Below are 57,671 nucleotides of genomic sequence, written 5' to 3'. Positions count from 1 at the left end.
TCGTTTTTGCGGCACTGGGCCGGGACACCCATGCCCACGGCGTGGATCCCGCCGGTGTCCTGATCACCGCATCCCCCTTCATTGCTGCTGCGCTGGCTGCCTGGGCACTGCTGCGCCTGTGGCGCCGTCCGGCATCCCTCTGGCCGCACGGGGTTCTCCTGTGGGTAATCACCGCCGGAGGCGGGCTGGCGGTGCGGGCGCTGGCCGGCGGCGGTACAGCGTTCAGCTTCCAGCTGGTCACCTTTGGTGTCCTCGGAGCTTTCCTGCTGCTTCCCCGCCTCACGGCATCACTTGCCACGCGCGGGCGCGCACGCCGCGATTCCACTAGGCTCATAAACAGGGCCTGACACAGGTGCCCAGCAGAAGGAAAGGCAAGCCATGATCACCGCTTTCGTACTCATCCAGACCGACTCGGCCCGGATTCCGGAGTGCGCGGAGGAAATCTCCGAGATTGAAGGCATCAGCGAGGTCTACTCGGTCACCGGAGAGTGGGACCTGATCGCGGTCGCCCGCGTCCGCCGCCACGAGGATCTGGCCGACGCGATTGCCAACCGGCTCTCGAAGGTCCCGGGTGTGATCGGCACCACCACTCAGATTGCCTTCCGGGCTTACTCAAAACATGACCTCGACGCCGCGTTCTCGCTGGGTTTCGACGGATAGTTAGACCCCTAAAACACCGATTTTTCCTGGCAGAAGGGCGCCGAAGACAACGTTCGGGTAACGAATTTTCCCCGTAATCCACGTCATTTCGGCCCCTAACGAGCCCACGCGAAGGGGAGGTGGACCAACCGGTCAGCCTCCCCTTTTTCGTTTAATTCTTAGTGCATATGGCCGGACTGCCCGGCTACTGGGTAACTTCCACCCAGCGGTCCAGAGCCTTGCGGGCCTGGCCGCTGTCCACGGACTCTTCTGCCCGGCGCAGGCCTGCCCGCAGCCGTTCGGTCAGGGTTCCCTCCGCGGCTGGATCCAGGGCCACCAGCGCAGCGGCCGCATTGAGCAGCACGGCGTCCCGGACCGGGCCCCGGTCCCCTGCCAGCACGCTCAGCACGACGGCAGCGTTCGCGGCCGCGTCCCCGCCCCGCAGATCGTCCAGGGTGGCCCTGGGTATCCCGAGGTCCATTGGATCCACTGTCGACCGCTCTACGGTGCCGTTACGGACCTCCCAGACGGTAGAGGTGCCGGTGGTGGTCAGCTCATCGAGCCCATCGCCGCCGCGGAATACCAGCGCACGCACCCCGCGTGCCGCCAGTACACCCGCAATCAGCGGTGCAAGGCGCTCGTCTGCCACGCCTATGGCTGAAGCGGAGGGACGTGAGGGATTGGTCAGGGGGCCCATGAAGTTGAAGGCGGTTGCGACGCCCATGTCCCGGCGCGCAACCGCGGCAAAGCGCATCGAGGGATGGAAGACCTGCGCGAAGCAGAACGTAATACCTGCTTCGACTGCGGAACGGGCAACGCGGTCCACGGGGAGGTCCAGCCGCACGCCCAGCGCTTCAATGACGTCTGCGGAACCCGAGGAGGACGACGCCGCGCGGTTGCCGTGCTTGACCACTTTGGCGCCGGCACCGGCACACACCAGTGCGGCCATGGAAGAGATGTTGACAGTGTTATGCCTGTCACCGCCGGTTCCCACAATGTCCAGGGTCTCGCCCGGAATGTCGATGGGACGGGCATTGGCCAGCATGGCCTCCACCAGTCCTGTGAGTTCCTCCACGCTTTCGCCCTTGGCGCGCAGCGCAACCAGGAAGCCCGCGATCTGCGCGTCGGATGCATCCCCCGCCATGATCGTGTCCATCGCCCACCAGGTTTGTTCAGAACTCAGGTCCTGCCCCGCGATGAGCGCGGTAATAAGCGACGGCCAGGTGTGCTCGGAACTCGAAAACGTACTCACACGCTCTAGGTTATCTACGAATCGTAGAAAATGCTGATTTGTTTCCGGACGGCAAGTTCCGCGCCGTTGCTGGGAAGTGAGCGGTTTGGGAACGAACCAGACGCGCCGTTCGTCTGGTTCTGTTGGTGAACTGGGCAGTTTTACGGCCATAATGTCTATGTGACAACAGCGACCCATGCCCCCAGTACCCCGGCTCACCCCACGCTGAACCGCCCCAATATGGTCTCCGTAGGGACCGTGGTGTGGCTCTCCAGCGAACTCATGTTCTTTGCTGCGCTTTTCGCGATGTACTTCACTCTCCGCTCCACCTCGGGCGAGATGTGGGAGATCGAGACAGCCAAGCTGAACGTGCCGTTCGCCTTTGTGAACACGGTGATCCTTGTTTCCAGCTCCTTCTCCTGCCAGTTCGGCGTCTTCGCCGCTGAGCGGCTCCAGCCGCGCCGCACCGGCGGGCTCTTCCAGATTGCCCGTTGGGGAATGGTCGAGTGGTTCTACCTGACCTTCTTCCTCGGCGCCATCTTCGTAGCCGTCCAGGCCTTCGAGTACGCAGAACTCGTGTCCCACGGGATCTCGCTCTCCTCCAACGCCTATGGCTCCTCGTTCTACATCACCACCGGTTTCCACGGCCTGCACGTGGCCGGCGGCCTGATCGCATTCCTGTTCATCATCGGACGCGCCTACGCCGCCAAGCGGTTCGGGCACTTCGAGGCGACCTCAGCGATCGTGACGTCCTACTACTGGCACTTCGTCGACGTGGTCTGGATTGCCCTCTTCGTCATCATCTACTTCCTCAAGTAGTCCGCTTCAGGGCAGCACCACAGCAATATTCAAAGTGGCACGAGTAACCCAAAGACCACACAAGTTAGGAACCACTAAGTGAAGGCACTATCGCAAAGGCGACGTCATCCCCTGGCAGCAGTAGCACTGCTGCTGCTGGGCCTCATCGTTACCGGCGGCATCTATGCGGCTGCTTCCGGAGCGAACGAAGCCCAGGCCGCCACTACCTACACTGCCGATGATGTGCAGCAGGGCGAGAAGCTCTTCATTGCGAACTGCGCCACCTGCCACGGCATGGAGGCCAGCGGAACCGAGAACGGCCCGTCCCTCGTAGGCGTCGGTGCCGCGTCCGTCGATTTCCAGGTCGGCACCGGCCGCATGCCGATGGCCATGCAGGGCCCGCAGGCACAGCAGAAGCCGCAGCAGTTCAACGAAGAACAGACCGCACAGATGGCCGCTTACGTTGCATCCCTCGGTGCCGGCCCGTCCGTTCCGGAAGAGCAGTACCTGGAGACCAGCGGCGACGCCGCTGCCGGCGGCGAACTGTTCCGCGTCAACTGCGCCATGTGCCACAACGCTGCAGGTGCAGGCGGCGCCCTGACCCGCGGCAAGTTCGCTCCGGCCCTGGAGGGCGTCAGCGAACAGCACATCTACGAGGCCATGGTCACAGGCCCGCAGAACATGCCCGTCTTCTCTGACGCGAACCTCTCCCCCGAGGAGAAGCAGGACATCATCACGTTCCTCAAGAACATCGAAGCCAACGGTTCCCCCGGTGGAGCCGAACTCGGTTCACTCGGTCCGGTCTCCGAAGGCCTGTTCATTTGGACAGCCGGCCTGGGCCTGATCATCGCTTTCACAATCTGGTTGACCTCCCGGTCTTCCTAGTCATCGCCGCGCTCACCCCCCGGGGTGACATCACAGTTACACATAGGTCTACTAATGCAGTTTCAAGAGAAGGATGAGGGGGATCATGGGCGACCATAGTCACGGCAGTCCGAACACCTCGGGCACCGTTGCTACGGCTGGCCAGGGCGAAGAAGGGGAGTTCCAGAATCCTGGACTTCCCCCGCACCGTCCTCGCCTGGCCGACACGGATCCCCGGGCTGAGAAGCGGTCCGAGAAGCAGGTGGCGATTCTTTTCGCCATCTCCGCACTCGGTACGCTCCTGTTTTTCTACGGATATTTCTTTATCCGCCTGGATGAGAGCATTGGCACCCTGCGCATCCAGAACCTGTTCCTGGGTCTGGGCACCGCGTTCGCCATGCTCGGCATCGGCGTTGGCATTGTCCACTGGGCCAAGACGCTCATGCCGGACCACGAAGTCATCGAGGAACGCCACGAGATCCGTCCGGAAGAGGACCGCGTTGTTGCCGAGAAGATGATCGGCGACATCATCGAAGAGACCGGCATCAAGCGCCGCCCGCTGATCCGCAACACCCTCCTGGGTGCCATGGCACTGGCTCCGCTTCCTGCGATCGTGCTCTTCCGTGACCTCGGTCCGCTGCCCGGCGATGTCCTGCGCCACACCATGTGGGACAACGGCGTGCGCCTTACCCGCGACCCCAGCGGAACTCCGATCAAGGCTTCCGACGTCACCCTCGGTTCCGCCTTCCACGTGATTCCCGAGGGCCTGAACGACGCCGAGCACAAGCTCGAAGAAAAGGCCAAGGCAGTTGTCCTGCTGATGCGCCTGGATCCTTCCGAGCTGAACCCCTCCCCCGGACGCGAAGACTGGTCCGTGGACGGCATCGTTGCCTACTCCAAGATCTGCACCCACGTTGGCTGCCCGGTGGCACTCTACGAACAGCACACGCACCACCTGCTGTGCCCGTGCCACCAGTCCACCTTCGACCTGACCCAGGAATGCGCTGTCATCTTCGGTCCGGCCGTCCGTCCACTGCCGCAGCTGCCGATCGCCGTTGACGACGAGGGCTACCTCATTGCCACCAGCGACTTCACTGAACCCGTTGGACCGAGCTACTGGGAGCGTGGCTGATCATGAGTGCTACCTCTGTAACCGGCACCTACGAGCCGAAGACCAAGCTCGGGCGCATCACCAACTTCGTCGACACCCGCGTCAGCGGCTCGATGATGGTCAAGGAGTTCGGCCGCAAGGTCTTTCCTGACCACTGGTCCTTCATGTTTGGTGAAGTGGCGCTCTACAGCTTCGTCATCCTGCTCCTCTCCGGAACGTTCCTGACGTTCTTCTTTGATCCGTCCATGGCGGAAACCCACTACGAAGGCAGCTACGTTCCCCTCAAGGGCGTAGAGATGTCCGTCGCCTATGCTTCGTCGCTGGATATTTCCTTCGACGTCCGCGGCGGCCTCTTCATGCGCCAGGTCCACCACTGGTCGGCCCTGCTGTTCGTTGCCTCCGTATCGGTGCACATGCTCCGCGTCTTCTTCACCGGCGCGTTCCGCAAGCCCCGCGAACTGAACTGGGTTGTGGGCGGCGTGCTGCTCATCCTGGCCCTGGCTGCCGGCTTCACCGGCTACTCGCTCCCCGATGACCTGCTTTCCGGCAACGGCCTGCGCATCATCGACGGCGTTATCAAGGCTGTCCCGGTTGTTGGTACCTACATCAGCTTCTTCCTCTTCGGCGGGGAGTTCCCCGGCACGGCTGTGATTGGACGACTTTACGTCCTGCACATCCTCCTGGTTCCTGCCCTGATCCTGCTGATGATCGCCATCCACCTGTTCATGGTCGTTATCCACAAGCACACCCAGTGGCGCGGCCCGGGCCGTACCAACAACAACGTTGTCGGCTACCCCGTTGGACCTGTCTACGCAGCGAAGGCCGGTGGCTTCTTCTTCATCGTCTTCGGCATCATCGCCTTCATCTCGGCGGTCTTCACGATCAACCCGATCTGGAACTACGGCCCCTACGACCCCTCCCCCGTATCCGCAGGCACCCAGCCTGACTGGTACATCGGCTGGGTTGACGGCGCCCTGCGCCTGATGCCGGGCTGGCTGTTCGGCTTCCCGTTCGAATGGAACATTCCGTTCCCCTGGGGCGTCAACACGCTCTCCCTGAACGTGCTGCTCCCCGCCCTGGTACCTGCCGGCATCGTCTTCACCCTGCTGTTCACATGGCCGTGGATCGAAGCCTGGGTCACCAAGGACAAGCGGATCCACAACCTGCTGGACCGCCCGCGCAACGCTCCGACCCGCACCGGCATCGGTGTTGCCGGCGTTATCTTCTACTGCGTCATGTGGGCTGCTGCCAGCTCCGACCTCATCGCCACGCACTTCCTGGTGTCGCTGAACGACGTGACTTACTGGCTCCGCTTCCTGTTCTTCTTCGGACCGGTCATCGGATTCATTGTGGCCCGCCGCATCGCCCTGGCTCTGCAGCGCAAGGACCGCGAGATTGTGCTCCACGGCGTGGAGAGCGGACGCATTGTCCGCCTGCCGCACGGCGAGTACATCGAGGTGCACGAGCCGCTGGACGAGTTCAAGCGCTACAAGCTCGTTGCCTTTGAGTCCCCCGAGGTTACCCCGGCCCAGCCGGATGCCAAGGGCAAGATCAGCCGCAGCGAAAAGCGCCGCGGAGCGCTCTCCCGGTTCTTCTTCGAAGACCGCGTTGCTCCGGTGACGCCGGCTGAACTTGAAGCCGCTCATCACCATGAAGCGCCTGCCGAAGTTGAGGCAAGCGAAGTGGATGATGCGCCTGCTTCGATCGAGAAGCACTAGCACCAATATCGACGGAAGCCCCCGGCCAGCATTGCTGGCCGGGGGCTTCTTCGTTGTTCAGGAGAAGTAAAAGGGCTGGACGCCTTCCGCCTAAAGCTCGAACGGAACCCTGGAGGGCAGAGGGTACCGGCGCACCGGATGCTCCAGGTCCGCGAACGGCGCCGAGCCAATGCTTAGTTTGGTGAAGTCCAGGCGGCTCTCCCGGATGGCTACCTGAATCCCCTTCACGGCAAGCTTCACGTCAGGCACCAGGCACAGGATGTTCAGCTTGTACGGGCTGAAGCCAGACTCTTCGACGGAGCCGAGGCCCCGCCACGCGAAATACGTGCCAATGGCCGTCGAGGCCTTGTGTTCCAGGTACCGGTCGCGTTCGGTTCCGTCCTTGGACTTCAGGGCGTACTGCGCGATCACCCAGTGATGCTGGTCTTCGGGGATCTCGGCAAACCCCTCCCCTGCACCCGCCTCCGCGAATTCCTTCAGCAGTCTCTGTGAGTCTGTGCTGTCTACGTTCTCGCGGATGGATACAGTGCCTTCGTGTCCAACCCGGCCCTTGGTCACCATCAGCGAACCGTCCTCCGGCTCGTAGACGGCTTCCCTAAAGAGCATTCCCCGGGGCGGGTCCTGCTTGTACATCCTCAGGATCTCCATTCGGCGATCCCTCCATTCTTGGTTCAGGTCGCCTGGTGGCGGCCGGGGTGGTAAGTGCGCGGTGTCCGGATTCCTGGACGCTGAAGGGGCACCCAGAGCTTGTAGCGGTCAGCACGGTAGTAAGAGACCGAGTAGTCCACCATGGACCGGGAAACATAGGCATGGCGCTGGATCTTCAGCAGCGGCGCTCCGAGGTCCACGTTGAGCAGGCGCGCGGTGGAAGCTGTTGCTGCCGTAGCCTCGATGGTGTCCTCGCCCCACTCGATCACCATCCCGTACCGCTCGCTGAGCACGCGGTAGAGCGACGTCGGCGGCTCTTCCTCGAGCATGCCGGGTACGTGCCACGCCGGGATGAAGTTCTCGTCGACACTCATCGGTTCCCCGTCGGCCAGCAGCTGGCGGCGGAACCGGATCACGGGCTGTCCCTGGTCAATCTGCAGCTCGCGAGCTACCAGATGGGATGCCGGCACCTGCTCAAAGGTGAGAACCCGCGCGTCGGGCACCATCCCGCGGCGGTGCATCTCCTCGCTGTAGGACGTGAGCTTGATCTGGAGGTCCATCTTCTGCCGGGCAACGAACGTCCCGATTCCTACGACGCGCTCCAGGACTTCGTCTGCGACCAGGGCATCGATGGCCTGCCGGACGGTCATGCGGGCCACTTTGAAGTGTTCGGCAAGCTCCCGCTCGGAAGGTACTGCCGTTCCGGGAGGCGCGTGCTGGGCTACGAACCTGCGCAGGATTTCCTCCAGCTGCCTGTGCTTGGGCACACCGGACTTGGGGTCGATGCCCTCAGGGAAGGCCCTCAGCGCGCGTTTGATCACAACAGGGTGCTCACAGAGTCTCTGTGCGGTCGGGCATTGGGTGCGGAGGCCTTCCTGGGAATTGGTGCTCCTCCAAGGATACCGGGAACACAGCCGGCGGCCGGCTAGGCCCGGAGCCGCCCCGGACCACAAAAAACCGAAGGACCCGCAGTTTCCTGCGGGTCCTTCGGTTCAACTGATCTTAGTTACCGGGCGTGAGCCTAGTGTGCGTGGTTGCCGCGGCTGTATTCGTAGACCCAGCCAACAAGTCCCACAACTGCCAGGCCGGCGCTGATGAACAGCACCCACCAGCCCACTGCGAGGCCGAGGAATCCACCGGCGCAGGCGGTCGCCAGGACCAGCGGCCACCAGCTCCAGGGGCTGAAGAACCCCTGTTCGCCGGATCCTTCGTGAATTTCAGCATCAAGCCGGTCTTCCGGACGCATGCCCACGCGGCGAGCCGTGAACATCAGGTAGTACCCGATCATCAGGGACATGCCGGCGGTCAGGAACAGTGCAAGGAAGCCAACCGGTTCCATCCAGTCCACGAGGTAGCCGTAGACAACGCCAACGACTGCGAAGAACGGAGCCATCAGGAGGAAGAGCTTTGCCTCGATTTTCACTTGACGCTCTCCTTGCGGTCAGCCGAACCGTAGACCTGGCCGGGTGCGGACTCGTTGGTGACGGTCTGCTGCAGTTCCGGGTGGTGCAGGTCCAGGGCCGGACGCTCCGAACGGATTCGGGGCAGCGACGTGAAGTTGTGGCGCGGCGGCGGGCAGGAAGTAGCCCACTCGAGCGAGGCACCGAAGCCCCACGGGTCATCAACTTCAACCTTCTTGCCGTGGCGCCAGGTGATGTAGACGTTCCAGAAGAACGGAATCAGTGAGGCACCCAGGACGAAGGAGGCGATCGTGGAGAACTGGTTCATCGCGGTGAAGTTGTCTTCCACGAGGTAGTCAGCGTAGCGGCGCGGCATGCCGATGACGCCCAGCCAGTGCTGGATCATGAACGTGCCGTGGAAGCCCAGGAACAGGAGCCAGAAGTGGATCTTGCCGAGGCGTTCGTTGAGCATCTTGCCGGTCCACTTGGGCCACCAGAAGTAGAAGCCTGCGAACATCGCGAAGACGACGGTACCGAAGACCACGTAGTGGAAGTGCGCAACCACGAAGTAGGTGTCCGACACGTGGAAGTCCAGCGGCGGAGCGGAGAGGATGATGCCGGTCAGGCCACCGAAGAGGAAGGTGATCAGGAAGCCGATGCTCCAGAGCATCGGCGTCTCAAACGTGATCGATCCGCGCCACATGGTGCCGATCCAGTTGAAGAACTTCACGCCTGTTGGAACGGCGATCAGCATGGTCATGAAGGCGAAGAACGGCAGCATGACGGCGCCGGTCACGTACATGTGGTGTGCCCACACGGTCACGGACAGGGCAGCAATGGCGATCGTTGCGTAAACCAGGCCCTTGTAGCCGAAGATCGGCTTGCGGCTGAAGACCGGGAAGATCTCCGAGACGATGCCGAAGAACGGCAGGGCGATGATGTACACCTCGGGGTGGCCGAAGAACCAGAACAGGTGCTGCCAGAGAACAGCTCCGCCGTTTTCCGGATCAAAGATGTGAGCCCCGAAGCGGCGGTCAGCACCCAGTGCAAACAGTGCGGCAGCCAGCGGCGGGAACGCCATCAGGATGAGGATACCGGTCACCAGGGTGTTCCAGGTGAAGATCGGCATACGCCACATGGTCATGCCCGGGGCACGCATGCAGATGATCGTGGTGATGAAGTTGACTGCACCGAGGATGGTACCGAAGCCCGAAAGTGCAAGGCCAAAGACCCAGAGGTCACCGCCGACACCTGGCGAGAACGTTGTATTGGACAACGGTGCGTAAGCGAACCAGCCAAAGGACGCGGCGCCCTGCGGGGTGATGAACCCGGACACGGCAATGATGCTTCCGAAGAGGAAGAACCAGAACGCAAGCGCGTTCAGTCGCGGGAAGGCAACATCGGGAGCACCGATCTGCAGCGGCATCATCACGTTGGCGAAGCCGGAGAACAGCGGGGTTGCAAACATCAGCAGCATGACGGTGCCATGCATGGTGAACAGCTGGTTGTACTGTTCCTTGGTCTGCAGGATCTGCATACCGGGTTCAAACAGCTCGGCACGGATGACCAGGGCCATCACGCCGCCGAGGCAGAAGAATATGAATGACGCGATCAGGTACATGTACCCGATGGTCTTGTGGTCAGTGGAGGTGATCCAATTGACGACGATGCGTCCCTTGGAGACCGGCACGACGCGCGGGGCGACCCGGGTGCCTGCTTCCTCCGAAGTGTATTCCAGGGTAGTCATAGCTTTCCTCCTACCTCCTTTACTTCGTCGGATTCAGGTTGGTGTTGCGGTCGTATTCAGCGCCCAGCTGGCCATCTTCCAGCGTGGCCACGTAGGCCTCGTACTCGGCCTCGGAGACGACCTTCACGTTGAAGAGCATTTCAGAGTGGTACTCGCCGCAGAGTTCGGCACACTTGCCTTCGAAGGTGCCCTCCTGCTGCGGGGTGAGGGTGATGTAGTTGGTGCGGCCCGGAATCATGTCGCGCTTCTGCAGGAATGCCGGTACCCAGAACGAGTGGATGACATCGCGGGAGTTCAGCTGCAGTTCAACAGACTTGTTGACAGGCAGGTACAGCGTGGGGAATTCGTCCTGGGACTTTTCCTCGCCGTCCAGGTTTACCTGGACACCGCTGTAGTACTTGTCTTCCTTGACATAGTTGAAGTCCCAGGCCCACTGCTTGCCGCGGACGTCCACAATAACGTCCGGGTTATCGTCGCGGGCATCGAGGGCGCGGATGTCCTGGTCGGTGAAGAAGAAGAGCACCAGGACCATGAACAGCGGAATCGCCGTGTAGAAGATTTCCAGCGGCAGGTTGTAGCTGAGCTGGCGCGGGTAGCCGGTCTCATTCTTCCTGCGGCGGTAGGCAATGATGCACCAGAGGATCAGGCCCCAGGTGAGGATACCAACGGCCAGCGCGGCAATCCATGAATTGACCCAGAGGTCCATGATGCGGCCGGTGTGGTTGGTGGTGTCCCGTTCCGTGGGCAGCCAGCCCTTTTGGACATCTGATGAACAACCCGATAAAAACAACGCGCCGGCCGACGTTACGGCTGAGATCTTTAAGATCCTGGCGCGTCGGCTGCTGGTTCGGTCCTGCGAACTCACAGACGGCCCTTCCTCTTGTTACGTGCAAGTGCGGCACAGCGGACAGAAAAATCCCCCCAGCTGCGCACGATCAGTTTTACTACTACGTGTAGAGCTTACCCCGGACGCGGTGCTGTCCAGTGACAGACTGCACCGCGTGCCGGGCAAAATACCCTCTATTACGGCTCGAAAGCCGTGTTTTCGGGCCTAGTGGAAGGAGTCTCCACAGGCGCAGGAGCCACCGGCGTTGGGGTTGTCGATGGTGAAACCCTGCTTTGAAATCGTATCTTCGAAATCGATCGAGGCTCCGGCCAGGTACGGCACGCTCATCTTGTCGACGATGACCTCAACGCCGTCGAAGTCGCGAACCGCATCGCCGTCGAGCACACGCTCGTCGAAGTAAAGCTGGTAGATCAGGCCCGAGCAGCCCCCGGGCTGAACGGCAACCCGCAGCCGCAGGTCAGTGCGGCCCTCCTGCTCAAGGAGGGAGCGGACCTTGCCGGCGGCAACCTCGGACAGCATCACGTCGTGCGTGGGCAGTTCTTCGGCTGCTTCGGTTCCAACCAGGCCAGCGTTCTCACTCGTGGAAGTGCTCATTGCTTCTCTCTTTCCGTCCGGGCGCCCGGTCCCGTTTGTGCCGTCGGCTAACGGGACCGGAGCCAGTTCACTCAATGGTACGTCGGCGCACCCCTACAGCTCTAACGGCCTAAGGGGTTTCGGGCATTCCCAGGCGTGCCAAAAGCAGGGCCTCCGCGAGGACGGCGTTCCGGAAATCATCCAGGTGCAGCGACTCGTTGGCCGAGTGTGCCCGCGAATCAGGATCTTCCACCCCGGTGATCAGGATCTGGGCTGCCGGGAACACCTCCACGAGATCGGCGATGAAGGGAATGGAGCCGCCGACACCCATCTCCACGGGTTTGGTGCCCCAGGCCGCTTCAAGTGCCCACAGTGCGGTCTGGGCCGCGGGTGCCGCAGTGTCGGTGGCGAAGGCGTTGCCCCGCTCCCCCGGTGTAAACACAACCTCTGCACCGAACGGCGCATTGGCTGCCAGGTGGCGGGCCATGGCGTCCATGGCCGCTTCCGGATCCTGTTCAGGCGCAAGGCGCATGCTGAACTTGGCACGCGCCGAAGGCTGGATCGTGTTCGAAGACATGGCGACCGAGGGAACATCGATGCCGATGATGGACAGTGCGGGTTTGGTCCAGAGCCTTGAGGCGATAGACCCCTCCCCCGCCAGCCGGACCGAATCCAGGACGGAAGAATCCTGTCGGAAGTCCTCCTCCGGGTAATCCACCTCTGCGTCGTCAAACCCTTCCAGGCCTTCGATGGCGAGGTTGCCGCGTTCGTCGTGGAAAGTGGCGATCAGCCGGGCGAGCAGGGTCGGTGCGTCCAGTACCGGACCTCCGAACATGCCCGAGTGCACTGCGTGGCCGAGTACGCGCACCTCGAAGGTTCCGTCAACAAGGCCGCGGAGGCTGGTGGTGAGCGCCGGAGTGCCCACCTTCCAGTTGCCGGAGTCTGCGACGACAATGACGTCGGCCTGCAGCAGGTCGCGGTGGGTCTCCAGGAACGTGCGGAAGGTGGGGGAACCAGCTTCTTCCTCCCCTTCGATGAAGAAAGTGATTCCGACGCCGGAGTCCGCGCCGAGGACTTCGTCGAGGGCACGCAGCGCTCCGACGTGGACCATGATTCCGGCCTTGTCATCGGCCGCGCCGCGCCCGTAAAGCCGGCCGTTGCGCTCCGTCGCAGTGAACGGCTCGGTTTCCCAGAGGGAAAGATCTCCCGGGGGCTGGACGTCGTGGTGGGCGTACAGCAGCACGGTCGGCTTGCCGGGGGCTGCCGGACGGCGCGCGACGACGGCGGGCCCGCCCGGCTTGCCGTTGTTGTCCACCCGCAGGATCTGGACGTCGTCCAGTCCGGCGCCGCGGAGCAGCTCCGCCACGGCGTCTGCGGAACGGTCAAGGTTCTCTGGGTCAAACGAATCCCAGGCGATGCCGGGTATGGCAACCAGCCTGGTGAGGTCTTCTAGTGTCCGGGGAAAGGCAGCGGCCACGCTGTTGCGCAGCGCAGCTTCGTCCGGGAGGCTGCTGGAGGATTCGGGTGTCGAAGTCATATGGCAAACCCTACAACCGCACCCCGGCCGGGTTCGAGGCACCCGCTTCCCCCGTACCGCCGCCGCAGCCATGTGGCGTCCACCGGTAAGCTCGCGCAGGCCACGCGCGGGTCAGGTATCCTTGATGAGTGTTCGGACGAAAGAAAGAAGCGCCCACCGCGCAGGAAACTGTGGACCACGCAGCGGCCCAGGCCACGGAGTCAGCGAAGGCAGGCACCTCCGCCGGCAAGGGTGCTCCCACCCCCAGGCGCAAGGACCAGGTTGCCGCCCGCAAGCGTCCCCTGGTGCCCAATGACCGCAAGGCTGCCCGCGAAGCCAGCCGCGCCGCCATGCGTGAGGAGCGCCTGAAGACCCGTGCTGCCCTCGATACGGGCGACGAGCGTTACCTTCCGCTGCGGGACAAGGGACCGAACCGGCGTTTTGTCCGTGACGTGGTGGATGCCCGCTGGAACGTGGGCGAGTTCGTGATGATTGCCGCCGCCGTCTTTGTGGTGGCCAGCTTCATCCAGAACCTCACTATCCAGAGCTTCATCCTGATGGCCTTCTGGGCACTGATTGTCCTGGTGGTGGTCGACAGCTTCCGCATCCGCTTCCTCCTGCGCCGCCGGCTCACCGAAAAGTTTGGCGCCCCCAACCAGGGAGACGTCTGGTACGGGATCTCCCGCGCCCTGCAGCTGCGCCGGTTCCGCCTGCCCAAGCCCCAGGTGCGCCGCGGAGACAAGGTTTCCTAACAGCCTCATACAGCAGGAAAAGGGACCGGTTCACTGTTGAACCGGTCCCTTTTTCTGTGTCTGCATAGTGTCCGGCGCCCGCCGTCACCGCCGGATCCCCCGCGCTGGGCGGACGGATGCCGTCCCGGCAGACTAGCCGCGGCGGCGCTGGAGCTGCCGGACCCGCCGGTTGATGCGTCCGGCCCAGAAGGGACCTTCATACAGGAAGGCCGTGTAGCCCTGAACCAGGTTCGCGCCGGCGTCGAGCCGTTCCTGGACATCGTCTCCGGTTTCAACACCGCCCACGGAGATGATCACCGGCCCCTCCCCCAGCGCGGCCCGCAGGCGGCGCAGCACTTCAAGGGACCTCTGCTTCAGCGGAGCACCGCTCAGCCCGCCCACGCCCGCAGCAATAACAGTCTCTGGGTCAGTGACCAGGCCCTCGCGCTGAATGGTGGTGTTGGTGGCAACTACCCCGTCCAGGTTCAGGTCCAGGGCCAGCCGTGCGACGTCGTCAATGTCTTCATCAGTGAGGTCCGGCGCAATCTTGACGAGCAGCGGCACGTGCCTTCCGGCCGTCTCGTCGGCTGTGCGGCCCACTTCGGTCAGCAGTGGACGCAGCGAATCGATGCTCTGCAGCTGGCGCAGACCCGGGGTATTCGGGGAGCTCACGTTTACCACGAGGTAGTCGGCGTCGGCGGCGAGGAGCCGCGTGCTGGCAAGGTAATCCTCCACCGCATCCTCGAGCCCGACCTTCTTGGTCTTCCCGATGTTCACGCCGACAATCGGGCGCGTCCGGCCCCAGCGGCGGTACAGGCCGTCCACGGCTTTCCGGACCCGCGGCGCGACGGCGGCGGCGCCGTCGTTATTGAACCCCATCCGGTTGATGACTGCACGGTCTTCGACCAGCCGGAACAGGCGGGGCTTGGCGTTTCCGGGCTGCGCCTGCGCCGTAACCGTTCCCAGTTCCACGTGTCCGAACCCCAGGTTCGCCAGTGCCACAACGGCAGCCCCTTCCTTGTCGAAACCCGCGGCAAGGCCAAAAGGTGACGGGAACGTGAGGCCCAGTGCTTCCGTGGCCAGCTCCGGCGACGGCCGGGTCAGGGCACGCAGTACCGGGGCAGCCGGGGTAAAGGCCATCGCACGGATGGCTTCATAACCGATCTTGTGGGCTTTTTCGGGGTCCATTCCGGAGAAGACAACCCGGAAGAACGTGGGGTAGACGCGCATGTTTTAATGCTTTCACCCCGGGTGTCCTGCACCAAATCGCGGTCCGGACGGCACGTCCGATTCGTGTATTTTCGTTATATGGCGCAGAACTGGCAACCGGACAGGTTGGGGGACGGATACCGCTGCTTGACACTGGACCTTGGCGAGGATGATGAAGGCCCGGTCGCCGCCACCCTGGTCTCCTACACGCCTGAGCCTCCCCCTCCCCCGACTCTGGCGGCCAAAGTGCGTGAGCGGATCGCCCGGATGCGCGGACCGGTGGAGCCTGCGCCGGTTCACGCCGTGGTCTACATCCACGGCTGGGCTGACTACTTCTTCCAGACGGAACTGGCTGCCTTCTGGGCGGAACGCGGCGTGGCCTTTTATGCGCTGGATCTGAGGAAATACGGCCGCAGCCTGCGCCCGGGACAGTCCGAAGGCTTTATTACGGACCTCTCCGAGTACGACGCCGACATTGAGGCGGCGCTGGCCGCCGCCACAGAGGACATCAGGTCCAGCCGCGGCGCCGGGACTCCGGTGCGGATGTCCCTAATGGCCCACTCAACCGGCGGCCTGGTTGCCTCACTGTGGGCACACCGGAATCCGGGCAGGCTGGAAACCCTGATCCTAAACAGTCCGTGGCTTGAACTGCGCGGCAGCTCGCTGGCACGCAACGCCGCAGCCGGCCTGCTGGAGCCGCTCGCCCGCACGAGGCCCAAGGCCCGCCTGAAAATTCCCGAGCTCGACTACTACTGGCGGTCGCTGAGCAACGAGGCCGACGGCGAGTGGGAACTGGATCCCGTGTGGAAACCCCCGGGCAGCTGGCCGATCCGGGCCGGCTGGATCTCCGCTGTCCTGGCCGGACACGCGCAGGTTGCCAAGGGCCTGTCAATTGACTGCCCGGTGTTGGTGATGACATCTGCCCGTTCCACTATCGGCACCACCTGGAACGAGTCGATGATGACGTCGGACAGCGTGCTTGACGTCAGTCTTATGGTGCAGCGTGCCCTGCAGCTGGGGCCGGTTGTCACAGTCCTCCGCTTTGACGGCGCCCTGCACGACATCCTGCTCTCTGCCAAACCGGTGCGCAGACTGGTTTACCGGGGAATGGACCGGTGGACCAGGGCCTACCTGCTGGGCGCCGGGCCGGGCTAGGAGCCCGCCGCCGCCTGGTCCACCGCTCCCCCGTACCGCCGGTCCCGCCGCGCATAGATTTCAACGGCCTCCCAAAGCGTACGCCGGTCAACGTCCGGCCAGAGCGTGTTCATAAAGACCATCTCGGCGTAGGCAGACTGCCAGAGCATGAAGTTGGAGAGCCGCTGCTCGCCGGAGGTCCGCAGGAAAAGGTCGACGTCGGGAAGGTCCGGCTCATCGAGGTAGCGCTGGATCGTCTTCTCCGAGATGCTGCCGGGACGCAGTTTCCCGTTCTTGACGTCTTCCGCGATCGCGCTGACGGCGTCGGTGATTTCGGCGCGGCCGCCGTAGTTCACACACATGTTAAGCGTGCACGTCGTATTGTTCCTGGTTTGTTCCTCTGCGACCTCGAGTTCCTTCACCACGGAACCCCAGAGCCTGGGGCGGCGTCCGGACCAGCGGATCCGCACCCCCCATTCATCGAGCTGGTCGCGCTGGCGGCGGAGCACATCCCGGCTAAAGCCCATCAGGAACCGCACCTCTTCAGGTGACCGCTTCCAGTTTTCAGTAGAGAACGCGTAGACGGACACGTGCTGAATGCCGATCTCCACCGCACCGGCCATCACATCCAGAAGCGCGGCTTCACCGGCACGGTGGCCCTCCGTGCGCGGCAGGCCGCGCTGGTTGGCCCAGCGGCCATTGCCGTCCATCACGATTGCCACGTGCCCTGGGACCAGTTCCCTGGGGACAGGCGGAGGCACGGCCCCGGAAGGGTGCGGCCAGGGCGGCGTCGGAGAATTGCGGGGAGGGACCAAGACTTACACACGCTCCACATGTTGAAGGGACTTTACGACGCGTTCCAGGTGCCACTGCAGGTAGCTGGCCACCAGTCCCGCGGATTCACGCCGCGGCTGTGGACCGGAGGAATCTGCATGTTCCCAGTCACCGCTGAGCAGTGCGGCCAGCAGCTCCATCGTTTCCGAAGACGGAGACGCGGAACCCGGAGGGCGGCACACCGGACAGACAGCTCCCCCAAGGGGTGCGGAAAACGCCGAGTGCGGCCCCGGTGCCCCGCAGCGGGCGCAATCGGTGAACGTTGGGGCCCATCCGGCGGTGGCCAGCGCCCGAAGGAGATACGAATCAAGTATGAGCTCAGGCGGGTGTGCGCCCCGGCTTAGCGCCGCCATCGCCCCGATGACCAGCGGATAATGGGCGTTCGCGGATTCACCGTCCGCATCGGTAAGCCGTTCGGCAGTCTCGGCCACCGCTGCTGCAGCTGTATAACGGGCATAGTCTGCCGCGATTCCGGCCCCATAGGCCCCTTTGGTCTGGGCCTGGGTCACGATGTCCAGGCTGCGGCCGTGGGAAAGCTGCAGGTCTACGACCATAAAGGGCTCCAGCCGGGCACCGAACTTGCTTGAGGTGCGGCGCACTCCCTTGGCCACCGCACGGACCTGGCCGTGGTTGCGCGTCAGGAGGATGACGATCCTGTCTGCTTCACCCAGTTTGTGGGTGCGCAGGACCACTCCCTCGTCGCGGTACGTCCGCGAAGCGAATGATTTATTGGCCACGGGACCATTTTCCCACGCAGCAGCGCGCCCGGCTGCAGCTGCAGCCGGGCGCGCCCTGCACCGGTTGGCGGCCGGCGGCTGTGCTACTCGCCGGAAGCGTCGCGGATCGCCCGGTTCACTGCGGAAACCACGGCCTTCAAGGCAGAAAGCGTGGTGTTGGAGTCAATGCCAACGCCCCACAGCACACGCTCGCCGACGGCGAGCTCAACGTACGCGGCAGCCATTGCCTTGCCGCTGGCGGAGAGTGCGTGCTCGGAGTAGTCGAGCAGGCGGACATCCACGCCGTCCTGGCTCAGGATCTGGAGCAGGGCGTCGATAGGACCTGTACCGGAGGCGACGCGGCGCTGCTGGACACCGCCTGCACGCAGGCTGGCGGTCAGCAGGAATGAACCGTTCTCTGCAGTGTCGGCTGTGACGGAGGTCAGCGCGTAGTGGCCCCACGGTTCGGCACCTGTATCAGGGGACGTGGGCAGGTACTCGTCCTGGAAGACCCGCCACAGCTCGGCGCCGGTGACTTCTCCGCCAACGGTGTCCGTACGGCGCTGGATGACGCCGGAGAATTCGATCTGTGCACGGCGGGGCAGGTCCAGGTTGTGCTCGTTCTTGAGCAGGTAAGCCACTCCGCCCTTGCCGGACTGGGAGTTCACCCGGATTACGGCTTCGTAGCTCCGGCCAATGTCCTTCGGGTCGATGGGCAGGTACGGAACGCCCCACTCGAGCTCGTCCACGGACTTGCCGGCTGCTGCGGCTTCCTTCTCCATGGACTCGAAGCCCTTCTTGATGGCGTCCTGGTGGGAGCCGGAGAAGGCCGTGAAGACAAGGTCTCCGCCGTAGGGTGAACGTTCCGGCACCGGCAGCTGGTTGCAGTATTCGACCGTGCGGCGGATTTCGTCCATGTTCGAGAAATCGATCTGAGGGTCAATGCCCTGGCTGAACATGTTCATGCCCAGGGTGATCAGGTCAACGTTTCCGGTGCGCTCTCCGTTGCCGAAGAGGCATCCTTCGATCCGGTCAGCGCCGGCCAGGTATCCCAGCTCAGCGGCTGCGACGCCGGTGCCGCGGTCGTTGTGCGGGTGCAGCGACAGGATGATGGCCTCGCGGTTGGCAAGGTTGCGGTGCATCCATTCAATGGAGTCCGCGTAAACGTTCGGAGTCGCCATTTCCACCGTCGCGGGCAGGTTCAGGATCATCTGGCGGTCCGTGGATGCTTCAAGGACCTCGGCAACGGCGTTGGAAATCCGCAGTGCGAAGTCGAGTTCGGTGCCCGTGTAGGACTCCGGGGAGTATTCATACGTGACATCGATGCCGCTCAGCTGCTCTTCGTACTTCTTGCAGAGCCGGGCGCCGTTCAGGGCAATGTCCACGATGCCGTCCTGGTCGGTGTTGAACACGACCTTCCGCTGGAGGACAGAGGTGGAGTTGTAGAGATGGACGATCGCGCGGTCTGCACCTTCGAGGGCGTCATAGGTGCGCTCGATGAGGTGTTCCCGGGACTGTGTGAGCACCTGGATCGTAACGTCGTCGGGAATCCGGTCGCCTTCAATGAGCTGGCGGACAAAGTCGAAGTCCAGCTGGGAGGCTGAGGGGAAGCCGACCTCGATTTCCTTGTAGCCCATGTTCACAAGCAGATCGAACATCTTGTGCTTGCGTTCGGGGGTCATCGGGTCGATCAGCGCCTGGTTGCCGTCACGGAGGTCGACTGCGCACCAGCGGGGGGCCTTGGTGATCACTTTGTCGGGCCAGGTACGGTCTGCCAGATCAACGGCGATCTGGTCCTGGAACGGAACATATTTGTGGATCGGCATGCCGGAGGGCTGCTGTGCGTTTCGCATGGTATCTGGGGTGGCCTTTTCTTGTAGAGCTTCAGAAATGGTGGCCGGGCAACACAAACTCCGCAGCGAGGGTTCGGCCTAAACAGTTGTTCGTGTGGCCTCGCCGCGGCAGCTAAGGAGGAGGTTCTCTGCGCGCACCTGCCCAGACTAGCACGCAGGTTCCGGGGGCTCGGAAAGCTTAGTAACCGAAGGCCGACTGGCACGTAACCTGTGCCGCAGTCTGCCCGGTCAGCCCGCCGAGGTCCCCGGTGTCCTCCATGACGTTGCCCTTGGTGAAGTCGGAACCAACCTGCACGACGACGCCGCTCACCACGGCGCTGGCGCTGACCTGGGAGGCGGGAATGTTCAGGGCCTCAGCTACTTCAAGGGCCATTTCGTCGTACCCGGGAGTAAAGAAGATCTGGGTACCGGGTGTTGTTGACTGTGACAGTCCACCGGCCAGGGCCTGCGTGAATCCTTCGCTGAGCAGGTACTCGGCGAGCTCGGCGTCGCGGCCGCTTTCGGTTCCGTCGATCCCGTCCAGCAGGGTCACGGGAATGGTGGCGGGGTCGATCGCAGGCGCTGAGGGTTCCGGCGCGGCAGATTCGGTGCCGGGGGTTTCAGTGCCGGGTTCTTCGGCTTCCCCGGCAACCCCGATGGGCTGGTCAGCGACCAGTGCATCAAACAGGGGCTGCGCTGCGGTCTCGTCAAGGACGAGGCGGTTGGGATCGAGTTCGTAGGGAACCACCGGGACAGTCACGAAGGCAACGTTGCCCAGGTCTACGTCCTTGAGCCTGCCGGCCATGGCGATCAGGGTGGGGATGTCGGTGAGTCCGTCGTCGACGGTGAGGTTCTTGGTCACGGTGTCGGCAATTGAATACAGGCGGGGCAGGTTGTTCAGTGTTCCTTCGCCCTGGACCTTGCGGACCATGGACGCCAGGAAGCTTTGCTGCGCCTTGATACGGCCTTCGTCACCGCCGTTGCCGAAGCCGTGCCTGGTGCGCAGGAACGCCAGTGCCTGGTCGCCCTGGATACTTGAAACGCCGGCCGGGATGTTCAGCCCTGACAACGGGTCATCCACGGGCTGGTTCACGCAGACTTCAACACCGCCAAGGGTGTTGGAAAGTTCCTTGACCGCGTTGAAGTCGGCCATCATGAAGTGGTCAATGCTCAGGCCGGTTAGCTGGTTGATGGCTGCAACGGTGCATCCGGGGCCTCCGTTGCCCAGTGCGCCGTTCAGCTGGCCCAGGTCCATGGCCTCATACTGCAGTCCGGACTCGGGATCGGTGCAGGCCGGAAGCGCCACAAGGAGGTCGCGCGGGAAGCTGACAACAGTTACGTGGGACCGGTCCGCTGCCATGTTCACGAGCATCATGACGTCGGAGTTGTTCGAATCCTGGCCTTCGCGGTTGTCGGTGCCAAGCACCAGGATCTGCATGGCGTCCCGGTTCGTGTCCCCCGGAAGCTCGTCCTGGTTCTGGCCAATGTTCAGCGGCTTGGTATCGAAGTTGCTCTGCAGGCGCAGCAGCTGCACGCCGGCAAAGACGAGCCCGGACACAAGGGTCAGGGACAGCACCAGGGCCAGGGCGGCCAGTACGGGGTGCCCGCCGCGGGCAGCACCGTTGCCCAGATGGCGGCCGCCCGGAACTGCGGCAGTCCGGCGTCGGCTTGGCAATCCGGATCCGGAGGGACCAGGACCTGCAGCGGCACGGCGTGATGGCATAGCCGGTCCCTCCCATGGATCAGTGAATTATGGCTCGCGAAAATTGGATGTACAAAGTGTACGGGCTGCGTCTGGGAAGATGCTCTGGACCCGCTGCGGACGATTTCCCGTCCGGTTAGAAGCCCAGCTTGACCAGCTGCTTGGGGTCGCGCTGCCAGTCCTTGGCAATCTTGACGTGCAGGTCCAGGTAAACCCTGGTCCCAAGCAGTGCCTCGATCCCCCGGCGGGCGTTGGTTCCCACTTCGCGCAGGCGGGAACCGCCCCGCCCTATGATAATCGCTTTCTGCGAGGGGCGCTCAACATAGAGATTCACACGGACATCCAGCAGCGGGTTCTCCTCGCTGCGCCCTTCGCGCGGGATGATTTCCTCGACAACCACGGCAAGGGAGTGCGGAAGCTCGTCCCGGACGCCTTCCAGGGCGGCCTCACGGACCAGCTCAGCAACCATAACCGCCTCGGGCTCGTCGGTGAGTTCACCGTCCGGATACAGCGGCGGTGAGGCAGGCATGTGGGAGGCCAGAACGTCCGCAACGGTGTCCACCTGGAACCCGTCTGCGGCCGAAACCGGAACGACGTCGGCCCATCCGGCCTCGCCCATGACTTCGGATCCCAGCGCCGTTACCGACATAAGCTGCTTTGCCAGGGCTGCCCGGTCCACCAGGTCGGTCTTGGTCACCAGGGCAACAATCGGCTTCCCCCTCACGGCGGCGAGCTGATTTGCAATGTACCGGTCGCCCGGACCAACCGCTTCGTTGGCCGGCAGGCAGAAACCAATGGCGTCCACCTCGGCCAGGGTGTCAGCCACAAGGTCATTCAGGCGCTGTCCCAGGAGGGTGCGCGGACGGTGCAGCCCCGGGGTATCCACAAGGATGAGCTGGGAGTCGTCCCGGTGCACGATTCCGCGGATGGTGTGCCGGGTGGTCTGCGGCTTTGCTGAGGTGATGGCCACTTTTTGGCCAACCAGGGCATTCGTCAGTGTGGACTTACCGGCGTTTGGCCGGCCCACCAGGGACACGAATCCGGCACGGAACGTGGGTTCAGTCATTTCGGGGTACCAATTCTGTTGTTTTCGGGCGGTCCTGCTGGGCCGCTGCTGTAGTTTGTTCGTCGCCGTCCTGGGGCTGCCGCCAGGCCAGGACATGGGAAACACGGTTACGCCGCCCCTCCAGCCTTTCGGCGTGAAGGACGATCGACTCCACGGCCACCTCGCTGCCCACGATGGGCACACGGCCCAGCGCCTTGGCCAGCAGGCCGCCCACGGTGTCTACCTCGTCGTCTTCCAGGCTGACGTCGAACAGCTCCCCGAGATCATCGATCCCGGCCTTGGAACTGATTCTGTAGCGGCCGTCGCCCAGGTCTTCGATCTCCGGACGCTCGGAGTCGTATTCGTCAACAATCTCGCCGACGATCTCTTCGATCAGGTCTTCAAGGGTGACCAGTCCCGCCGTGCCGCCGTATTCGTCAATCACGACCGCAACATGCGTGGACTCGCGCTGCAGTTCCTGCAGCAGCTCCCCTACCGCCTTTGATTCGGGGACGTAGCGCACGGGCCGGCAGAAGCCGTCAACAGCCTGGGTCCCGGCTTCCGGAGACCTGCCGTGCATCTGGGCTGCGACGTCCTTCAGGTAGAGAATGCCGACAATCTGGTCGGCACTGTCCTCGATTACCGGCACCCGTGAATAGCCCGACCTCAGGAAGAGGGACATTGCCTGGCGGAGTGTGGATCCGGAGTCGATGCAGACCATGTCTGTCCGGGGAACCATGACCGAACGGACCTTGGTGTCCCCCAGCTCGAACACCGAATGGATCAGCTCCGCCTCAGTGTTCTCGATCATGTCTGCCTCTGAGGCGCGGTCCAGCAGTTCGCGGAACTCCTCTTCGGTGAAGAAGGCTGCGTCCGGTCCCTGGGTGCCTGGAGCCACGGCAGAGCCGATCTTCACCAGCCATCCCGGGATGGGGCCGAGGATGGTGCGGAGCACGCTCACCAGACCGGCAGTCAGGACCACGACGCCGGTGACGTGCCGGCGTCCGATCTGCCGCGGAGAGACTCCTACCAGGACGAAGCCCACCGCCGCCATCGTGACGGTTGCCAGGAGGCCTGCTAGCCAGAGGTTTTCAACGACCAGCTGGAAGGCGATGGCAACGGAGACCGCCGTCGCCATTTCAAACCAGACACGCCAGAACCGAAGCGCGTGCATGTGCGCCACAGGGTGCTGGAGGATCCTCTTCAGCGGCTTGCCGGCGCGGCCGGTCAGCAGCGCTTCTGCTTCGTGTCGCGGAAGGTAGCCGTAGGCTGCCTCTGCGGCGGTAAGGAGTCCGGCCAGCACCACGAAGGCGATGGCCATGACCACTAGGACGCCTACGCTCAACTGCGCGTCTCCTTCGGGGCTTCCTTGCCCGTGTAGTCGGAGAGCAGCCGCCGCTGAAGCCCGAACATCTCGGCTTCTTCCTCCGGTTCGGCATGGTCATAACCAAGCAGGTGGAGCACCCCGTGGGTGGTCAGCAGGAGCAGCTCGTCTTCGAGCCCGTGTCCTGCGGCCTCAGCCTGGCGCGCCGCGACCTGCGGGCAGAGCACAATGTCACCCAGGACTCCGGCGGGCGTTGGCCTGCCGGGCGATCCGGGACGCAGTTCATCCATCGGGAAGGACAGGACGTCCGTAGGCCCGGGCAGGTCCATCCATTCGATATGCAGTTTCTCGATGGCGTCTTCGTCCACGAGGATGATGGACAGCTCGGCTTCCGGATGCACGTACATGGCATCGAGCAGGAACCGGCCCAGCCGGGCAAGCGCCTCCTCGTCCGCCGGTACGGCTGACTCGTTGTTGACTTCGATGCTCATCGTTTCTTCTCCTGCCCGGCACTGCGGGAACCGGTGCGGGAACGGCGTTCTTCATCCCATTCGCTGTATGCGGTCACAATGTCGCTGACCAGGCGGTGGCGGACCACGTCTGTGGCCGTCAGCTCCGAGAAGTGCACATCCTCGATTCCGTCAAGGATTTCGTGGACGATCCGCAGCCCTGACGTTGTGCTTCCCGGCAGATCGACCTGCGTGACATCGCCGGTCACCACCATCTTCGAGCCGAACCCGAGCCTGGTGAGGAACATCTTCATCTGTTCCGGCGTCGTGTTCTGGGCCTCGTCCAGGATGATGAACGCATCATTGAGCGTGCGTCCGCGCATGTATGCCAGCGGTGCCACTTCAATGGTCCCGGCAGCCATCAGGCGGGGAATCGATTCCGGATCCATCATGTCGTGGAGCGCATCGTAGAGCGGCCGAAGGTACGGGTCGATCTTGTCGTTGAGCGTGCCGGGCAGGAAGCCCAGGCGCTCACCGGCTTCCACAGCAGGACGCGTCAGGATAATCCGGTTGACTTCCTTCTGCTGCAGGGCCTGCACTGCCTTAGCCATGGCCAGGTACGTCTTGCCGGTGCCGGCCGGCCCAATACCAAAGACGACGGTGTTGCGGTCGATCGCATCAACGTAGTTCTTCTGATTCAGGGTCTTGGGACGGATCGTGCGCCCGCGGGTCGAGAGGATGTTCTGCGTCAGCACCTCAGCCGGCCGTTCAGCACTCTGGTCGCGCAGCATGGTGATCAGCTGCTCAAGGACCTGAGGCGTCACCCGGGTCTGGTGCCGGGCAAGAACACGGACTTCATTGATCAGGCGGACGGTGCGTTCCACTTCGGAGGCCGGGCCGGAAACGGAGAGTTCGTTGCCCCGGACATGGAGATTAACCTCCGGGAAGGAAGTCTCGATGATTTTCAGGGCCTCGTCGTTCGCCCCCAGTGACTGGACCATATGCTCAGTTGAGTCAAAGACGATCGTCTGCTGGTCCTCGCGGATGGTGCCGATTCCTGCTGAAGATTCGGTCATATATGCGGCCCCTCGGCCTCTCATCGCCCCTTTTGGAAGACTGGATTCATATTTGGCTGCGCCTGGCCCTAGGGGGCCTTCGGTAAACAGTGTGCACAGCCTACTTAATTCTACCGGATCGGCACGTCTGTGCGCCGGACTTCTTCGCTGCAGGCGCATATCCGGACTGCGGCCGCCTCTGCAGGAACGGGCTGTGTGACGTGTATTACAGCGTATGTCTCGGCTTGGCATCGTCTGGGTCTCAATCAGGTTTCAGTCCCGGCACAGAACCATCAAGTCCCGGTTTTGGGTTGTTCCGCTGTGCCAAGCTGGATGGCATGCTCCGGACGGGAACCACCCCGCCGGTTCCCCCACGCACCGTCTGCGGTCTCCGGACACCAGGCACCAGTAACGGAAGGCAGGAGAGCCATGACCAGGCAGCAGAATCGCCGCTCAGGCCGCACCCGCCTTTTCCTGGCGGCGGCCGCGGCACCGCTTTTGCTCGGCTCCTGCGGCGTGGTGGCTGAACTGCCCACCACCAGCATGCCCAGTTCTTTCGGTGCAGCTTCGGCGACGGAAGACCATCCAATGGCGGTATCGGCACCGGCAGAGGAGACAGCGTCCAAGGTGGTTATGCCGGTGTACTGGCTCGGCCTCAACGGTTCTGACGTCCAGCTCTACCGGGAATTCCTGCCCTCCGAAAACACCGGTGACCCGATCGGCGAGGCCGTGCACGCCATGACGGCAGCTACTCCCCGTGACGCTGACTACTTCACGCCGTGGGCGGCGGCATCAAAGGTTACTGCTTCGATTTCCAGCAAGAACGTCATCACCGTGGATATCACCTCTGATGCGTTCAAGCCTTCGCTGGATGCCGGCATGGCTCACCGCGCCGTGCAGCAGCTGGTGTACACGGCCACTGCTGCTGCAGCCAACGCGGGCCTGACCGCCGCCGGATACAACACCAGCGTTGTGGTGCTGGTGGACGGCAAGGCGGGCTACCAGGCTTTTGGCCACGAAGACCTTGAACCGGCCCTGGAGCGGGACAAAACACTCCCGGCGCCGATCTGGATTATCAGCCCCCAGGAGGGTGACGGCGCGGAAACGTCCGTCACGGTCAGCGGCTCCGCGGTGGCGCGCGATGAACAGCTGTCCTGGAGCGTGGACCGGGTCCTCAACGGACGTCCGGAATCCCAGCCCCTGAAGTCCGGTAACATCCAGCTCGACGCGGAAGCCGGTGAGACGGCAATGTTTGAGGTGGTTGTTGAACTCGAACCCGGGGAATACAACCTGCGGGTCTTCCACGGCAAGGGATCGAACGAAGATTCCAAGCGGATTACGGTCTACTAAACCGGCGGGCGGGACCTATTCCCAGCGTCCCAGCAAATGGTTCAGCAGCACGAGCGCGGCCGGTCCTGCGCTTGAAGAACGCAGGACGTGCGGTCCAAGCCGAACCGCTACTGCTCCTGCTGCACGCAGCTCCTGAAGTTCAGCGGGGCTGATGCCCCCTTCCGGTCCCACAACAACGGCGACGGAGCGGACGCGTGCCGCCGGCAAATCATCTCCGCTGCCGGGAGTTTCCAGCGCCAGGGACAGGGGCATGTCTGCCTCTTCGTGCAGGACCAGGACAAGGTCCATTCCTGCCAGGCGGGCGGCCAGGGACTTGCTGTCCGCGGTGTCCAGCACCCGGGGAATCCGGGACCTGCGGGACTGCTTGGCCGCCGAGGTGACTACGGCACGCCATTTTGCCTGGCCTTTGGCAGCCTTTTCCGCCCGCCAGCGGACGATACTGCGTTCAGACTGCCACGGAAGGACTGCATCCACTCCGAGTTCGGTTGCGGCTTCGATGGCCTGTTCATCCCGGTCGCCCTTGGCCAGAGCCTGCACGAGCGTGAACTCATACTGCGGCTCGGGTTCTGACTCCGCTTCATGGACATCGATTTCCAGCAGGGCAGGATCTGCCGACCGTACTGTCCCCCGCAGCCTCCGCCCGGCGCCGTCTACTATGTCAACGTCCTCACCCGGGGAGAGTCTCTTGACTGCAACCGCATGCCGCGCCTCCGGACCAGTCAGCGCAAAGACGCTTCCCGGTCCGGACGCTGCCACAAGTTCGGGATCGCCGAAGAAGATCGGATTGGTCATGTGAGGCGCCGATGCCTAGTGGTTGCCCAGGCGGTCGCGCAGCTTCGCGAAGACTCCGGCGCTGTTGCCTCCGGACACCCGGCCCTCGGCAAACTGTTCCCCGCGGAGTTCGGCAAGGCGCCGCAGCAGCTCTTCCTGCGCTGAATCCAGCTTTTGCGGGGTTTCGACCTGGACGTGCACCAGGAGATCGCCGCGGCCGTAGCCCCGAAGGTGCGTCACGCCGAGCCCCTTGAGGGTAGTGACTTCACCGGACTGGGTCCCGGCCTTGATATTGATCTCGCGTTCGCCGTCGAAGGTTTCCATAGTGATGACCGTGCCCAGGGCAGCGGCTGTCATGGGCACCGTCAGGGTGGCGTGGAGGTCATCGCCGTCGCGCATGAATACCGGATCAGCGTTGACACGGATCTCAACGTACAGATCACCCTGGGGTCCGCCGGCGGTGCCGGCTTCACCCCGGCCGCTGAGCTGGATGCGGGTTCCGGTGGCGACACCGGCGGGAACCTTGATGGTTAGGGTGCGGCGGCTGCGGACGCGTCCTTCACCCGCACACTCATGGCAGGGGTCCGGAATGACCGTGCCGAAGCCCTGGCAGGAACCGCAGGGTGCGGTGGTCATGACCTGGCCCAGGATCGAGCGCACGGCACGCTGAACCTGTCCGCTGCCGTGGCAGATGTCGCAGGTGCGCGGCGAGGTTCCGGGCTGGCAGCAGGAGCCTTCGCAGGTGGGGCAGAGCACGGCAGTCTCGACGTCGATCTTCTTGTTGGTGCCGAAGACGGCATCCTTCAGGTCGATGCGTACGTTGATCAGGGCGTCCTGGCCCCGCCGGGTACGCGAGGCCGGTCCGCGCCCGCCGCCGGGCGCTCCTCCGCCGAAGAAGGTGTCGAAGATGTCCTGGAACCCGAATCCCTGGCCGCTGAAGCCGCCTCCGAAACCGTTGTCCGTGCCGTTTTCCTGGCCGGTGGTGTCGTAGACGCGCCGCTTCTGCGGGTCCGAGAGAACCTCGTAGGCGTGGGTAACAGCCTTGAATTCGTCCGCGGCGCCGGGAGCGGTATTCACATCCGGGTGCAGCTTGCGGGCAAGCTTGCGGTAGGCCTTCTTGATTTCTTCGCCGGTGGCATCCCGGCTCACGCCGAGTACCTGGTAGTGATCACTCACTCGTGCACATCGCTTCCTGTGTTGCGTGCCCCGCCTGGCGGGTTCTCTAGTCATGCAGGCAGCGCCCGGAGGGGCTGCCGGTCTCTGGGGGTCAGGTGTTCAGGACCCGGGAAAGGTAGCGGGCAACGGCTCGAACCGCCGCCATGGTGTTGGGATAGTCCATCCGGGTGGGACCGAGGATTCCTACCATAGCGGAAGCGTCCGGCCCGTACCCAGTAGCTACAACGGATGCCTCGGACAGGGAGCCATAGGGATTCTCTGAGCCAATCCGCACCGAAACGCCCCTGGCATCCTGTTCCATCTCGGACAGCAGACGAAGCATAACCACCTGCTCCTCCAGTGCTTCCAGGATGGGCCCGATTGTCAGCGGGAAGTCACCGGTGGCCCGGGCCAGGTTGGCTGTGCCGGCCATGACCATCCGGTCTTCCCTGTTGATTCCGGCAAGCTGTTCCAGGCTTTGCCCAAGCGCCTGGGCAACTCCGCGCAGCTGCACCGGAACGGTGGCCACTGCATCCGTGAGGTGGGAGGTGATCCTGGTGAGGGTGGTTCCCGCCAGCGCCTGCAGGAAATGCTGACGAAGTTCGTGCAGCGCCTGTTCCGTCACCGGCCCCGGCACGGTGATCACCCGCTGCTCTACCCGTCCGGTTGTAGAGATCAGGACCACGAGCACCTGGGCAGGCGCCAGCAGCACAAATTCAATGTGCCGTACCTTGGCGTTCCCCAGGTGCGGATACTGCACGACTGCCACCTGGTTGGTCAGCTGCGAGAGCAGGCGCACCGTCCGGTCAAGGATGTCGTCAATGTCCTCTGCGCCTTCGAGCAGGGTTTGGATGGCCCGCCGCTCGGCAGCCGACAGCGGCTTCAGGTCCGAGAGCTGGTCGACGAACAGCCGGTAGCCCTTATCGGTGGGGATTCGCCCGGCGGATGTGTGCGGAGCAACGATCAGGCCCTCTTCTTCGAGGACAGCCATGTCATTGCGGATTGTGGCAGAGGAGACACCAAGGTGGTGCCGTTCCACCAGGGCCTTGGAACCTACGGGTTCCCGGGAATGCACGTAGTCTTCAACAATGGCCCGGAGCACCTCGAGCCGGCGTGGTTCGCTCATGGTTTTCCCTCCCTCGCTGACTGACTCCCGTTCCGAGTTGCTGGCTTAGCACTCGGCATACCTAAGTGCTAAGTCTAATACCTTCCGCTGCCGTTGCTAGCATTGAATCTTCCGTGCCTGCACCCAGCGCAGGTGCTCCTCCCCGTCTCCAGGAACGAGGTTTTATGCCCAGCTACCAGTGGGGGCCGCAGGACATTTCCGCTCCGGCCCGAAAGGCACTGCGGCAGGTCGGCGCCGAGAAGGGCCTGGTTCTCGAGGAGGTCCAAACCGGGTGGGTAGGTGCGGTCATCCGTACGGAGAAGTCCGGCGGAATGCATGTGGTTGTTCTCGAGGACGCCCGCGGACGCACCCGCTCCTTTGAACTCGGCTTCGGTTTCCTCCTCGAAGGGGAACCCGTGGAAGTTGTTCCCGCGCTCAAGGCCGCCGCTCCTGCCGCACGGCGTACCGCTTCGGGATCGGTCGCCGTCGAAAATGTACGTGCCCGCACGGCCAGGGCATCCAGGATCTGGGTGGAAGGCAAGCACGACGCCGAACTGGTGGAGAAGGTCTGGGGAGATGACCTTCGGATCGAAGGCATCGTCGTCGAGCCCCTCCACGGCGTGGACGATCTTGCTTCGGTGGTGCGGGACTTCTCCCCCGGACCCGGCAGGCGCCTGGGCATCTTGGTGGATCACCTGGTTGCGGGATCCAAGGAATCAAGGATTGCGGCCGAAGCCATGAAGGTCCCCGGTGCCGCCGGGAACGTACTTATTGTCGGCCACCCGTATGTCGACGTGTGGCAGGCCATCAAGCCGGACGTCATAGGCCTGCGGGCCTGGCCGGTAGTACCGCGCCATGAAGACTGGAAGACCGGGATCCTGAAGGGACTTGGCTGGCCGCACCGCGACCACACAGACGTCGCCCTGGGCTGGAAGAAGCTGCTTGGTTCCGTCCGGACCTACGCGGACCTGGAGCCTGCCCTGCTGGGACGTGTGGAAGAGGTCATCGACTTCCTGACCGTGCCCTGATCCGTCCGTAGCCGGGCGGTTCCCGCGCGGCGCGCAGGAACCGCCAGTGCCCGTTCCCGCGCCGGAACCCAGTACCCTTGTCTAACAACAGGTTCCCGCGGGGGCAGCCCTGCGTCATCTGAGAGTCAAAGGAATAAACCGTGTCCAACCCACGCCCGAACCATCCGCAACCGGAAAACAACGGTTCACCGGCGCGCCCGGACTACCAGGGCGCACCGGCAAACGCCCTCCCGCTGACAGCTTCGGAAGACCGGCAGTGGGCAACACTGTCGCACTTCGGCGGCATCCTCGGCTTCGTTCCTTCGCTCATCATTTACCTGGTGTTCCGCGACCGCGGGCCGTTCACTGCACAGGAATCCAAGGAAGCGCTGAACTTCACACTGCCTCCCACCATCCTGGCGCTGGTGGCCTGGCTGCTTTCCTTTATCCCCGTAGTGGGTGGCTACTTCGCCATCCTCAACGCGCTGATCTGGATTGCCGTTGCCGTCTTCTCCGTCATAGCCGGAATTGAATGCAACCGGGGCCGCCCGTACCGCTACCGGTTCAACCTGCGCCGGATCCGTTAGGCAGCCGGGAACCCGCTGCCGCTGCAAAAGCGCCGGGGTTTCCCTAGGGCAGCAGCCGGCGCACCACAGCGTCGGCCAGGAGCCTGCCCTTCAGGGTGAGCAGTACCGTGCCCGCCATGGCTGCGCGGGGCTCCACCAGACCGTCGGCGATCAGTCCGGCAATCTCGTGCCGTCCTTCCGGCCGCAGCACCTCGCGTGGCAGGCCTTCGGCCAGCCGGGTGCGCAGCATGACGTCTTCGAGGTAGCGGGTATCCGCATCCAGGGTTTCGCGCCCGACGGCGGGCGACTCCCCCGCAGCAATCCGGCCGGCATAGGCCGAGGGATGCTTTGCATTCCACCAGCGGACTCCTCCCACGTGCGAGTGTGCCCCGGGGCCGATGCCCCACCAGTCATCACTGCGCCAGTAGGCGAGATTGTGCCGGCAGGCATCCTGCGGTGTGCGAGCCCAGTTGCTGACCTCGTACCAGTGCAGCCCGGCCGCGGCGAAGAGCTCCTCCGCCAGCAGGTATTTGTCCGCGTGGTCGTCGTCGTCAATCGGCGGGACCTCGCCGCGGCGCATGCGCGCGGCCAGCTTGGTGCCCTCTTCGACGATCAGGGCGTAGGCCGAGATATGGTCAGGCTCGTAGCTCAGGGCTTCTTCGACCGAGTGCTTCCAGTCAGCCAGTGACTCCCCCGGCGTGCCGTAGATCAGGTCCACGCTCACCTTCAGGCCGGCGTCGCGCGCCCACTGCACGGCCTGCGGAACGCGGGACGGCGTATGGGTGCGGTCCAGCACGGCAAGCACATGAGGCACAGCTGACTGCATCCCGAAGGACACCCGGGTAAACCCGGCGTCGGCCAGCAGCTGCAGGGACTCGGGCGTCACGGAATCGGGATTGGCTTCCGTGGTGACTTCAGCCCCAGGCGCCAGGCCCCACTGCTCGACGGCGGTGCCGAGGATGGCGGCCAGGTCTTCAGCGGGAAGCAGGGTTGGGGTGCCGCCGCCGAAGAACACAGTTTCGATCCGGCGTTCCGGGATTCCCGACGCCGCCAGCGCCTTGGCGGCAAAGCGGACCTCCTGCTGTGCAGTCGCTGCATAGGCGTCCTGGGAGGCACCTCCGCCGAGTTCAGTGGCGGTGTAGGTGTTGAAGTCGCAGTAGCCGCAGCGAACGGCGCAGAACGGAATATGGACGTAGAGTCCGAATTTCCGTTCTGCAGCCGCGGCTGCTGCGTCGGGCGGAAGGAGTCCGTCCTTTGGCGCGGGATCCCCGAGGGGCAGAGCGCTGGGTGTCACTTCTTGGATTTGTCCTTGGACTCGTCGGATGACAGGGCGGCCACGAAGGCTTCCTGCGGAACTTCCACGCGGCCAACCATCTTCATGCGCTTCTTGCCTTCCTTCTGCTTCTCCAGCAGCTTGCGCTTACGGCTGATGTCGCCGCCGTAGCACTTGGCAAGCACGTCCTTGCGGATCGCGCGGATGGATTCGCGGGCAATGATGCGCGAACCGATGGCAGCCTGGATCGGGACCTCAAACTGCTGCCTCGGGATGAGTTCACGCAGTTTGCCGGTCATCATGACGCCGTAGGAGTACGCCTTGTCCTTGTGGGTGATTGAGCTGAACGCATCAACCTGCTCGCCCTGGAGGAGGATGTCCACCTTGACCAGGTCAGCAACCTGCTCGCCGTCGGCCTTCCAGTCCAGGGAGGCGTAGCCGCGTGTCTTGGACTTGAGGACGTCGAAAAAGTCGAAAACGATCTCGGCCAGCGGCAGGCGGTACCGGATTTCCACCCGGTCTTCGGAGAGATAGTCCATGCCGCCCAGGACGCCGCGGCGGGACTGGCACAGCTCCATGATCGCGCCGACGAATTCGCTCGGCGCCAGGATGGTGGCCGCAACCATCGGTTCGCGGACCTCTTTGATCTTGCCCTCGGGGTACTCGCTGGGGTTGGTGACCGTGACTACCTTGTTGTCCTCGAGCGTCACCTCGTACTCCACGTTCGGGGCAGTGGAGATCAGGTCCAGGTTGTACTCGCGCTCGAGCCGCTCCCGGGTAATTTCAAGGTGCAGCAGGCCCAGGAAGCCAACGCGGAAACCGAAGCCCAGCGCCGCGGACGTCTCGGGCTCGTACACCAGCGCGGCGTCATTGAGCATCAGCTTTTCCAGCGCGTCACGCAGCACCGGATAATCCGCGCCGTCGATGGGGTACAGGCCGGAGAAAACCATGGGCTTGGGATCGGCATAGCCGGGAAGCGATTCAGCTGCCGGCTTGTTCAGGTTGGTGACGGTGTCGCCCACCTTGGAGAGCCGCACGTCCTTCACACCGGTGATCAGGTAGCCCACCTCGCCGACGCCCAGTCCCTTGGACGGGGTGGGTTCGGGAGAGCTGACGCCGATTTCCAGCAGTTCGTGGCTGGCACGGGTGGACATCATCTGGATGCGTTCGCGGGGCGACAGCGAACCGTCGATTACGCGGACGTAGGTGACCACGCCGCGGTAGGTGTCGTACACCGAGTCGAAGATCATCGCGCGTGCCGGGGCGTCCGGGTCACCTACGGGCGCGGGAATGTCGCGGACAATCTTGTCCAGCAGGGCTTCGACGCCCACACCGGTCTTGCCGGAGACCTTCAGTACGTCCTCCGGATCCCCGCCGATCAGCTTCGCCAGTTCCTCGGCGTACTTCTCCGGCTGCGCTGCCGGCAGGTCGATCTTGTTCAGGACCGGAATGATGGTCAGGTCGTTTTCCATCGCCAGGTACAGGTTCGCAAGTGTCTGGGCCTCGATGCCCTGCGCTGCGTCCACCAGGAGGATGGCACCTTCGCACGCGGCCAGCGAACGGGACACCTCATAGGTGAAGTCCACGTGGCCCGGGGTATCGATCATGTTCAGCGCGTAGGACTCGCCGTCGACTTCCCACGGCATGCGCACGGCCTGCGACTTGATGGTGATGCCGCGTTCGCGCTCGATGTCCATGCGGTCCAGGTACTGGGCCTTCATGTTCCGGTGCTCAACCACACCGGTCGACTGAAGCATGCGGTCGGCCAGGGTGGACTTGCCATGGTCGATGTGGGCGATGATGCAGAAATTCCGAATGATCGCCGGATCCGTCGCGGCAGGCACCGGTGAGAAGCGGGCCAGAGGTGACACTGTGGCGGTTCCTTTACTGTTTGCATGGCTTCGGCACCGTCCCGGGTGCGTGTTTGCACCGGATGCGCCGCTCGCACGCAGGGATTGTACGAAGTGGGAGTGGTTTCTAAGTTAACAGTCTCCCACGTTTACCCCGCCGGACCCGAACTGTTTGCAGATGCCGGGCCGTCCCTGCCTGCGGGACGAGACACCTAGGATGGCGGCATGGCTTTTTCTTCCCGTAATCTTTTCGGCCTGGCCCGCACCGCACTGCGTATTGCGCGGCAGCTGGCGCCTGGGCCTGCACGGACGCCTCGAACCGGGGGCCAGGGCAGTGATACCGCTGGTATGGCCTCTCGGAATGGCTCCGGGAAGCGCCCGGCTGCTTCACCCCGCCCCTCTGCGCCTTCGCCCGCTTCCGCCCCTTCCGCCCCTTCCGCCTCCGCCGGCCGGTACGCCGGGGATTACACCGGACGCGTCGACCCGGTCTATGCACCCAAACCGGATGGAGCTCCCGATCCGGGTGAAGTGGTCTGGGCATGGGTGCCCTACGAGGACGACCCTGCGCAGGGCAAAGACCGTCCGGTGCTGCTGATCGGCCGCAGCGGCACCAGGCTTCTGGGTCTTATGCTCACGTCCCGGGACCGGAACAACTCAGGCGTGTCGGATCCGGACTACATTGATATAGGAACCGGAGCATGGGACAGCAAGGGCCGGCCCAGCGAAGTAAAGCTGAACCGGATCCTTACCCTGGAGCCCTCAGCCATCCGCAGGCAGGGCGCAGTTGTTGACCGAGAGGTCTTCAACCGGGTCGCGAAGAGCCTCTCAGCGCGGCGCCGGTAAACCGGGCCAGCTGAAGCCGGCGCGGGTCGGCCACTCCCCTGTTCCGTGCCGGGTTCCACACCGGCGGCGAAGTTCTGCTAACATTTATTGCTGTGTGTCCGCGCAGGTCGACGGGCACTTCAGGCCGGGCGCCATTACGGTATCCCCACGCCGCTCAGTCAATGTCTGGTCTGAAATTCCCTCACCGACCAAGTCCGCAATACAAAGAGAGTTTATAAGTGGCCAATATTAAGTCCCAGAAGAAGCGCATCCTCACCAACGAGAAGGCGCGTCAGCGCAACAACTCGGTGAAGTCCGAGCTGAAGACGCTTATCCGCAACGTGGATAACGCTGTCACCGCTGCTGACAAGGAAGCGGCTCAGGCAGCCCTGCAGGCTGCTACCCGCAAGCTGGACAAGGCTGTCAGCAAGGGCGTTATCCACAAGAACAACGCTGCTAACCGCAAGTCGGCCATCTCCAAGAAGGTCAACGCGCTCTAAGCGGGAGCATCACCCTTAGTTTTACAAAGTACGGCCGGTCCTTCGGGACCGGCCGTTTTTGCATGTTTGGCAGGCGCAGGGCGGCGTGCTCCCCCGGTGTCTGTTGCCGGGTGGCGTCCCGCACCGTGAACGGTCCGGGGTCCTCTTTTTCGGACAGTTTGGGACAGGCCTGCCAGTGTGGGACTTTCCCGCCGCAGCGCCGCGCAGGAATGTCCCTAACCGGCAGTGAAATACCCAAGTCGGAGGAAAAAGCCCCATGACCAGCTCAGGAGGGAAGAAAGTCCCGGAGTGCAGGGAATCCAGCTCAACGCGGGGCCCGGAACGGAGGGCCGGTCTTCTGCGCGGGCTCTGGTGCCTGATGGCCTGGTTTAGACAGACCCGGTGCTAGCGGCCGGACGCGGCCAGGGCAATGACCGTTACAGCCCGCTCCACTGCGTACACCGGATCCCGTCCGGCGCCCTTTACCTGGGCATCTGCCTCGGCCAGGACCTGCACGGCTTTGATGAGCGATTCGGAGGTGAAGCGCTGGGCATCACGCCGTGCCTGGTCCACCTGCCACGGCGCCATCCCGAGTTCCTTGGCCAGCGCTCCGGAGGATCCCCTGAGGTCCGCGACTTTGGCCACAGCTCGGACCTTCATTGCCAGTGCTGCAACCAGCGGCACTGGATCCACTCCGGTCGCGAGGGCATGGCGAAGCATGGAAAGTGCGGCGCCTGCGCGGCCCGCAAGTGCTGCGTCGGCCACCTTGAACGCTGTTGCCTCCACCCGGCCGCCGTAGTATTTCTCCACCAGCTCTTCCGTGATCGCCCCGGAGGAGTCGTTCATGAGCTGCTGGCAGGCGGCAGCCAGTTCAGCGAGGCTGGAGCCCACTGCGCTGACCAGGGCACGGACAGCTTCGCCGTCGATTCTGCGTTTTGCCGCCTTGAATTCCTGGGAAACGAAGTCGGCCTTGTCGGAGTCCTTCTTGAAGGGCTGGCAGTCGATAACCGGCGCTTTGCCCGCCTTCACGGCGTCGAGCAGCTTCTTTCCGCGGTTTCCGCCCGAATGGTGCAGTACCAAAACTGTGTCCGGGGCCGGATCGGAAAGGTAGGCCAGCGTGTCATTGAGGAACTCTTCGCTCATGTGGGCCAGGTTGCCGGCCTCGATGAGTTTTGCCTCGCCAAACAGCGACGGGCTGGCAATCAGCGTCAGTTCACCTGCGGTGTAGGCCGCCGCGTCAATCCGGATGACCTCGGTGTCCGGCGCCTGGCTCCGCTGCTGAAGGCGGATATTCTCCATCGCCCGTCCGGCGAGGTAGTCTTCGGGCCCGGTCAGCAGCACTACAGGTGCGGGCGCGGCCTGCCGCCAGGAGACGGTACCTGCCGCCTGCTTGGCGGAAGATTTCTTGGGCACGGCCGGATTCACGGATGCACTGCTCCTGGACTGGTATGAGGGGGATCAATCACACCCAACATTGCCACGGTGGACCGCGCCCGCCAACTTCCGCCGTCGTCGTTTTTGCCACATCCACTGCCGGGGCCGGCCATCCCGGGCAGCCCTCCGGTGAACAGTGGCTGCGGCACCGCGGGCAGCGTTTGTCCGCGTCCGCGTCCTGCGGCTAATGTTGCGGAGGCACGCCTAGAGGAGAGTGATTCTGTGGCCGCAGTCGACGGCACCCCTTCCCGCCGCAAACCCTCGCGCCGGCAGCCTCGTTCCGTTGTTGCCCGGGCGGCGATGGACGCAGCACTTGAACACGGCTTTGAGCGGGTCACGGTGGAAATGATCTGTTCCCGGGCTGATATTTCCCGGAGCACGTTCTTCAACCATTTCCCTTCGCGCGACGCAGCGATTCTGGGTAAACCTCTGGACGTGCCGGGACCCGAGGTAACGCACCCGATTCTTTCCAGGCACCCGGAAGACCTGGTGCGTGGCCTGCTGGAAATGCAGGTTCCGGGCCTCGTCACCCGGACGCCCAATTCTGACATTCTGCGGGACCGTACCCGGCTGATTACTGAACAGCCCGCAGCTATGCGGCAGTACTCCGCAGGGCTCATCTCCATCCAGAATGGCCTCACCGACACCGTTGAAGGATGGCTGCGTGCCAATCCTCAGCATGCACGCCTCCCGGGCAAACCCCGGACTGAAGCGGTGCTGACGGTGACCGCAGCCTATGCGGCGATTTATGCCGCCTCGAACGGGTGGACCATTCCGCTGCGTGACCTTGCCGAGCCTCTTTCCGCGTGCCTCACGGCCGCCGATGCCCTGCGGGACATGGTTGGAGTCAATGATCCGTCCCGTCCGGTCAGCCGTCCCGACGTACGGCCGCCCGGATCCGCGGACACTTCTGCCCCGGGTACCGGGCTGAGGGAGCGAAAGCGCCGTGACACGGAAAACCGCATCGAGCTGGCCGCAGCCCGCGGGGCACTGGAGCGCGGCTTCGCAGCCGTCACAGTCGACGAGATCTGCCAAGAAGCAGTCATCTCGCGCAGCACGTTTTTCAATTACTTTCCTTCGCGGGATGCGGCCATCGTCGGCCGGCCGTTGAGAGTACTGCCGCAGGAAACAGCCGAAGAAGTTCTTTCCAGGCACGGCAGAGACACCGCAACTGGTGCTTTCGCGCTCGTTTTTGCTTCCCTCGGGTACAGCAGCATCAACTCCGAAGTTGCTCGGCTGCGGGCGGAACTATCCCGCAAACAGCCCGCAGCCCGGGACGCAGGAACCACAACCCTGGTTGATGCCGGCACGCAGATCATGGCAACAATCCGGGACTGGCTCGCTGCCAGTCCGCAGTACTCCAGCCTGGGCGGCGACCCCGCGTATGAAGCATCCCTGGCATCCAACGCCGCCTATGCCGTGATTTGTGTCATGGAGGACGGCTGGTTGGGCGCGGCCAGCGATGTGCACGCCAGCGCGAACGGCTTTGCCGCAGCCATGACCGATCTGCGAACGGCCCTGGCGCGTCCGGACAGTTCCGCCTGAAGCCGGTCACCACCCTGACCCCAGCCCGCTGACCAGCAGTTTGCCGTCGTCGATGTGCAGAAAGAAGCTGCCCAGCAGATCGGTGCGGGCCACCTGCGAACCGGCCAGTTCAAGGCTCTTCAGCGTCTCCGGTGCAGGATGGCCGTAGGTGTTCTCCTTCCCGACCGATATCAGAGCCAGCAAAGGCCGGAGCTCATCCGGCAGCACCGGACCGGAGTTGCGTGCGCCGTGGTGGGCAACCTTGAGCACGTGCACCGTTTCGGTTCGGAGTTCCGGACTGGCACGCAGCATCTTCAGCGCTGCCTCTTCCTCCAGGTCGCCGGTGAAGAGGAAGTTCAGTCCGCCGCTGCTGATCAAAAGGACGGCACTTGCATCGTTTTCACTCATTCCGGGCGGTGCCGGGAGTGCTGCGTCCGCCTGCGGCCAAAGGACTTTCCAGCGGACCCCGCCAATGATCCCGTTCATGCCTGTGCCGAGGCGCTCCGGCTTAACTGCCAGCTCCCGGCCGAGGCCGGCTATCTCTTCGGGCACCCCGGATTCTGCCGACGAGTATGCCAGGGCCCGCACTTCCCTGCCGTCGCCGGCGGCAGGTCCCCCGGCGTAATGGTCCGTATGCAGATGGGAGATGACCAGCAGGTCCAGGGTGTCGATGTCCAGCCGGTCCAGGCACTCATCGAGAGCAGACGGATCGGGGCCCGCATCGATGAGAATCGCCGACCGGGGCCCGGTCCTCACTGCCAGGGCATCCCCCTGGCCTACATCGCAGGCAGCCGCCAGCCAATCCTTCGGCGGGCCTGGGGCCGGAACAATGAGCCGCCACCCCGCCGCCAGGGCCACCGCCGCCAGGGAAGCCAGCACCAGCGAGAGGAAAACGGTCGTCCAGCGGCGGAAAAGAAGTCCATGCTTTCGGAGTGGACCAGCGGGTGCGCCGGCGTCCGCCCGCGTTCGTTCCGAAGACTGACCGGTCCGGACGATGCAGACGGTGAGAATGGCCGCCGCCGCTGCCATCAGGCCGGCTCCCGCAGGGCCAGGCAGCCAGGGCAGCAGCGCGCCGGGCGCCTGTGCAAAGAAGCGGGCGACGCCTGCTACCCAGCCGGCGCCGGCCCCTGCGGCTGCGAGCAGCGGATAGTCCAGGGGCGGAGCAAGATGGCCCAGCACAACCGCAGCCATCCCGGCGATAGTCACGAAGGGGACCACCGGTGCGGCGGCGATGTTGGCAGGCAGCGAGTACGCCGGAAGGTTGGGCTGCAGCAGCACCAGCACAGGTGCACATGCGACCTGCGCGGCAAGGGGAACCGCGGTGAGCACTGCCACCGGCCGTGGAAGGAAACGTGCAAGGGCGGCGGTGAGACGCGGACCAAGGAAGATCAGCCCGGCGGTCGCACACACGGAAAGGATGAAGGCATAGCTTCCGCTGAGCCAGGGGTCCACAACCAGCAGTACCGTGGCACACAGGCAAAGCAGGGCGGCCGGCACCTTCCCGCGTCCGGTGAGCACGGCAACTGTGCCGATGGACCCCATAACCGCTGCCCGAAGCACGCTGGCGTCCGGCCGGACCACAAGTACGAAGCACGCAAGTGCCGCCACGGCCGCGGTTGCCGCCCAGCCGCGCGGAAGCCGCACCAGCCGTGAGACCAGGAAGATAAAGGCCAGCAGGTAGCTGCAGTTCGCTCCTGAAACAGCGGTGAGGTGTGTGAGTCCCGTGTCCTGCATGGCGGTGGAAAGGTCCGGCGCGGCCGTAGACCTGTCGCCCAGGACCATTCCGGGCAAAAGTCCGGCGGCATCGGTGGCGCCCAGCAGGGTTGAGCGCTGCGCGAAGCCTGTCCTCAGGTCCGTGGCCAGTCCCTGAAGCCCGTCTGAAGGGTTGACCGCCGGGGCACGCGAAGCCCGCAGCAGTGCGGCCGAGCGGTCGCCGGGTTCGGTGGCGCTGAGCTTCCCGGCGGTCACCAGGGTATCGCCCAGGTGGATACCCGCGTAGGACTCATCCCCGATGATTAGGACCGGAAGCCGGGCAGCCGAGCGTTCGCCCCGCCGGGTAAAACTGTTCATCTCGGCTTCCAACAGGTAACGCGGTTTGCCGCTGAACCGGTCCACTGCTGCCGCCCGGGCGTCACCCCGGGCAGTGAATTCTCCGGTGATCGATGCTCCGTCTGCGACTGCCTCACCCGCCGCGCCGGCCGTACGCGCCACCGCAGCGGATCCCGCTGAACTCGCTATCAGGACAAGCACAGCGAGCGGCGCCAGGACTGCGGATGCCCGCCTGCGGACTCCGGGCCTCGGATTGCGCCAGGCAGCCAGCAGGCACAGCACCAGGAGGGCAGCGGAGGCCAGTGCGGCCAGCAGGGTTAGCGTCCCGGGAACTCTCACGGCCGCCGCAGCTCCGGCCCAGGCGCAGGCGGCTACGGGCACGAGCCGCAGTTCGGTGCTGGGACGGACATCCGGGCCGCTGCCGGCTGCCGCACCGGTGGTGCGCCAGCCGGCAGGCACCACACCGCGCCGCAGTCCGCTGAGAAGGCGAGGGACCAGCGCCGCCGGTCCGCCCTTGCCGGTTGGGGTGTCTGCTCCCTCCCGGGGATCATGGCTCGAGGCGGCACGTCCTTCATCTTGTCTGCGCTGGGTCACCGTGCCCGCGACGGCGGCCGCGGTATATCTATGCCACCGGCTCCTACTCGCCATTCGCCGGGCCTCTGGCCGGGCCCTGCGCCGGCAGGCTGGCGGGCTGGGCCAGCCGAATCACACCACGACCAGCGGCAGGAGAGCCGCGAGCATGGCCTCACCGATGCCGGGGACCGCGTCCAGGTCCTCCGCCCGCTGGAACGGCCCATGCTCGGTACGCCAGGTAATGATGCGGGCGGCCAGGACGGGCCCAACCCGGGGCAGCGTCTGCAGTTCCGCTTCCGACGCCGTGTTCAGGTTCACCACTGAACCACCGGGGGTTCCCGGCGACCCGCCGGGACTCCCCGCCCCCGGAACAGGCCCTGTACCGGGGGCAGTCCCGGCTGCATCGACGGGTGCCCCGGCTGGGTCCCCTTCCGCGGGAACCACCACCATGCTCCCGTCCGGCATCGGGGCAGCCAGATTGACCCGGGTAAGGTCGGCGTCCGCAGTGGCTCCGCCGGCAGCAGCGACGGCGTCTGCAACCCGTCCGCCTTCAGGGATGCGCACAATGCCCGGTGCGGCAACGGCTCCGGCCACGTGCACCACCAGGCCGTCCCCTGCGCTGCCTGGTTCGGCAGCCGGCCCTGCAGTGTCAGCCGGCCCAATAGTTTCAGTCGGCGGCGGCGGGCTGCCGGCTGGGCTGTCCTGCCCTTCCGGGTCCGCCTCACCGGTATCCGCGATGCGCCCGGCAGAGACGTCTGTTCCCATTTCCACGGAAAGGACGGGATCCCTGTCCCGGTCTCTCAGCAGTGGAAGGGCCACTGCTGCCGCAAGCATGAGGCAGGCAGCGAGGATTCCCGCGCCCAGCGGGAAACGCCACCGTCTGGCCGGCCGCTGGGAGTCAGCAGCGGAATCGGTACCGGAGTCACCTGCGGAAACGGACGCCGGTACCGGAACCTGGTGGTCATTGACGGTCCCGTCGCCGACCGGCGCGGGTGCGTTTGCGCCAGGATCCTCTGCTCCGCTGAACATGGTCCCGTTTCCCGCCGCACGCCGCCGGGCGGCCAGCCGCGATGGAAGGATGGCAGGCGGTTCGGTGTCCCAGCGGTGATCGGCCATGCAGGCCAGAGTAGGTTTCCTTCAGAACCGAATCTGCGGAACCAACATCACTGTGGACCGGCGGGACGCGGGCCGGGGTTGTGCAGGGAGACTGGGCGGATAGGGGTCAGTCGATGTCCAGGCCAGGGTCGGCATCGTTCGGAGCTGCCGACTGCGCGTCTCTACCGGGGGTTTCAGGTTCAGGGACCGGCGCGTCAGCTGATTCGGCGGCTGGATTTCCGGAACTGGAGATGGCGTCTTCCGCCGAATCCCGGCCGCTGCTTGGCCCGATCGCCACGGCCAGCACACCCAGCCCGGCATGTGCTGCCAGCACCGCCGGGAGCGGACAGAGCATGACCTCCGCGTCTGGGCGTTCCCGGATCACGGCTGCCGCAAGGCGCTCGGCTTCTGCTTCATTTCCGAAATGATGGACGGCGACCCGGACGGCTCCCGAACGACGGGCAAGTTCCTCCCGGGAGAGTTCTTCCAGCCGGGCCAGGGCCTTGGGTGCGGTCCGGACGCGCTCCAGCGGAACGACCAGTCCGTCCCGGATCGCCAGAATCGGTTTGACGGCAAAGAGAGTGCCAAACCAGCCTGCTGCAGCGCCGATGCGGCCGCCGCGGCGAAGCTGCTCAAGGCTGGGTACATAGAAAAGGATGTGTGCGGCTTCAGCGCTGGCGCGCGCCGCGGCGACGACGCCGGCCGCTTCGGCTCCGGCAGCTGCTGCCCGGGCTGCATCCTGCACGGCATAGCCAAGCCCCATGGCGACCGATGCTGTGTCCACCACGGTCACCGGAAGTGGGGCGGTGCGGGCGGCAAGCCGGGCGGAATCCGCCGTTCCGGAGAGCTTGGAGGAAAGATGGACCGAGACTACGGCTTCGAAACCCTCGGCCGCCAGCTTCGCGTAGAGGGCTTCAAACTGGCCAGGCGCCGGGCGGGAAGTACGTACGTCCTGTCCCTGGGCGAGGGCCAGCGCCAGGGCACCGATCATCCTGTCGGTGCCCTCGCCGTAAATCTGGTCCCCGATCATGACCGGCATCGAGACAACCCGCACGAGCGAAGCCAGCTGCGGGCTCTCCGCCCACTGCTCAGGCAGCGAACAGGAGGAATCGGTGACGACGGCGACGCGCGGACGGAATGCAGGCTCAGCGGCCCCGGTTTCCCGGGACTTGAACCACCGCCCGCGCAGCGCCGCCCAGTCCATCATGGCTAGGCAGGCACGATGTTCACGAGCTTGGGTGCCTTCACAATGATGGTGCGGATGCCGGCGCCGTCGAGCGTCTTCTGCACCTGCTCCGAAGCCAGCGCCAGTTCACGCAGCGCGTCCTCGGTGATATCCGCGGGAACCTCCAGCCGGTCACGGACCTTGCCCTTGACCTGGACGATCGCAGTGACGGTGTCCTCCACGAGCAGCGAGGAATCCACTGCGGGCCAGCCCGCGTTGGCGACCGATGCCGGGTGGCCCAGCGCGTTCCAGAGATCTTCGGCCGTGTACGGGGCGAAGAGGCTCAGGATGACGGCAACGGCCTCGGCAGCTTCGCGGACAGCCGGATCGGAGGCGCCAGCGCCCGAATCGATCATCTTGCGCGTCGCGTTGACCAGCTCCATCAGCTTGGCGATCACCACGTTGAACTTGCCGGCGTCCAGCAGTTCCGTCGCGTCGGCAATCGTCCGGTGGGTTACGGAACGCAGCTTCTTGTCCCCGGAGGTGAAATCCACACCGGGCTCGGAGGCAACGTCCTGGCCCAGGCGCCAGGCGCGGGCCAGGAACTTGGCGGAGCCCGACGGCGAGACGTCCGCCCAGTCCACGTCGTCTTCCGGCGGGGAAGCAAAGACCATGGTCAGGCGCACGGCGTCAACGCCGTACTTGTCCAGCTGTTCGCCTAGGTCAACGCCGTTGCCCAGCGACTTGGACATTGCCTTGCCGCCGTTGAGGACCTGGCCCTGGTTCAGCAGTGCGGTGAAGGGTTCATCGGCCTCGATCAGGCCCATGTCCTTGACCACCTTGGTGAAGAACCGGGAGTAGAGCAGGTGGAGGATAGCGTGCTCGACGCCGCCCACGTACTGCCCCACAGGCATCCAGTTCCGCACGGCTTCGGGATCGAACGGTCCCTCGGTGAAGTGCGGGGAAACGAAGCGCATGAAGTACCAGGAGGAGTCCACGAAGGTATCCATGGTGTCAGTGTCGCGCTTGGCTGCGCCGCCGCAGGACGGGCAGGAAACGTTGACCCACTCTTCCACGGAAGCCAGCGGGGAGGTGCCCTTGGGAGCCAGCGCCTCGCCCTTCAGCCCGGTGGGCAGGGTGACCGGCAGCTGGTCATCGGGAACCGGTACTTCGCCGCACTTTTCGCAGTGGATGATCGGGATCGGGGTGCCCCAAAACCGCTGGCGGGAGAGCAGCCAGTCGCGCAGGCGGAAGTTCACGAACTTCTCGCCGGTGCCCTTTTCTTCCAGGATGCGGACTGCCGCGGGAATGGCTTCGGACTTCGGCAGGCCGTTCAGCTCACCGGAGTTCACCAGGGTGCCCTCGCCGGTGGTGGCGGTGCCGGAAACGGCAGGATCTTCTTCGCCGGTATCCAGGACCGCACGGACGGGCAGGTCGAAGGTGCGGGCGAAGTCCAGGTCGCGCTGGTCGTGCGCGGGCACGGCCATGATCGCACCGGTCCCGTAGTCGGCCAGCACGTAGTCGGCTGCCCAGACCGGCAGCCTTTCGCCGTTGAGCGGGTTGATCGCGTACCGGCCGGTGAAGACACCGGTCTTGGTGCGGTCGGTGGCCTGGCGTTCGATGTCGGAGAGCGCCTTGACGTCCTCACGGTACTGCAGCAGCGCGTCGCGGTGCTCGTCGTCCACCAGGTCCAGGGCCAGCGGTGCATCCGCTGCCACTACGAAGAACGTTGCTCCGTACAGGGTGTCCGGGCGGGTAGTGAAGACGGTGACCTGCTCTTCGGGCTTGTTCCCGGCAGCCTCGATGGCGAACCGGACGTGTGCACCCTCGGAACGGCCGATCCAGTTCTTCTGCATGGCCAGCACGCGCTCAGGCCAGTGGCCCTTGAGCTGCTCCATGTCGTCCAGCAGGCGGTCGGCGTAGTCGGTGATCTTGAAATACCACTGGTTCAGGGCCTTCTTGGTGACCTGGGTGCCGCAGCGTTCGCAGGCGCCGTTGACGACCTGCTCGTTGGCCAGCACGGTCTGGTCCTTCGGGCACCAGTTGACCGGGGAGTTCTTACGGTAGGCCAGGCCCCGGTCGTAGAAACGGGTGAACAGCCACTGGGTCCAGCGGTAGTACTCCGGGTCCGAAGTGTGCAGGCGGCGGGACCAGTCAACGCTGATCGCGTAGCGCTTGAAGGAGCCGGCCTGGGTGTCGATGTTGCGGTACGTCCACTCGCTGGGGTGGGCGTTGTGCTTGATCGCGGCGTTCTCAGCGGGCAGGCCAAAGGAGTCCCAGCCGATCGGGTGCAGCACATCGAAACCGAGCTGGCGCCAGTAGCGGGCAACCACGTCTCCCATGGCGAACGCTTCAGCGTGGCCCATGTGCAGGTCGCCGGACGGGTAGGGGAACATGTCCAGGACGTAGCGGCGTTCCTTCGATCCGTCGTCGGCCGGGGTGAAAACGCCAAGGTCGTCCCAGACAGCCGGCCACTTCTTCTCCATGGCCGCGAAACTGTATACGGCCTCTTCCGACTGGTCAGTCTGTGACTGCGTGCTCACTATGCTTCGCCTCTGTCCTCAAGAAAATCCTGGTGATCCGCGGACTCCGGCGTGCTGCCGGTTCCGCCTGCGCTGTTGACTCTTCCCCAGACACACAAAAGCCCCTCGTCAGATGCAAGGGGCTGCCGCGTTTGATACAAACGCGGCTATCTAAGGAGGAGCAATGCGGTCATTTCTCCACTTTACAACAGGCAGCGCCCGACGGCGGTGCCCGCCACAGGGCTGTAACGGTCAACGGTCCGGACATCCGCAGATCCCGCCTGCGCTTCAGCCCTGCGGCGGACGCTGCCTGCTACGGCGTATCTTTTGGGCCTGTCTGTGCGTCTACCCGGTAAGGGCATGGCACGGTGCCATGATTTTCATCAAGCACCGCCTTGGGCGGGAGAGCGAGGGGATGTGTAATGACAGCGGGAACGGACTTCGAAGCCTGCGCGGCAGGCGAAACGCAGGCTTTGGCAGAAAACAGGGTGGACCTGCGGCAGGCCCGCCGCGATTTCCTGGTGGCATTGGAACCGGTCCGGGCTTCGGTGTACGCCTACTGCCGCAGCCTGACCCCCACCGTGTGGGACGCCGAGGACCTGCTGCAGGAGACCCTGACGAAGGCCCTTGCGGAAGCATCGCAGCGGTATGAGCCGATCCGCAATACCCAGGCATGGCTTGTCCGTATCGCCACGAACACGTGGATCGACTCACTGCGCCGCAGCGGCCGGGTGACCCTTGAGTGGACAGAATCCGCCCTTGACCTTCCTGATGACGGGGCCGAGGATCCGCTGGCAGCCCTTGCAGTGGAGTCCGCACTGCGTCAGCTGCTGCACCTGCTGCCTCCCCGGGAACGGGCGTGTGTGGTCCTCAAGGATGTGTTCTCCTATTCCCTCGCCGAGATTGCCGGGATGCTGGAGACGACTCCCGGCGCCGTCAAGTCCGCCCTGCACCGCGGCCGGACCACGCTGCGGGCGGCGCGTACGGACTCTGCAGGACCCTCCCCCGAAACCTTGGCACCCGGCCCGCGGGCCGCTGGCCGGCATCCCGGACACCAGGCGCTGCTGCGCCGGCTGGCCGCGGCGTTCAACGCCTACGACATTGACGCCATGGTGTCCCTGTTCCTGGCAAGCGGACGGTCCGAGGTGGTTGGCAACGCCACTGAAACCGGACACGGGGAAATCCGTGCCGGATCCCTGACGGACACGTTCGGTCCGGATGCCGCCGAGATCCACAGGTCAACAGTCCACCACTTCGACGGGGAGGACATTATCCTGATGTGGGAGCGGCAGAAGAATGTCCCCGGGGCATCGGAGGTGGTCTCGGACGTCCTGCGGGTGCGGCCGGCCTTCGGGGCCCCGCTGGTCGCGGAACTAAAGTGGTACTTCTTTTGCCCCGAGGTTGTGGCGGAAGTGGCCGGCGGGCTGGGGCTGCCCTTCAAGACAAATGGTGTGAGCTACTTCTAGCACTTTCCGCGGATCCGCTGCCGGCCGCGCAATCCACTGCGGCCGGCAGCGGCGTCGTCATCGTTGCCGGGCGCCGGCGGCCTCCCGCGCTTTCCTGAACTCGAGGAAGGCTTCCCTGCTGGTTCGCGTGGGAGTGAAGCCGAACTCGTGTTTCAGGGCCGTGTTGTCCAGGACCGGACGGTAGCGCAGGAACCGCAGCTGCTCCGGACCGTGCACCGTGAGTTTCAGCTTTTGCCCCGCCCAGAGACCGGCTGCCAGGAGCGGAGCGGGAACCGTCAGTGTCCGTTTCCCCAGAAGCCCCGCGATCTCGCGGACGGTGAGGGCGCCGTCGCCGGCCACGTTGAAGATCCCGCTGCGTCCGGTGATCACGGCCTGTGCCATGGCATCAGCGACGTCCTGGTCCCAGATAAAGACGAACGGCGACTCGCTGCCGGCCACCCGCAGCAGCCGAGGCGCATCGAACAGCGCCGTGATCTGGTTCCGGACCCGCTCCCCCAGGATCGTTCCGATCCGGAAGATGGTCTGCCGCAGTTCCGGGTGCTCAGTGCGCAGCCGGGCCAGTTCCTCCTCGACCAGGCGTTTGTGCCGGGAATAGCCAAACTCGTCATTGCCGCGCAGCGGGTGGGACTCGTTCAGCCACGGGGCGTTGTCTGCGTGGTAGCCGTAGGCGGCGCCGGAGGATGAGATGACCACGTGCTTCACGCCTGATTCAAGGCAGGCGGCCAGTACGTTCTGCGTCCCGGTAACATCGACGCGGTACTCCTGCTCCCGGGTGGTGTCCCTGCCGGGATTCACGATCGCCGCCAAGTGGACCACGGTGTCGATCCGGTGCTCCTGCAGCTCCTTGGAAACGTCCGGGGAGCAGACGTCCGCCAGCGCGTACACCACGCCGTCAACCTTCCGCTCAGCCGAGGGCTCCCGGAGGTCCAGGCTCAGGACGTGGCTCACTGCAGGGTCTGCCGCCAGCCGGGACACGACGGCGCTGCCCAGGAAGCCGTTGCCTCCGGTCACGCATACCCGGCTCACAGTGCGGCCTCCTGTGCCTTCGCGGCTTTCCGGGCATCACGCCGGCGCCACCACGCGGCCAGGGCGAGGCCGGCCAGGATGTCCCAGATCCCCCACCAGGCAGCCACCATGGCCATACCGCCCAGCCCGGAGAAGAAGGTCAGGGTGAGTCCCAGTCCCAGTCCGGTGTTTCGGGCACCCACCTCGAACGTCACCGCCCGCCGGCTGGCTTCATCAAGGCGAACGGCCGCGGCTGCCCAGTATCCAACGGCCAACGCAACGGCGTCGTGCAGGGCGACCACCAGGAAGATGGTGCCGAGGTGCTCGCGCAGGGGGCCGAGGTTGCTGGCGGTTCCGGCAACAATGAACGCCAGCAGCGCCACCAGTCCGATCCGCTGCACCCAGGGCCGCAGCCGGTCCGTGAGCTCGGGAAAGCGGCGGGCCAGCGGCATGCCCAGCGCAAACGGCACGCCGATGATCAGCAGGACCTGGACCAGCATCCCGCCCCGGTCCAGGGAAAAGTCCCGCATCAGGGAGTCCGTGGACGGGCTCAGCGCGGCCCAGAAGGCCACGTTGAGCGGCATCACGATGATCGCCACCAGGTTGGACACAGCGGTCATGGACGCGGACAGCGCCACATCGCCCTGTGCGCGGTGGGTCAGCACGTTCGAAATACCGCCCGGCGGGCAGCAGGCCACCAGGATCATGCCCAGGGCAATTGAGGCCGGAACCTGCAGTGCCAGGGCAATGCAGACGGTCACCGCAGGCAAAAGCAGGTACTGAGCGGCAATGCCAAGCAGGATGGCCTTCGGACTCCTGGCCACTGTGCGGAAGTCGGCGGGACGGACCTCCAGGGCAATGCCCAGGATGATCACGGCCAAAACCACGTTCAGGATCACCAGCGAGCCGGGAGAAAAGTTGAGTACGACGTCGTCGATGGGCATCAGCGGTTCACCTCCGCCGGCGCGGGAACGGAAGCGCCCGCCGGCGCTGCCAGCGTGTCAAGGTGCGCCTCAAGCTCCGCCCGGTAGGCATCCTTGTTCACGTAGTAGCTCATCCGGTCCAGTCCCAGATAGCGGTAGCCGCCCGTGACATCCGGGGACGGCCCGCTGACAGCGGCGTCGAACGCGGCGGCCACCTCCGCCTTTTCCTGCTTCGCGGCGAGATAGGCTGCCACCAGCTCGGCCTGGCGGTATCTGCCTTCCCAGCCCAGCCCGGAGGCTTCAACCATCCCCACCACCATCAGGTTCTCCGCCTGGCGGCTGAAAATGTTCAGGTACAGCTGGGGTGAGGCCCCGGTCCAGCCCAGCAGGTCCGGGGCCAGGAACGGATAGCTGAGCACATAGCCGGTGGCGCAGAGCAGCAGGTCGTACTCCCCCGACGTCCCGTCCCGAAAATGAACGGTGGAACCCTCCAGCCGGTCGATGTCCGGCTTGACGGACAGGTCGCCGTGGCCAAGATGGTGCAGGACCAGGGAGTTGACCACGGGATGGGATTCGTAGATCCGGTAGTCGGGCTTCGGGAAGCCGAAGCGGGCAGGGTCTCCCGTAAACATGCGCAGCAGGCGCTTGTCCAGGAACTGCTTGAGCGGCCGCGGCAGGGGTTTGCCCTGGTTCAGGGTGTCCGTGGGCCGGCCAAAGACGTATTTCGGCACAAAGTAGTAGCCCCGGCGGACGCTGATATCCACGGCAGCGGCATGGTGCACGGCATCCACTGCTATGTCGCAGCCGCTGTTTCCCGCGCCCACAACGAGCACCCGTTTGCCGGCCAGCTCCACGGCTTCCTTGTACTGGGCCGAATGGCGGATTTCCCCGGAGAATTCTCCCCGGAAGGCCGGCAGGTACGGGGTGTGCAAGGTGCCGGACGCGACGACGACGGCGCTGAACCGGCCGCTTCCCACACCTTCCGGCCCCTCCCAGGCCAGTTCCCATCCGCCGTCGTCCGTTTGGAAGGCTGCGGTGACCCGGGTGCCAAACCGGATCCGGCCGGTGAGCCCGAAGTGTCCTGCGTACGCACGGAAGTACTCCAGCAGGTGCCGGTGGCCCGGATAGTCCGGTGTGCCCTCCGGCATCGGAAACTCGGCGAATTCTGTGGTGGTCCGGGAGGAGATCAGGTGGGCGGACTCGTACACCGTGCTGGAGGGGTTCGAGATGTTCCACAGCCCGCCGACGTCGCTGTGCGCCTCGAAGCCAACGACGCCGAGTCCGCGTTTGGACAGGGCACGCATGGCAGCCAGCCCGCTGGGGCCGGCACCTATTACCGCTACCGGCAGCGGATGCCTCGCCGTGCGGACCTCGTTTGTACCTGCTGTAGCTGCCACTGCGACCCGCTTCTGTGTGATGCACATCACCATTGATGCTGCCAGCACGCTACCGGGCGGTGTTCCCGCAGGTCAAACGCAACACACCCAGGACCCATACGCAAAAGCCGCTCCCGGATCCGTTGATCCGGGAGCGGCTTGTTCCGGCCGGGAGGCCTGGCGTCCTGCGCTAGAGCACGTCCTCGTCAACCCAGTCGAACGTCCGGGTCACGGCCTTGCTCCAGAGGCGCATCTGCCGCTCACGCTCGGACTCGTCCATGTTCGGCGTCCAGCGCTTGCCTTCGTTCCAGTTGGCAGCCAGCTCGTCGGTGTTCTTCCAGAACCCGACCGCCAGTCCGGCCGCGTAGGCGGCACCGAGTGCGGTGGTCTCCACAACCTCGGGGCGGACGACGTCCACGCCCAGGATGTCGGCCTGGAACTGCATCAGCGCATCATTGGCGACCATGCCGCCGTCGACCCGCATTTCAGTGAGCGGAACACCGGAATCGGCGTTGACTGCGTCCAGCACCTCGCGGGTCTGGAATGCCGTGGCTTCCAGGGCTGCGCGGGCAATGTGGTTCTTGTTCACGAACCGGGTCAGTCCCACGATTGCGCCGCGGGCGTCGGAACGCCAGTGCGGTGCGAACAGGCCGGAGAACGCCGGGACAATGTAGACGCCGCCGTTGTCTTCCACGGCACTGGCGAGCTTCTCGATTTCCGGCGCGCTCTTGATGATGCCAAGGTTGTCCCGCAGCCACTGGACCAGCGAACCGGTCACGGCAATCGAGCCTTCGAGTGCGTACACCGGTGCGGCATCGCCAATCTTGTACGCGACGGTGGTGAGCAGTCCGTTCTCGGACATCACCTTTTCCTCACCGGTGTTGAAGATGAGGAAGTTGCCGGTGCCGTAGGTGTTCTTGGCATCGCCGACGCCGAAGGCGGCCTGGCCGAAGGTTGCAGCCTGCTGATCACCGAGGATGCCCGCAACCGGAGTCTCTCGCAGCAGCTGGGAGCCGTGCACCTTGCCGTAGATCTCGGAGGAGGATCGGATTTCCGGAAGCATGGACGCAGGGACACCGAAGACGTCGAGGATCGACTGGTCCCAGGTCAGGGTGTCCAGGTCCATGAACATGGTCCGGGAGGCGTTGGAGACGTCAGTGATGTGCACGCCGCCGTCGGTGCCGCCGGTCAGGTTCCAGGTCACCCACGAGTCGGTGTTGCCGAACATCAGGTCACCGTTCTCGGCCTTCTCGCGGGCACCCTCGACGTTGTCCAGGATCCACTTGATCTTGGTGCCGGAGAAGTAGGTGGCCAGCGGCAGCCCAACAGTGTCCTTGAACCGTTCCAGGCCGCCGTCCCTGGCAAGCTCGTCGACGATCGGCTGGGTCCGGGTATCCTGCCAGACGATTGCGTTGTAGACGGGCTTGCCGGTGTTGCGGTCCCACACCACTGCGGTCTCGCGCTGGTTGGTGATGCCGACCGCCGCGATGTCGTGCCGCGTCAGGTTTGCCTTCGAAAGCGCAGTGCCGACGACCTCGCGGACGTTGGTCCAGATTTCCATCGGGTCGTGCTCGACCCAGCCGGCGCGCGGGAATATCTGCTCGTGTTCCTTCTGGCCGGTGGAAACGATCTTGCCGTCGTGATCGAAGACAATCGCCCGGCTGCTGGTGGTGCCCTGGTCGATTGCAATCACGTACTGCTGTTTGCTGTCGGTCACGTGGGTCTCTCCTCTGAGGTCTTAGGTCTTTGCGGACGCAGTAACGATTAGAGGTCCGGCAGCGGAATAAAACCGCCGGCCCAGCCGCCCAGTGCGCCGCCGATGAGCGGTCCGACGACCGGAACCCAGGAGTAGGCCCAGTCGCTGTTGCCCTTGTTCCGGATGGGCAGCAGGGCGTGGACGATGCGGGGGCCAAGGTCACGGGCGGGGTTGATGGCGTACCCGGTGGGGCCGCCAAGTGAGGCGCCAATACCGACCACCAGCAGGCCAACCGCGAGCGGGCCGAGCCCCGAGGGTGTTCCGGCGAAGGCGACAATCACGAAGACCAGAATGAACGTGCCGACGACTTCCGTGACGACGTTCCAGCCGTAGGAGCGGATTGCGGGACCGGTGGAGAACACACCCAGGATGTTCGCGGGATCGGGCTCTTCGTCGAACTGCTTCTTGTAGGCCAGCCAGGCGACAAAGGCGCCGATGATGGCGCCGAGCATCTGGCCGCCGAAATAGGTGAGGGTGGATCCGATGGTTACTGCCACGCCGGGCACGAATTCTTCCGCGCCGCCGGTGATGACGCCCACGGTCACTGCGGGGTTGATGTGCGCACCCGACATCACTGAGAGGTAGACACCGGCAAAGACGCCGAGCCCCCAGCCCCAGTTGACCATCAGGAAGCCGCCGCCGTTGCCTTTGGTTTTGCCCAGGGCAACGTTGGCGACTACGCCGCAGCCCAGAACTATCAGCGCTGCCGTACCCAGCATCTCGCTGACAAAAACCTCTCCTAGAGTCACCATCGACTCCTCCGATCCGTTAGTTTCTCATTGGTGCATTGGGATATTGAGTGATGTTGGACCTGCGTCGAGTGCCAGTCAAAGAGCGCCGGACATGTTTCCATGCATCCCGTGTCCTTTTCCTCGCCGTGTGCTGCGCGCACCGTCGTAAGGCCCTATGGAATCAATCTTTTTCGATAAACACCATGACTTTGGGAAAACTGCTTGTCAGGGGGCGTTTACAGGCTCTTCACGCTACACGCGCCATCACGGGAGCGCACGCCCGGCTCATCTCGGTAGAGTTACTCCATGGACCCGGCACCAAAACTGACACTGAACAACGGCGTACTTATGGACCAGGCCGGCTACGGAACCTACAAGGTGCCCCCGCAGGACACCGCCCCGCTGGTGAGCGCGGCGCTTTCCACCGGCTACCGCCACATTGATACGGCGGCCCTTTACGGCAACGAAGAAGGGGTGGGCAAAGCAGTCCGCAACTTCACGGACAACGGCCATGTGGTCCAGGAAGACCTCTTCGTGACATCCAAGGTCTGGAACACGGATCACGGTTATGATGCCGCGCTGCGCGCGTTTGACGTGTCCATGGCAAAGCTTGGCTTCGAGTACCTGGACCTTTACCTGATTCACTGGCCGTGCCCGGACCGCGGACTGTTCCTCCAGACCTACAAGGCCCTTGAGGAGCTGTATGCATCCGGCCGGGTCCGCGCCATTGGCGTCTCCAACTTCAACCGCGGGCACCTTGAGGAGCTGCTGGACAGCGCGGCAGTCGTCCCGGCCGTGAACCAGGTTGAACTCCATCCGTGGCTCGCACAGAAGGAACTGCGGTCCTTCCACGAAGCCCACGGAATCTGCACGGTGGCCTGGAGCCCGCTGGGCCGCGGCGCCGTCCTTGAGGATCCGGCAGTGGTGGAGATCGCGAACAGCATAGGCCGCACTGCCGCACAGGTGGTGCTGCGCTGGCACGTCCAGGCAGGGCATACCGTGATTCCGAAGGCCAGCAGCGAAGACAGGATGAGCGCAAATCTGGACATCTTCTCCTTCGAACTGGAGCCTGAGCACGCCGCAGTCCTGGACGGGCTGGATTCAGGGCGCAGGACCGGCTCCAATCCCGCAGAGGTGAACTAGTGCAGCTGTTCCGCCTTCCCCGCCGCGGCAGCGCCGGCACGGGCCCTGCACCCTTCGAACGGCAGGCCACAGTGAGGACCATCCCCATTGAAGGCACCGCACAGCGCTTCTGGGATTTCCCTGCGGCTACCCCCGCCGGTCCGGTGGTCTTTATGGTCCACGGCTTCCGCGGCGACCATCACGGACTGCTTCGGCTAGTGGAAGCCCTCCCCAACAACCGGGTGATCCTGCCTGATCTCCCCGGATTCGGGCAGGGGGCTGTCCTGCCGGGAACGCACGACGCCGCCGCCTACGCCGGCTTTGTGCGTTCGGCTTTCACTGCCCTGGACCTGGGGCCGGACACCGTCCTGCTGGGGCACTCATTCGGCTCCATCATCGCAGCGCGGACCGCCGCGGAACACCCGGAACTCATAAGCGAGCTCGTCCTGGTCAACCCCATCTGCGAGCCTGCCCTGGAGGGTCCGAAGGGTTTCACCAGCAAGCTCGCGGAACTGTACTACCTGGCCGCAGCAAAACTTCCGGAGAAACCGGGCCGTGCTCTGCTGGCCAACCCGCTGATCGTCCGCGGCATGAGCGTACTGATGGCCAAGACCCGCAACCCCGGGCTGCGCCGCTGGATCCATGCCCAGCATGATGCCTACTTCAGCGCCTTCGCGTCCCGCGCCGTCGTGCTGGAAGCGTTCCGGTCCTCCATTTCCGAAACCGTTCGGGACTCCGCTGCCCGGCTGCGCATGCCTGTGCTTCTGATTGCTGCAGACCGGGATGACCTGGGATCCGTTCCTGCCCAGCGGCGCCTCGCGGAACTGGTGCCCGACGGCGAACTCGAGATCCTGGAGGGGGTCGGCCACCTGGTTCACTACGAAGCACCGGATGCCGCAGCGGCCCTGATCACCGATTTCCTGGACCGGAGGCACCACAGCGCATGAGAATCGTCTTTGACGCCCGTTTCACCCGCACTGACCAGCACGACGGCATCAGCCGCTACGGAGCGAGCCTGATCGAAGCCGTTTCCCGCCATGCGGACGTTCGGATGCTGATCAGCGACGAGCGCCAGCTGGCGCTCCTGCCGGCTGTGCCCTGGACGAAGATCAACTCCCCGCTCTCCCCTGCCGAGCTTTTTGTGGCCGGACGGATCAACCGGCTTGGAGCCGACGTCGTGGTGTGTCCCATGCAGACCATGGGAACGTGGGGCAGGCGGTACCCGCTGATCCTGACCCTCCATGACCTGATCTACTACCAGAACCCGACGCCGCCTGGATTCCTGCCGCTGCCCGTGCGCCTGCTATGGCGTTTGTACCACCTGGCTTACTGGCCGCAGCGCCTGCTGCTTAACCGGGCCGACGTGGTTGCCACGATTAGCCGGACAACCCGGGATCTGATGGCCCGGCACAGCCTGACCCGCCGGCCGGTGCGGATGGTTTCCAACGCACCCCAGCCGGGTACGGTTCCGCGGGACGTTTCCCGGCCGCCGGAGAAGACGCTGCTCTACATGGGTTCCTTTATGCCCTACAAGAACGTGGAGACCATCGTCCGGGCGGTGGATTCCATGCCGGGCTACACACTGCACCTCCTGAGCCGGATCCCGCCGCAGCGCCAGGCCGAACTGGCCGCGCTGACGGCGGATCCTGACCGGGTGGTGTTCCATAACGGGGTCACCGACGCGGAATATGATGCCCTGCTTCGCCGCGCCACAGCGCTCGTTACCCTCTCCAAGGCTGAGGGCTACGGGCTGCCCATCATCGAATCGATGGCGACGGGTACGCCGGTCATTGCCGCAGACACACCCATCTTCCGGGAGGTTTCCGGCGGAGCGGCCCTGCTGGTGGATCCGGACAGTCCGCAGGAGTTTGCCGGTGCGGTCCGGCGCCTCTCAGACCCGGAGCGCTGGAGGAAAGCATCAGCTGCCGGATTGGTCCGGGCCGCGGAATACGACTGGGAGGCCTCTGCGAAGCAGCTCCTTGAAGCAGCGGAGGAAGCCGCCAGCCTGTTCACGGCCCGGACGCGCAGGGCGAACCGCTAGGAAAGCCGGACCACCATCTTGCCCGTGTTGGCGCCCTTCATCAGGTCGATGAATGCCTGCGGTGCGTTTGCAAGTCCGTCCACGAACGTCTCGTCGTAGCTGACCTTTCCGTCCCGAAGCCAGCCGGCCATGAGTTCCGCGAACTGACCGGCGTACTCGTTGTAACTGCTGGCGATGAAACCGCGGAGAGTCAGTTCCTTGCCGATCGCCTGGAACAGGTTGCGGGGAGCGCACTGCGGTTCGGTGCTGTTGTAGGCTGAGATGGCTCCGCACATAGCCACGCGTCCGTACTTGTTCAGGACGGAAATCGCGGCCTCGAGGTGGTCTCCGCCGACGTTGTCGAAGTAGACATCAATCCCGTTGCCTTCTGCGGCTGCTTTCAGCTGGTCCCTGACCGGGCCGTCGTGGTAATTGAAGGCGGCATCGAAGCCGAGCTCCCGGAGCCGCTGGACCTTTTCGGCTGAACCGGCACTGCCGATGACACGGCTGGCCCCCAGTGCCTTGGCGATCTGTCCGGCGATCGAGCCGACTGCTCCTGCCGCGCCGGAGACGAAGACTGCGTCACCCTCACGGAAACCGGCTACCTTGGTCAGGCCCGCCCAGGCGGTCAGGCCGGTGAGGCCCATGGCGCCAAGGTATGCGCTGGCAGGGGCAATCCCGGTGTCAATGACCCGGGCACGCCTGGCATCCAGGACAGCGTATTCACGCCAGCCGAGGTTGTGAAGGACGGTGTCCCCCGCCTTGTGGGTCCCCGCACGGGATTCAACGACCTCCCCTATGGCACCGCCGTCCAGCGGAGCACCGAGCTGGAACGGGGGGACGTAGGACTTCGCGTCGTTCATGCGGCCGCGCATGTACGGGTCCACGGACATCAGCGTGTTGCGGACCAGGATCTGTCCGTCCTGCAGTTCCGGAACCTTCGCCTCGGCCAGCCGGAAGTTCTCGTCGGCGGGCCACCCCTCGGGACGGGAAGCGAGCTGGATTTCGCGGCTTGTCGCGGGGTAGGACATGGATCTCCTTTCAGGCGCCTGGCCAGGCCGGGCGCAGAATGAACATAAGCAACCTGTCTATCATGCGCGGCACCCTGCCCGAAGACAGCCCTCTACCCGGGCAGGACAGCCCGTCCGTCCGGTCAGCGGATCCGGACGTCCCACAGGTGGTGGGCGGCATCATGCATGAAGTACCGTGCCAGGGACTCGACCGTAAAGGTACTGCCGTCCGAGCGGCTTCCACGGCGCGAGCGGTCCTGCGGCTCGACGGCGGCAAAAGCTGCCGCTGTGGCTTCCGCTTCGTCTGCAAGGTCTGCGGCCACACGGGCAGGATCCTGCTCGCCATAGCGCTCTGCGACGGCGGTTGCGTCCTGGTCCCAGTCAGCAAACTCCGCTCCG

At 64.5% G+C, this 57,671-nt stretch carries 52 protein-coding genes (2 of these 52 running past the window's edge); 18 read left to right on the top strand and 34 right to left on the bottom strand.

Going from position 1 to position 57,671, the window contains the following annotated elements; genetic code table 11:
* Both AO716_RS12000 and AO716_RS11995 read left to right on the top strand, forming a co-directional pair.
* Positions 1-347 carry the 3' portion of a DUF3054 domain-containing protein gene (locus AO716_RS12000; RefSeq protein ID WP_055241051.1) on the top strand. 58 nt of this gene lie to the left of the window's left edge, so the window shows 347 of its 405 coding nt (coding positions 59-405); the start codon falls outside the window, past its left edge; its stop codon occupies positions 345-347.
* 31 nt (positions 348-378) lie between these two features.
* Positions 379-660 carry an Lrp/AsnC family transcriptional regulator gene (locus AO716_RS11995; RefSeq protein ID WP_055241050.1) on the top strand — a complete coding sequence of 94 codons (282 nt, stop codon included), beginning with the start codon at positions 379-381 and terminating at the stop codon, positions 658-660.
* A 184-nt stretch (positions 661-844) separates the two neighbouring features.
* On the opposite strand, the gene trpD is transcribed toward AO716_RS11995, so the two are convergent.
* On the bottom strand, positions 845-1,891 hold the full coding sequence (trpD, locus tag AO716_RS11990) for an anthranilate phosphoribosyltransferase (protein ID WP_055241049.1): 1,047 nt from the start codon (positions 1,889-1,891) through the stop codon (positions 845-847).
* A 159-nt stretch (positions 1,892-2,050) separates the two neighbouring features.
* Here trpD and AO716_RS11985 point away from each other — a divergent pair, with 159 nt between their 5' ends.
* From AO716_RS11985 to AO716_RS11970, 4 genes are all read left to right on the top strand, one after another.
* Entirely contained in the window at positions 2,051-2,689 is a 639-nt protein-coding gene (locus AO716_RS11985; RefSeq protein WP_082413525.1) for a heme-copper oxidase subunit III, read from the top strand.
* A 78-nt stretch (positions 2,690-2,767) separates the two neighbouring features.
* Entirely contained in the window at positions 2,768-3,553 is a 786-nt protein-coding gene (locus AO716_RS11980; protein ID WP_055241048.1) for a c-type cytochrome, read from the top strand.
* 85 nt (positions 3,554-3,638) lie between these two features.
* Positions 3,639-4,664 (top strand): ubiquinol-cytochrome c reductase iron-sulfur subunit, encoded by a 1,026-nt coding sequence (locus AO716_RS11975; protein ID WP_055241047.1) that lies wholly within the window; start codon positions 3,639-3,641, stop codon positions 4,662-4,664.
* Between the two features lie 2 nt (positions 4,665-4,666).
* Positions 4,667-6,361 carry a cytochrome b gene (locus AO716_RS11970; protein WP_055241046.1) on the top strand — a complete coding sequence of 565 codons (1,695 nt, stop codon included), beginning with the start codon at positions 4,667-4,669 and terminating at the stop codon, positions 6,359-6,361.
* 90 nt (positions 6,362-6,451) lie between these two features.
* Here the strand turns inward: AO716_RS11970 and AO716_RS11965 are convergent, their stop codons facing one another.
* The 7 genes from AO716_RS11965 to AO716_RS11935 form a co-directional block, all read right to left on the bottom strand.
* Complete coding sequence (locus AO716_RS11965; protein WP_055241045.1) at positions 6,452-7,009, bottom strand: hypothetical protein; 558 nt, start codon at positions 7,007-7,009, stop codon at positions 6,452-6,454.
* Between the two features lie 23 nt (positions 7,010-7,032).
* Entirely contained in the window at positions 7,033-7,827 is a 795-nt protein-coding gene (locus tag AO716_RS11960) for a GntR family transcriptional regulator (RefSeq protein WP_235472112.1), read from the bottom strand.
* Between the two features lie 203 nt (positions 7,828-8,030).
* The gene (locus tag AO716_RS11955; protein WP_055241044.1) at positions 8,031-8,432 is read right to left on the bottom strand and encodes a cytochrome c oxidase subunit 4; all 402 of its coding nucleotides are present in this window, start codon (positions 8,430-8,432) and stop codon (positions 8,031-8,033) included.
* Positions 8,429-10,156 carry a cytochrome c oxidase subunit I gene (gene ctaD / locus AO716_RS11950; protein WP_055241043.1) on the bottom strand — a complete coding sequence of 576 codons (1,728 nt, stop codon included), beginning with the start codon at positions 10,154-10,156 and terminating at the stop codon, positions 8,429-8,431. The genes AO716_RS11955 and ctaD overlap by 4 nt, the downstream gene beginning before the upstream one ends.
* A gap of 19 nt (positions 10,157-10,175) precedes the next feature.
* On the bottom strand, positions 10,176-11,021 hold the full coding sequence (gene coxB, locus AO716_RS11945) for a cytochrome c oxidase subunit II (RefSeq protein WP_055241042.1): 846 nt from the start codon (positions 11,019-11,021) through the stop codon (positions 10,176-10,178).
* 186 nt (positions 11,022-11,207) lie between these two features.
* The gene (locus tag AO716_RS11940) at positions 11,208-11,597 is read right to left on the bottom strand and encodes a HesB/IscA family protein (protein ID WP_055241041.1); all 390 of its coding nucleotides are present in this window, start codon (positions 11,595-11,597) and stop codon (positions 11,208-11,210) included.
* 109 nt (positions 11,598-11,706) lie between these two features.
* Complete coding sequence (locus tag AO716_RS11935; RefSeq protein ID WP_055241040.1) at positions 11,707-13,113, bottom strand: dipeptidase; 1,407 nt, start codon at positions 13,111-13,113, stop codon at positions 11,707-11,709.
* Positions 13,114-13,241: 128 nt separating this feature from the next.
* Between AO716_RS11935 and AO716_RS11930 the strand changes: the two genes are divergently transcribed.
* Positions 13,242-13,844: a DUF3043 domain-containing protein gene (locus AO716_RS11930; RefSeq protein ID WP_055241039.1), complete on the top strand. Its 603-nt coding sequence runs from the start codon at positions 13,242-13,244 to the stop codon at positions 13,842-13,844.
* Between the two features lie 132 nt (positions 13,845-13,976).
* Here the strand turns inward: AO716_RS11930 and AO716_RS11925 are convergent, their stop codons facing one another.
* Positions 13,977-15,053 (bottom strand): quinone-dependent dihydroorotate dehydrogenase, encoded by a 1,077-nt coding sequence (locus AO716_RS11925; RefSeq protein ID WP_055241038.1) that lies wholly within the window; start codon positions 15,051-15,053, stop codon positions 13,977-13,979.
* A 126-nt stretch (positions 15,054-15,179) separates the two neighbouring features.
* Between AO716_RS11925 and AO716_RS11920 the strand changes: the two genes are divergently transcribed.
* Positions 15,180-16,187 (top strand): alpha/beta hydrolase, encoded by a 1,008-nt coding sequence (locus tag AO716_RS11920; protein WP_235472076.1) that lies wholly within the window; start codon positions 15,180-15,182, stop codon positions 16,185-16,187.
* On the opposite strand, the gene AO716_RS11915 is transcribed toward AO716_RS11920, so the two are convergent.
* The 8 genes from AO716_RS11915 to AO716_RS11880 form a co-directional block, all read right to left on the bottom strand.
* The gene (locus AO716_RS11915; protein WP_055241036.1) at positions 16,184-16,981 is read right to left on the bottom strand and encodes an isoprenyl transferase; all 798 of its coding nucleotides are present in this window, start codon (positions 16,979-16,981) and stop codon (positions 16,184-16,186) included. The genes AO716_RS11920 and AO716_RS11915 overlap by 4 nt on opposite strands.
* Before the next feature lie 3 nt (positions 16,982-16,984).
* Entirely contained in the window at positions 16,985-17,737 is a 753-nt protein-coding gene (gene recO, locus AO716_RS11910; RefSeq protein WP_055241035.1) for a DNA repair protein RecO, read from the bottom strand.
* A gap of 83 nt (positions 17,738-17,820) precedes the next feature.
* Entirely contained in the window at positions 17,821-19,569 is a 1,749-nt protein-coding gene (gene leuA / locus AO716_RS11905) for a 2-isopropylmalate synthase (RefSeq protein ID WP_055241034.1), read from the bottom strand.
* Positions 19,570-19,747: 178 nt separating this feature from the next.
* The gene (locus AO716_RS11900; RefSeq protein ID WP_229780106.1) at positions 19,748-21,223 is read right to left on the bottom strand and encodes an LCP family protein; all 1,476 of its coding nucleotides are present in this window, start codon (positions 21,221-21,223) and stop codon (positions 19,748-19,750) included.
* A gap of 163 nt (positions 21,224-21,386) precedes the next feature.
* Complete coding sequence (era, locus tag AO716_RS11895; RefSeq protein ID WP_055241033.1) at positions 21,387-22,316, bottom strand: GTPase Era; 930 nt, start codon at positions 22,314-22,316, stop codon at positions 21,387-21,389.
* On the bottom strand, positions 22,309-23,616 hold the full coding sequence (locus AO716_RS11890) for a hemolysin family protein (RefSeq protein WP_414826585.1): 1,308 nt from the start codon (positions 23,614-23,616) through the stop codon (positions 22,309-22,311). Before AO716_RS11890 ends, era begins: the two co-directional genes overlap by 8 nt.
* A 20-nt stretch (positions 23,617-23,636) precedes the next feature.
* Positions 23,637-24,110, bottom strand: a complete 474-nt coding sequence (ybeY, locus tag AO716_RS11885) for an rRNA maturation RNase YbeY (protein WP_055241032.1) — start codon at positions 24,108-24,110, stop codon at positions 23,637-23,639.
* Positions 24,107-25,144, bottom strand: a complete 1,038-nt coding sequence (locus AO716_RS11880) for a PhoH family protein (RefSeq protein WP_055241031.1) — start codon at positions 25,142-25,144, stop codon at positions 24,107-24,109. Before AO716_RS11880 ends, ybeY begins: the two co-directional genes overlap by 4 nt.
* Positions 25,145-25,552: 408 nt before the next feature.
* Here AO716_RS11880 and AO716_RS11875 point away from each other — a divergent pair, with 408 nt between their 5' ends.
* Positions 25,553-26,473: a GerMN domain-containing protein gene (locus AO716_RS11875; RefSeq protein ID WP_055241030.1), complete on the top strand. Its 921-nt coding sequence runs from the start codon at positions 25,553-25,555 to the stop codon at positions 26,471-26,473.
* A gap of 15 nt (positions 26,474-26,488) precedes the next feature.
* Here AO716_RS11875 and AO716_RS11870 read toward each other — a convergent pair whose 3' ends face one another.
* The 3 genes from AO716_RS11870 to hrcA form a co-directional block, all read right to left on the bottom strand.
* Entirely contained in the window at positions 26,489-27,265 is a 777-nt protein-coding gene (locus tag AO716_RS11870) for a 16S rRNA (uracil(1498)-N(3))-methyltransferase (RefSeq protein ID WP_055241029.1), read from the bottom strand.
* Positions 27,266-27,280: 15 nt separating this feature from the next.
* The gene (gene dnaJ / locus AO716_RS11865; protein ID WP_055241028.1) at positions 27,281-28,420 is read right to left on the bottom strand and encodes a molecular chaperone DnaJ; all 1,140 of its coding nucleotides are present in this window, start codon (positions 28,418-28,420) and stop codon (positions 27,281-27,283) included.
* Between the two features lie 91 nt (positions 28,421-28,511).
* Positions 28,512-29,525, bottom strand: a complete 1,014-nt coding sequence (hrcA, locus tag AO716_RS11860; protein WP_055241027.1) for a heat-inducible transcriptional repressor HrcA — start codon at positions 29,523-29,525, stop codon at positions 28,512-28,514.
* A 164-nt stretch (positions 29,526-29,689) separates the two neighbouring features.
* Between hrcA and AO716_RS11855 the strand changes: the two genes are divergently transcribed.
* Complete coding sequence (locus tag AO716_RS11855) at positions 29,690-30,532, top strand: DUF3097 family protein (RefSeq protein ID WP_055241026.1); 843 nt, start codon at positions 29,690-29,692, stop codon at positions 30,530-30,532.
* Between the two features lie 140 nt (positions 30,533-30,672).
* Positions 30,673-31,098, top strand: a complete 426-nt coding sequence (locus tag AO716_RS11850) for a DUF4870 domain-containing protein (RefSeq protein WP_055241025.1) — start codon at positions 30,673-30,675, stop codon at positions 31,096-31,098.
* 43 nt (positions 31,099-31,141) lie between these two features.
* Here the strand turns inward: AO716_RS11850 and hemW are convergent, their stop codons facing one another.
* The gene (hemW, locus tag AO716_RS11845; RefSeq protein WP_055241024.1) at positions 31,142-32,371 is read right to left on the bottom strand and encodes a radical SAM family heme chaperone HemW; all 1,230 of its coding nucleotides are present in this window, start codon (positions 32,369-32,371) and stop codon (positions 31,142-31,144) included.
* Positions 32,368-34,221, bottom strand: coding sequence for a translation elongation factor 4 (lepA, locus tag AO716_RS11840; protein ID WP_055241023.1), 1,854 nt, complete (start codon positions 34,219-34,221; stop codon positions 32,368-32,370). Before lepA ends, hemW begins: the two co-directional genes overlap by 4 nt.
* A gap of 327 nt (positions 34,222-34,548) precedes the next feature.
* On the opposite strand from lepA, the gene AO716_RS11835 reads away from it, so the two are divergent.
* Positions 34,549-35,043 carry a type II toxin-antitoxin system PemK/MazF family toxin gene (locus tag AO716_RS11835; protein WP_229780109.1) on the top strand — a complete coding sequence of 165 codons (495 nt, stop codon included), beginning with the start codon at positions 34,549-34,551 and terminating at the stop codon, positions 35,041-35,043.
* A 218-nt stretch (positions 35,044-35,261) separates the two neighbouring features.
* Positions 35,262-35,522, top strand: a complete 261-nt coding sequence (rpsT, locus tag AO716_RS11830; protein WP_055241021.1) for a 30S ribosomal protein S20 — start codon at positions 35,262-35,264, stop codon at positions 35,520-35,522.
* Between the two features lie 384 nt (positions 35,523-35,906).
* Here rpsT and holA read toward each other — a convergent pair whose 3' ends face one another.
* Positions 35,907-36,914, bottom strand: coding sequence for a DNA polymerase III subunit delta (holA, locus tag AO716_RS11825; RefSeq protein WP_235472074.1), 1,008 nt, complete (start codon positions 36,912-36,914; stop codon positions 35,907-35,909).
* Between the two features lie 243 nt (positions 36,915-37,157).
* Between holA and AO716_RS11820 the strand changes: the two genes are divergently transcribed.
* Positions 37,158-38,480, top strand: a complete 1,323-nt coding sequence (locus AO716_RS11820) for a TetR/AcrR family transcriptional regulator (RefSeq protein ID WP_055241019.1) — start codon at positions 37,158-37,160, stop codon at positions 38,478-38,480.
* Between the two features lie 6 nt (positions 38,481-38,486).
* Here AO716_RS11820 and AO716_RS11815 read toward each other — a convergent pair whose 3' ends face one another.
* The 4 genes from AO716_RS11815 to leuS form a co-directional block, all read right to left on the bottom strand.
* On the bottom strand, positions 38,487-41,156 hold the full coding sequence (locus AO716_RS11815) for a ComEC/Rec2 family competence protein (protein ID WP_082413520.1): 2,670 nt from the start codon (positions 41,154-41,156) through the stop codon (positions 38,487-38,489).
* 57 nt (positions 41,157-41,213) lie between these two features.
* Complete coding sequence (locus tag AO716_RS11810; RefSeq protein WP_055241017.1) at positions 41,214-42,197, bottom strand: ComEA family DNA-binding protein; 984 nt, start codon at positions 42,195-42,197, stop codon at positions 41,214-41,216.
* Positions 42,198-42,303: 106 nt separating this feature from the next.
* Positions 42,304-43,383 (bottom strand): DegV family protein, encoded by a 1,080-nt coding sequence (locus tag AO716_RS11805; protein WP_082413519.1) that lies wholly within the window; start codon positions 43,381-43,383, stop codon positions 42,304-42,306.
* 2 nt (positions 43,384-43,385) lie between these two features.
* The gene (gene leuS, locus AO716_RS11800) at positions 43,386-45,887 is read right to left on the bottom strand and encodes a leucine--tRNA ligase (protein ID WP_055241016.1); all 2,502 of its coding nucleotides are present in this window, start codon (positions 45,885-45,887) and stop codon (positions 43,386-43,388) included.
* A gap of 398 nt (positions 45,888-46,285) precedes the next feature.
* On the opposite strand from leuS, the gene AO716_RS11795 reads away from it, so the two are divergent.
* A complete protein-coding gene (locus AO716_RS11795) occupies positions 46,286-47,329 on the top strand; it encodes a sigma-70 family RNA polymerase sigma factor (protein ID WP_055241015.1) in 1,044 nt (347 codons plus the stop codon).
* Between the two features lie 57 nt (positions 47,330-47,386).
* Here AO716_RS11795 and AO716_RS11790 read toward each other — a convergent pair whose 3' ends face one another.
* The 5 genes from AO716_RS11790 to AO716_RS11770 form a co-directional block, all read right to left on the bottom strand.
* Complete coding sequence (locus AO716_RS11790) at positions 47,387-48,355, bottom strand: SDR family oxidoreductase (protein WP_055241014.1); 969 nt, start codon at positions 48,353-48,355, stop codon at positions 47,387-47,389.
* Entirely contained in the window at positions 48,352-49,278 is a 927-nt protein-coding gene (locus AO716_RS11785) for a bile acid:sodium symporter family protein (RefSeq protein ID WP_055241013.1), read from the bottom strand. Before AO716_RS11785 ends, AO716_RS11790 begins: the two co-directional genes overlap by 4 nt.
* Complete coding sequence (locus AO716_RS11780; RefSeq protein WP_082413613.1) at positions 49,278-50,681, bottom strand: flavin-containing monooxygenase; 1,404 nt, start codon at positions 50,679-50,681, stop codon at positions 49,278-49,280. Before AO716_RS11780 ends, AO716_RS11785 begins: the two co-directional genes overlap by 1 nt.
* Positions 50,682-50,823: 142 nt before the next feature.
* On the bottom strand, positions 50,824-52,350 hold the full coding sequence (glpK, locus tag AO716_RS11775; protein WP_055241012.1) for a glycerol kinase GlpK: 1,527 nt from the start codon (positions 52,348-52,350) through the stop codon (positions 50,824-50,826).
* Between the two features lie 47 nt (positions 52,351-52,397).
* Entirely contained in the window at positions 52,398-53,138 is a 741-nt protein-coding gene (locus AO716_RS11770) for an MIP/aquaporin family protein (protein ID WP_055242220.1), read from the bottom strand.
* A 288-nt stretch (positions 53,139-53,426) separates the two neighbouring features.
* On the opposite strand from AO716_RS11770, the gene AO716_RS11765 reads away from it, so the two are divergent.
* From AO716_RS11765 to AO716_RS11755, 3 genes are read left to right on the top strand one after another with little or no spacing between them, the layout of a single operon-like run.
* The gene (locus AO716_RS11765) at positions 53,427-54,263 is read left to right on the top strand and encodes an aldo/keto reductase (RefSeq protein ID WP_055241011.1); all 837 of its coding nucleotides are present in this window, start codon (positions 53,427-53,429) and stop codon (positions 54,261-54,263) included.
* Positions 54,263-55,189: an alpha/beta fold hydrolase gene (locus tag AO716_RS11760; protein WP_235472073.1), complete on the top strand. Its 927-nt coding sequence runs from the start codon at positions 54,263-54,265 to the stop codon at positions 55,187-55,189. Before AO716_RS11765 ends, AO716_RS11760 begins: the two co-directional genes overlap by 1 nt.
* Positions 55,186-56,283, top strand: a complete 1,098-nt coding sequence (locus AO716_RS11755; RefSeq protein WP_055241010.1) for a glycosyltransferase family 4 protein — start codon at positions 55,186-55,188, stop codon at positions 56,281-56,283. Before AO716_RS11760 ends, AO716_RS11755 begins: the two co-directional genes overlap by 4 nt.
* Here AO716_RS11755 and AO716_RS11750 read toward each other — a convergent pair.
* Complete coding sequence (locus tag AO716_RS11750; RefSeq protein ID WP_055241009.1) at positions 56,280-57,293, bottom strand: NADP-dependent oxidoreductase; 1,014 nt, start codon at positions 57,291-57,293, stop codon at positions 56,280-56,282. The two genes, AO716_RS11755 and AO716_RS11750, sit on opposite strands and share 4 nt — an antisense overlap.
* Positions 57,294-57,415: 122 nt before the next feature.
* A protein-coding gene (locus AO716_RS11745) for a DinB family protein (RefSeq protein ID WP_055242217.1) crosses the window boundary here: on the bottom strand, positions 57,416-57,671 show its 3' portion. Its footprint extends 266 nt past the window's final position; only the last 256 of its 522 coding nucleotides appear in the window; its start codon lies beyond the right edge, outside the window; its stop codon occupies positions 57,416-57,418.

Origin of the sequence: Arthrobacter sp. Edens01 (assembly GCF_001307035.1) — a bacterium.
Lineage (GTDB): Bacteria > Actinomycetota > Actinomycetes > Actinomycetales > Micrococcaceae > Arthrobacter_B.
Note: the sequence above shows the minus strand (reverse complement) of the source record. Positions and strands in the feature narration are given on the sequence as shown.

What these genes read in the sequence shown, in the direction of transcription:
- AO716_RS11795 (WP_055241015.1), top strand. Translation starts at nt 46,286, where the DNA reads ATGACAGCGGGAACGGACTTCGAAGCCTGCGCGGCAGGCGAAACGCAG.
- AO716_RS11815 (WP_082413520.1), bottom strand. Translation starts at nt 41,156, where the DNA reads ATGGCGAGTAGGAGCCGGTGGCATAGATATACCGCGGCCGCCGTCGCG.
- ybeY (WP_055241032.1), bottom strand. Translation starts at nt 24,110, where the DNA reads ATGAGCATCGAAGTCAACAACGAGTCAGCCGTACCGGCGGACGAGGAG.
- AO716_RS11925 (WP_055241038.1), bottom strand. Translation starts at nt 15,053, where the DNA reads ATGCGCGTCTACCCCACGTTCTTCCGGGTTGTCTTCTCCGGAATGGAC.
- AO716_RS11755 (WP_055241010.1), top strand. Translation starts at nt 55,186, where the DNA reads ATGAGAATCGTCTTTGACGCCCGTTTCACCCGCACTGACCAGCACGAC.
- AO716_RS11935 (WP_055241040.1), bottom strand. Translation starts at nt 13,113, where the DNA reads ATGACTTCGACACCCGAATCCTCCAGCAGCCTCCCGGACGAAGCTGCG.
- era (WP_055241033.1), bottom strand. Translation starts at nt 22,316, where the DNA reads ATGACTGAACCCACGTTCCGTGCCGGATTCGTGTCCCTGGTGGGCCGG.
- AO716_RS11875 (WP_055241030.1), top strand. Translation starts at nt 25,553, where the DNA reads ATGACCAGGCAGCAGAATCGCCGCTCAGGCCGCACCCGCCTTTTCCTG.
- AO716_RS11870 (WP_055241029.1), bottom strand. Translation starts at nt 27,265, where the DNA reads ATGACCAATCCGATCTTCTTCGGCGATCCCGAACTTGTGGCAGCGTCC.
- AO716_RS11765 (WP_055241011.1), top strand. Translation starts at nt 53,427, where the DNA reads ATGGACCCGGCACCAAAACTGACACTGAACAACGGCGTACTTATGGAC.
- AO716_RS11805 (WP_082413519.1), bottom strand. Translation starts at nt 43,383, where the DNA reads ATGATGGACTGGGCGGCGCTGCGCGGGCGGTGGTTCAAGTCCCGGGAA.
- hrcA (WP_055241027.1), bottom strand. Translation starts at nt 29,525, where the DNA reads ATGAGCGAACCACGCCGGCTCGAGGTGCTCCGGGCCATTGTTGAAGAC.
- AO716_RS11975 (WP_055241047.1), top strand. Translation starts at nt 3,639, where the DNA reads ATGGGCGACCATAGTCACGGCAGTCCGAACACCTCGGGCACCGTTGCT.
- AO716_RS11890 (WP_414826585.1), bottom strand. Translation starts at nt 23,616, where the DNA reads ATGGCCATCGCCTTCGTGGTGCTGGCCGGACTCCTTACCGCCGCAGAG.
- AO716_RS11780 (WP_082413613.1), bottom strand. Translation starts at nt 50,681, where the DNA reads ATGTGCATCACACAGAAGCGGGTCGCAGTGGCAGCTACAGCAGGTACA.
- AO716_RS11855 (WP_055241026.1), top strand. Translation starts at nt 29,690, where the DNA reads ATGCCCAGCTACCAGTGGGGGCCGCAGGACATTTCCGCTCCGGCCCGA.
- AO716_RS11940 (WP_055241041.1), bottom strand. Translation starts at nt 11,597, where the DNA reads ATGAGCACTTCCACGAGTGAGAACGCTGGCCTGGTTGGAACCGAAGCA.
- AO716_RS11970 (WP_055241046.1), top strand. Translation starts at nt 4,667, where the DNA reads ATGAGTGCTACCTCTGTAACCGGCACCTACGAGCCGAAGACCAAGCTC.
- leuA (WP_055241034.1), bottom strand. Translation starts at nt 19,569, where the DNA reads ATGCGAAACGCACAGCAGCCCTCCGGCATGCCGATCCACAAATATGTT.
- AO716_RS11750 (WP_055241009.1), bottom strand. Translation starts at nt 57,293, where the DNA reads ATGTCCTACCCCGCGACAAGCCGCGAAATCCAGCTCGCTTCCCGTCCC.
- AO716_RS11995 (WP_055241050.1), top strand. Translation starts at nt 379, where the DNA reads ATGATCACCGCTTTCGTACTCATCCAGACCGACTCGGCCCGGATTCCG.
- AO716_RS11835 (WP_229780109.1), top strand. Translation starts at nt 34,549, where the DNA reads ATGGCCTCTCGGAATGGCTCCGGGAAGCGCCCGGCTGCTTCACCCCGC.
- ctaD (WP_055241043.1), bottom strand. Translation starts at nt 10,156, where the DNA reads ATGACTACCCTGGAATACACTTCGGAGGAAGCAGGCACCCGGGTCGCC.
- AO716_RS11810 (WP_055241017.1), bottom strand. Translation starts at nt 42,197, where the DNA reads ATGGCCGATCACCGCTGGGACACCGAACCGCCTGCCATCCTTCCATCG.
- AO716_RS11965 (WP_055241045.1), bottom strand. Translation starts at nt 7,009, where the DNA reads ATGGAGATCCTGAGGATGTACAAGCAGGACCCGCCCCGGGGAATGCTC.
- AO716_RS11785 (WP_055241013.1), bottom strand. Translation starts at nt 49,278, where the DNA reads ATGCCCATCGACGACGTCGTACTCAACTTTTCTCCCGGCTCGCTGGTG.
- AO716_RS11880 (WP_055241031.1), bottom strand. Translation starts at nt 25,144, where the DNA reads ATGACCGAATCTTCAGCAGGAATCGGCACCATCCGCGAGGACCAGCAG.